The following is a 57,671-nucleotide window of genomic DNA, read 5'->3' as shown; positions in this document are numbered from 1 at the left end:
CCTTCATTGCGTATCATGAAAAATAACGAAATGGGAGCAGACCCGAATACATTGCCGGAGTTTTATATCCGGGGACGTTCCGGTATCGGGGTGATGGATTTGGATAAGGAGAGCCTTTCCGAATCGGCTTTGAGTAATAATCCCAATTCACCTATTTTTATTATGGACGGTTTCGAGGTGACGGTGCAAAAGGTGTATGATTTTGACCCGAACCGTATAGAGAGTATCACGATATTGAAGGATGCCGCGGCTACGGCTATTTACGGTTCCCGTGCGGCTAACGGTGTGGTGGTGATTGAAACGGTGGCGCCGAAACCGGGACAGTTGAACGTGATGTATAATTTCACGGGTGCGCTTACCGCTCCGGATTTGTCGGATTATAATTTAATGAACGCTAAAGAGTTGCTTGAGGCTGAGCGGTTGGCAGGGTATTATGAACCGACTTCCAACATTAATTCGTCTTATACTCTTTTAAGCGAGTACGAGGCGAAGTTGTCGAACATTATTCGGGGGGTAAACACGGACTGGTTGTCACAACCTTTGCAGAACGAATTTAATCATAAACATAGTCTTGCCATTCAGGGTGGTTCCGAGAATATGCGTTTTAACGTGGATCTGAATTACGATAACCAGAATGGAGTGATGAAAGGATCTTTCCGAGAGCGCTTGGGAGCTGGATTTTACTTGGATTACCGTATCGGCGGGATGCAGTTGAAGAATCAGATCGCCTACACGGTCACGAAATCAGAAAATTCTCCTTATGGAGATTTTAGTGATTACACGAAGAAATTGCCGTATGATGAGTTGAAAGATGCGGATGGAAATTACGTGGAACAGACAAAACTTTGGCATGGGGGTATGAGTGGCACGAAAAATCCGTTGTACGAGGCGAAAATGTTGAAGAGTTTTGATAAAAGTAAAATACAGGATTTGACGAATAATTTGAGTTTGAACTGGTATATCACGAAGAGTCTTTATTTTAAAGGACAGGTAGCGGTAACTTTGACCGATACTGAAACAAAAGTTTTTAAAGACCCGCTTTCTTCTTCGTTTTACAACGTGGATGATGACAAGAAAGGTTCGTTGAATTTGAGTAAGAGGAAACTGGTGAAATGGAATACCAATTTCGTGTTGAATTACGTGCAGGCGATAAAGAAGCATAATATGAATTTTTCGTTGGGATTGAACACGAACACGGAGAGTACGAATAGTTCGGTGGAGAAATATTTGGGATTTCCTTCGGGTGAATTGAATACCCCGGCTTTCGCGGAGAACGTGGATGATGTACCCACGTATTCGGATAATAAAAAGCGGCTGTTCGGGGCGTTTGTTTCATTAAACTACACGTATAACGATATTTATTTACTTGATGCCTCGTGGCGTCTGGACGGTTCGTCCGAGTTCGGGGCAGACAAGAAATATGCTCCGTTTTATTCCGGGGGTGTCGGGTTGAACGTGCATAATTACGAGTTTATGAAAGCGCAGGATGTGGTGAGCTTGTTGAAGATCACGGGGACCATGGGAGTGTTGGGAAAAACCAATTTCCCCGCTTACGCTGCCAAGCATACTTATGATGTTACGAATTCGTATTATTCCACGGGTGGCGGTATTTACTTGCACTATATGGGAAATGAGAATTTGAAATGGGAGCGGACTTTTTCCCGTGATTTGAAATTGGAGTTGGGTTTCTTGAATGACGCGATTTATACGAAGTTTACGTGGTATAATAAAAAGACCAAGGATTTGATCACGGATGTGACGATTCCTACCCATACCGGTTTTACTTCTTACAAGGATAATATGGGTGAGGTGGAGAATAAGGGATTCGAATTGGATGTCCGTTTTAATATTCTCCAGAATAAAGATTGGATGGTTGCCGTGTTCGGGAATCTGGCACATAACCGGAACAAAATATTGAAGATTTCTGAATCCTTGAAGGCGTATAATGAACGGGTAAACGAGAAATTTGATGAATACTTTGATAACGTTTTCAACAAACAGGATTTGAAGTATAGCAAACCTTTGCTGAAATACGAGGAAGGAGGTTCTTTGACGGCTATTTACGGGATGCGTTCTTTGGGAATAAACCCGAGTAACGGGAGCGAGTTGTTTCTTGACCGGAGTGGTCAGGTCATTCAGGAGTGGACATCCAGCCAACAGTCTATTTTAGGTGACACGGAACCGGATGCAACGGGTTCTTTCGGGGTGAATTTGCAGTGGAAGCGGTTCACGTTATTTGCCACGTTTATGTATGAATTCGGGGGACAAGTGTATAACCAGACTTTGGTCGATAAGGTGGAGAACGTGAAGTTGTACGAAACGAATGCGGACAAGCGTGTTCTCACGGAGCGATGGGCAAAGCCCGGGGAGTTGACACGTTTGAAGTCAATTAAAGACCGGAATAACGTGACTTTGCCAACCTCTCGTTTCGTGCAGGATTACAATATGTTGAACTTTAATTCACTCACGATAGGGTATGATTTCGATAAAGACTTATTGAAGAAAATGCGGATGAGTATGTTGCGGTTATCGTTTAACATGAAGGATATATTCACGATTTCGAGCGTGAAACAAGAGCGGGGGTTGTCTTATCCCTTTGCCAGAACTTTTAATTTGACCTTAAATGCAAGTTTTTAAAATAGATGATTATGATACGATATAATTACTTGTTGTTGTTGATGCTGTTCGGGTTAGCGGCGTGTAATAGTTGGTTGGACGTGGAGTCGGATAATCAGGCGAGTGACGAGAAGACATTTAAGGATTACACGGGATTCCGAAGTGCTTTGAACGGAGTGTATTATAAGTTGTCCGAACCGGAAATGTACGGACGGGAGCTTTCATGGGGATTTCTCAGCGTGTTGGCGCAAACTTACGAGGCTGGGGATGTCAGTCAAAATGATGCTTATAAAGCGGCAGTTGTTTATGATTATAATTCAAAGGATGTCAAAGATGTTATCTCAAAGATCTGGAAGGGTGGATATAATGCTATCGCGAATTGCAATAAATTAATCGCGGAGATAGAAGCTAAGGATGCCTCTTTCTTTCCTTTGGGTGAACGCGAACGAAATTTGATATATGGCGAAGCCTTGGCGTTGAGGGGATACCTGCACTTGGATTTGTTGCGTATGTTTGCCCCGGCTCCGGCGACCGGTGACAACGGGGCGTATATTCCTTACGTGACGGTTTACCCGACGCATTATGAATCCGCTTTGCCGACTTCAGAGGTACTTCGCCTTGCCAAGGAGGATTTGTTGAAGGCAAAGGATCTTGTAGTGCAGAATGATACTTTGGACGATGAGATGGCGTATGCCAATCGTTTTGTCGCGGAGGATTCCGGAAACCGTTTTTTCAGTTTCCGGGGAACCAGAATGAATTATTTGGCCGTGTGCGGGACATTAGCGCGTTTGTGCTTGTACGCGGGTGAAAATGAAGAGGCTAACCGGTATGCGTTGCACGTGTATGAGTTAGTAGAAGCTAAGGAGGATTCGTGGGATATTTATTTTACTTCATCGTCGGATTTGAATGTTTCCGGCGTGAATAAATACGTGAAAGCGTACAATGATATTCTGTTTGCATTTTATAATAAAAAATTGACGGAAGATGTGGAGGATTTCACGGAGGCGACCGGTAAGCCCAAGATGTTGTTGAAGAATGCCGGCAGTCTGTTCGGGGACAGGGGCGACGGGGATGATTATCGCCAATACCTTGTCGATTGGACTATTGATGCGAATCGTTCACAGAAGTGGTTGGATTTGGGTGCATCGGAAAACTTTGTGAGAGTGCAATATGCTTTGATTCCGGCGTTGAGATTTAGTGAAATATGCTATATCCTTGCAGAAACAACGTATGGTTCTGCTGCCGGTAATGCTGCTGCCGTGAAGTATCTGGAGAAGGTGCGGGGAGGACGCGGGTGTAAGCGTAATATCCCGGAAAGCGTGTCCGCCAGCACTTTCAAGGAGGAGTTAATCTGGGAAGGAATGAAAGAGTATCTCGCTGAAGGACAGACTTTTTTTATGTTTAAACGTTTGAACCATCCGGTGTTGAGCGGAAGTGAATCTGTCACGTTGGGAAATTCGTTCGTGTTGCCTTTGCCGGATGATGAAAAGGTGTTTTAGATTTTAAAAGACGAGTTATGAAAAAGATATATGTATTTATTTTAAGTGTATTCCTGTTGGGAGCGTGTTCAAAGGAGAATATTCCGATGTATGATACCGTGAATTATATCCAGTTTTCGGATACTTACCGGGATTCGATGGATATTTCGTTTTTCTTTTACGGGAATGCGGAGCAGATTGAGATTCCGGTAGAAGTGGAAATGCTGGGAAATCTGTTCTTGGAAGACCGGTCGTTTGTTGTCGAGCTGGATAAAGACTTGTCCACGGCAACGGATGAACATATCGTACTTCCGGAGTATTATGTTTTTCGTAAGGAACACGTGAAAGACACGATTTCGTTGGTATTGAATAACCCCGGGGATACTCGCGTGCGAATCGTGTTGGCTATCCGGGGGAACGGGGCGGATGTTTTGGCGGGGGAATACAGTTATCAATACAAGATTATTAATTTGAGTAGTGAGGTGTCGATACCGGAATGGTGGGATGGGGATGTAGAGAAGTCTTTTCTCGGTACTTATTCGATTCCGAAGTATCAATTGTTGATTAAGGTGACCGGGGAGGGAGATTGGACTAATCTGGATGCTTCAACGAGAAGGGCTTATGCGTTACAGTTAAAGTATTATTTGCGTGAGATGGAAGACAAGGATGAAGTCGTGCTGGATGTAGATGGTAAAGCCATGACGGTAACAGTAATTGGATAATAAATCGATAGAATATGAAAATGAAAAATGTAATATATCTGTCTTTGTTGATGATGGTAGGATTGTTTTCCTGTATCAAAGACGAAGGTAATTATAAATACGAGGCGATACGAGACGCGAAGGTTTCGTTTGAAACTTACACGGTGAATTGTTTTGTGCATGATGAAGTGAAGGTTGAGCCTAAAATCCGGTTTGGTGAAGGTGACTCCACGGATTTCTCGTACGAGTGGCGTGTTGATTATGAGGTCGTTTCCACGGAGCGGGTTTTGGAATTTACCCCGGAACAAGCAAAAACGTATGCCTGCCGGTTAGCCTTGAAGGATAACCGTAATGGGAAAGTGTATAGTGGCACGATGTCCATTGTTGCGGCGACGGTGTATCAATCGGGGTTCTCTATCCTGTATGAAGAAGGCGGGGTATCAAAACTGGGGCATATAAATTTACCTAGTGTTTCCCAAGATGAAGAGTATCATGCTTATTATGATTTGTACCGGGAGGCAAACGGGGAGGATATGGGTTCGGAACCGGTGAAATTGGTTCAGCATTTCTTTTGGAACGCGACTAATTATTGTAAATGGTCGGAGTTGCTGGTTATTCAGAATGGCGGGCAGGGACCCGTGGAATTGAACGGTAACACGAACGAGAAAGAGGTATTGACCCGTGAGGAGTTCGTGGGAGGAAATCCCCCGGAGAATTTTAAATTGGTATCCGCGTTCTACCCGTTCTACATGAATATCGTGTTGAGTGAGGATGGGAAAATTTATACCCGTTTCTTCAACGACCCGAAGAGTATGGGGTATCACTCCGCGGCTTACAATAATGTTCCGGTATATATTAATAAAGGGTATAAAATCGGTCAGATTATTGAAACGGCACACCAGTATCTCAAGCATTTTCTTTTGTATGACGAGTTGAACGGTCGGTTGATTCACGTGAGAAGTGCCTATTACACGACGGCAGAAGAGTACAGGGAGTTGCAGTACACGGGGACTTATCCTGCCGGTTTTATTCCGGTGAATAATTTGGGTGATTATGAGTTGGTATACGGTGCGGCTTACGGTGGCACCATGCAAGGAAGTACGAAGTATGCCTTGATTTTACGGGACGGGGACGATTGGAAAGTGGAAACATTCGGGATTGCAGCCAACGCGTTGGGGGTAATTACGTTGGATGCGTTGGATAAATGTCAGACGTTCTCCGGCAAGACGGATGGATACGTGACGGATAGAAGTATTTTCAGGATATTGAGAAATCGTACCTACATTTTTTTCTCCGGGGGAGTGAATAATGACGAGTTGTATTATTACGATCTGAGTACCGGGAAATCATATCATTATACCTCTTTGAACGGACGTGCCATTATGGCGATGCACCCTGCCGAAGGGAATAAGGAGCTGGGGGTAGGACTGGAAGACGGGACGTTCATCCTGTTTAACGTTGAAGATTCGGTATTGAAAGCGGGTGAGCCTGTCGTGCTGTATGAACAGGGCGGTTTCGGTCGGATTGCCGATGTGATTTACAAGTATAAATTATCAGGTCGGGATATGTAATTGCAGTATAGTTTTCTAAAATCGGGTAAACCGATTTTAGAAAACTACTCCGCTGTTGTAACACAGTTATTTATACTTTTTATCTGAATAGCATTTCTATATCGGAAGGGATTGTTGTATAGAAAGAGATTTGGAATATAAATGGAATTGTGGTACAAACGGGAGAATCAAAAATTAATTGGGATGTTTAAATATTGAAGTTATGATATTGAAATCAATTGTATTTGTATTTATATTTCTTTCTTTGAGTGTTGTGTCGGCAGAGGGTAAAGGGCGGAAGAAGAAACAAGCGACTAAAGAGGTAAAAACGGAAAGTGCTTACCAACGCTTTTTTAAGGGAAAGTCGTGCGAAACAAAGCGAGGTTTAATCACGTTGCACAAAATGGACGGGAAGATCTATTTCGAGTTACCGTTGAATTTGTTGGGGAAAGAGATGTTGCTTGGTTCGACGATTAGCGAAATCACGAATAATGATTTCGGGAGCGTGGGAGAGAAACCTAAAGAACCGCTGCACGTGGTGTTTACCCGCCAAGACTCGATAATTAGCTTGCGGGAGGTGAGTGCGATATATTATACCACGGAGGAGGGTATAAGGAAACGTTTGGAAGAGAGTTTTAAGCCGGCTATTATTTTGAATCTTCCGGTGAAGGTGTACTCGGAAGACAGTACGGCAGTTGTGCTGGATTTGACCGATTTTTTATTGAGTGATAACGAGGGATTATCTCCCTTTTCCCAGTTCGCACCGATCAATAGTGGCAGGCGTCGCGTGGACAAGGAGTTTGTGAAGAAAAATTCATTTATCGGGGAAATTAAGGCTTTCGAGGATAATTTTAGCATACGCTCTTCTTTGAGTTATTTGGTTACCGTGCGGAATCAAGAGCGGGTATTGTTTCAGAAAGTACCTTTTACCGCGGTGATGACACGTAGTTTTATTTTGTTGCCGGAAGAACCGATGCGTCCCCGTATGGCAGATCCCCGTATTGCTATATTCTATCAGGCAAAATATGAATTTAATTCAAAAAAGAGTGGTGTCGATTTTCGTTACTATGCTAATCGTTGGCGGCTTGAACCTGCGGATGAGGCGGCTTATCGTGCCGGACAATTGACGGAGGTGAAGAAACCGATTGTGTTTTACGTGGATAACGCATTCCCGGAGAGTTGGAAGAAATACATCAAGCAAGGGGTAGAAGAATGGCAGAAAGCCTTTGAAAAGATCGGTTTGAAAAATGCGATTATAGCCAAGGATTTCCCGGAGAATGATCCGGAATTTGATCCGGAAAATCTGAAATATTCTTGTGTACGCTATTCTCCCTCGTGGACACCTAACGCTATGGGACCCTCGTGGACAGATCCCCGGACGGGAGAGATTATCAATGCTTCGGTTTATTTTTATCACAATATAGCTCAATTGATTCAAAATTGGCGATTCGTACAGACGGCTCAGGCGGATGCTGACGTGCGGAGGATGCAGTTGCCGGAAGAATTATTGGGTGAGAGCATCCGTTACGCTATTGCGCACGAGGTAGGTCATTGTCTGGGTTTTATGCATAATATGAGTGCTTCTGCCGCAATCCCCACGGATTCTTTGCGTTCGCCTTCTTACACGCAAAAGTACGGGACAACTCATTCAATCATGGATTATGCCCGGAACAATTACGTGGCACAACCGGGAGACAAGGAGAGGGGTGTGAAGTTGACGCCGCCTCATTTGGGTTTGTATGATTATTTCACGATAAAATGGTTGTACACGCCTTTGTTGGACGAGAAGACCACGGACGAGGAAGTGCCTGTTCTGGATCGTTGGATTGGCGAGAAAGCGGGCGATCCTATATATCGCTATGGAAGACAGCAGATAAACTCTCGTTGGGATCCGAGTTCTTTCGAGGAAGACTTGGGAGATGATCCGATAAAATCCTCTGCGTACGGGATAAAGAATTTGAAATATATTTTGGCGAACCTGAATGAATGGGTAGAGGCAGAAGATAAAGATTATGCGTTTCGCCAACAGATTTATAACGAGATTGTAATGCAGTATTTCAGGTATTTGAATAATGTTATTTTTAATATCGGCGGTATTTACTTGAATGAAAAATATGCCGGGGATCCGATACCTGCTTATGCTTTAGTTCCTAAAGCCAGACAAAAGGAGGCTTTGGTGTTTTTGTTGGATCAGTTGAAAGAGATGGCTTGGATTGATGCGAAGGATTTCAAGGATGGTCTGCCGTTGATGAGCGATATTTCGGGAGATATGGAAAATGCTATTTTCAGGGGACTATTGTCTCGGTTGAACGCGTTAGCCGTGTGCATGGAACAGTCGAAAGAGGAGGCTTATTCTACTCGGGAGTATATGAATGATTTGTATGAATTTATCATGGCTCCTACCAAGAAGAGAAATTCTCTGTCTGAAATTGAAAAACGATTGCAAATCAAGTATTTATCGTTTTTGGTGTCTGCTTCCGGCGTGGAAGTGAAAGGAATGGGCGGCTCGCCTTTTGCGTTCTCCCGTGACGGGATGATTGAGGTTATGGATTACGTGCAAGAGAATAGCCGGAATATTTATGGCGAGTTGCCTGACGAATATCTGGGTATGTTCGCGCGTAGGGGATGTTGTTTCGCTCCGGAGGAAATTAGCGGTTTCGGTAGAACGACGAACCTGAACAGACCGAATGTTTCTATCGGGACGGATTGTTTCTTGATGTTGAAAAAGACCTTGGCTTTATTGAAAAGCCGGATGAATACGGCAACAGAAGATACTCGATTGCATTATCAGTTGTTGGTTTATAAATTGGAGAAGGTTTTTAAGAATAACTGAGACGGGTGATTATTAACAGTAAACTAGTTGTCATGAAAAATATCATATATATAGTGTTTCTTCTTTCGATAGTTCTGTGTCCGTTCGAGGGCAGCGGGATGGTGCGGGAGAAGAAGGATACGGGTAAGAATAAAAATTCGGCTTATCAGAAACTCTTTGATGGTAAGAGTGTAAAGACGGCAAAGGGTGTAATGACGATTCATTACGCGGGGGGAAATGTATACGTGGAGTTTCCCTTGGATTTGTTGGGCAAGGATATGTTATTCGCTTCGTCGATAGAGAACACGAGTGATAACGGAGAGGGAGTTGTCGGGCAATTTGCCGGGACTCCTCAAGTGTTCGTGTTCACGAAAGAGGGAGATTACGTGCAGGCTCGTTTGCGGCAAGGTGCTCCTGTCGGTAACGGTAGTGGAGATGCTAACATGGAGAGTGCTTTAGAGAAATCTTTTATGCCGGGGGTGTACGCTACGTTTAAAATAGAGACTTACACGCCGGATAATCGTGCCGTGGTGTTGAATATGACATCTTTTTTCTTGGAACACACGGCGTTCACGAATCCGTTTTCCGTTCAGGCTGCCAATTCTGTATGGGGATTCGTCGGGCGGAATCAAAAGTATAAAGCGAATCGGAATTTGTTTCAAGAGGTCAAGGCGGATGGACGGAGCGTTACCGTGGTTTGTGAATCGGGGTATGATGTGGATCATATCGTGGTAGGCTCTGTAACAAGACAGAATATAAAAGTTTCCGTAACATTTAATAAAATGTTGGTGGTTCTGCCCGAAGATAAAATGACACCTCGTTATGCTGATTCTAGGATTGGGGTAAGTTTCGTGACAATTCCCGAAATCGGGAAAGAAAAATCAATATTGACAAAGAAGCATCTAGCCAGACGTTGGCGAGTGGAGCCGAGTGACGAGGTCGCTTATTGGGCTGGGCAGGTTGTGGAACCGAAAAAGCCGATCGTTTTTTACTTGGATACGTTGATGCCGGAAAGTTGGACGAAATATGTTCGTGCGGGTATTGAAGAGTGGAATAAGGCTTTCGAACGTATCGGGTTTAAAAATGTACTGCGTGCTGTTCCTTTTCCCGGAACTTCGGATTTTGACGCGGGGAATATTCAGCATTCTGTGATTCGTTATTCTCCGACCTCTCCGAATATGTATCGTCCCCAACAATCTATGCTGGTGGATAACCGGAGCGGGGAGATTCTTAACGCATCGTTGTATTTACATCATCATTTTTTGTTCATACTGCATCGGGACAGGCTTCTATACACGATGGCGGCAGACCCGGAAGCACGTAAAGCTGTTTTGTCAGAGGAGGTGATGGGACAATTGATAAAGAGTCTGATGATTCGGGAGATCGGTTCGTGTTTGGGATTGAGATCCAATTTGCGGGCATCTTCTGTTTACCCGGTTGATTCGTTGCGTTCTGCGACTTTCACGAGAGAACACGGGTTGTCACCCTCGATAATGGATATGGTGCCGTATAATTATGTCGCTCAGGAAGAAGACGTGAAAAATGGCGTGATGCTGGTACAAGACAAGCTGGGGGAATACGATTATTACGCCATAGAATGGTTGTATAAACCGATTCGAGGGGTGAAGAACGCGGACGAGGAATGCGATACTTTGGATCGTTGGATTAAAGAATCCCGTCTGGATATAGCTAAAACATACGGGCATACCCCTTTTACCTCGAATGTTTACGATCCCCGAATATTGAGTGAGGATTTGGGGAACGATCATGTTAAAGCGGGGGAATATCTGATAAAGAATCTGAAAAAGTCGATGGCTCATTGTCGTGAATGGTTTGCCGAAGAGGATAAAACACTGGAACTCCAGAATAAGTTGTATGGTTTTATGCAAGGACGGTATATGGATGGGTTGAACCGGATTGCATCTTATATCGGCGGTATGTATATCAACGAAGGTAATAGCGATGAGAATGTACAGCATTATGCGGTTGTTCCTAAAGCCAAACAACGGGAAACCATTAATTTCTTGTTGGCACAGGCTAAAGATTTGGAATGGTTGGATAATCAAGAATTAAGACATGACCTGCGGGTGAACTCTTCCGCCGTGCAGCAAAAACGGATGGATATTTTTGGATTGTTATTTTCTCGTTGGTATATGGTTATTATGAGTTCCCGTAAGGCAAGCGGGGGATATACCGCAGACGAGTACATGGATGAATTGTACCGGATGGTGTGGGAGGGTACCATAAAACGTAGAAAATTGGATCCGTTGGAAAGGGATTTCCAGATGGCTTTCTTGGCTGCTGTGATTGCTTCTTCGACGGTAACGGAAGATGCCGCGAAACTGGATGCACACACGAAAGCGTTGGCACAGGGAATAAGCAGTGGCAGACAACTTTATGACCCTATTCTTTGTGAAAAGATGGAGCGGATGCAGGTAGAAAATATCAGTGGATTCTATGCGCAAGAGGGGATTAAGGTAAATACATTGTCACGTTCTCATGTCTTTTACCAAATGTTGCTGAAAATCGATGGTATGGTGAATAATGCCATGAAAACAAGCACGGGAGAAATGAAGGACTATTACGAGTATTTACATTATAAAATCAGACAGGCTTTGGATGTAGAAGGTATTCGTTAGAGAAAATTGTTTAAAAAGAGAGTTGCAATATGTCAGAAATATTGCAACTTTTTTTCACCCTTTGAGGGTATTCGAGTGTCTTTTTAGAGTAGTCGGGTAACAGGAAATTTTAATTAATGCTGATAAGATGAAATTGAATGTACTTTTATTGTGTCTGGGAACGATGCTGGTAAATGAAGAAGAAAAGAAAAGTCCGGTGGATTACGTGAATCCTTTTATCGGGACGAAAAGCATGGGACATACTTTCCCGGGGGCTTGCGTTCCGTATGGTGCGGTACAGTTAAGTCCCGATACGGAGAACGTGCCGCATAATATTGATGGTGTTTACCGGAAAGATACTTATCGATATTGTGCCGGATACCAGTATGATGATCCGACGATTGTCGGGTTCAGTCACACGCATTTGAGCGGGACGGGACATTCGGATTTAGGTGATGTGCTTTTGATGCCGACAGTCGGGGAATTGAAATTAATTCCCGGTACGGCGGAACAGCCGGAAGAGGGGTATCGTTCCCGGTTTTCGCACGATCAGGAAAAAGCCTTACCCGGCTATTACGAGGTGATGTTGCAGGATTATGACGTGAAAGTGCAGTTGACAGCGACGGAACGGGTGGGGATTCACAAATATACTTATCCGTCAGGAGTGGAAGAAGGTCATGTGATAGTGGATTTGTTGCACGGAATATATAATTATGATGGGAAGGTATTGTGGGCGAATCTCCGGGTGGAAAATGATACCTTATTGACAGGATACCGGATCACGAGGGGATGGGCTCGGACGAATTACACCTATTTCGCGATAACGTTCTCCAAACCGATACGGAATTACGGGCACGAGAATTTCGAGGAGGTGGACTATAAAGGTTTTTGGCGTCGGTTTGATGAGAAACACAATTTCCCGGAAATGGGTGGTAGGGGCATTGTGGCATATTTTGATTTCGACTTACACGATAGCCCGGAACTGGAGGTTAAGGTGGCTCTTTCGTGCGTGAGCACGGAAGGTGCGTTGAAAAACTTACAGGCGGAAGCGGCAGGTGTTGACTTTGAAACGTTGGCGGCACGTGCCGGAGAGAAATGGAACCAGGAGCTTTCGGTGATTGAGGCTCGAGGAAGTCATGACGAGTTGTGTATGTTATATACCTCGTTGTACCACACGATGATAAATCCGTCTGTTTACATGGACGCGGATGGACAGTACCGGGGTGTGGATCACATGATTCATCAGGCGGAAGGTTTTACCAATTATACCGTTTTTTCTTTGTGGGATACCTATCGGGCTTTGCACCCGTTGTTTAATGTGATCAACCGGGAGCGGAACCGGGATATGGTGATGTCCATGTTGGAGCATTACCGGCAGAGTGTACACAAGGCTTTGCCCGTGTGGTCGCATATGGGTAACGAGAACTGGTGTATGATCGCTTATCACGGGGTTGCCGTCGTGGCGGATGCCGTGGCGAAAGGTATCGAGCTGGATACGGCGTTGGTATTGGAGGCGATGAAGAACAGTTCGAATATTCCGTATTACCAACATACCCGTGAATACGTGGAAAAGGGGTACGTGCCCGTGGATAAAGACGGGAATGGTGCTTCCATCACGCTGGAGAATGCGTATGACGATTGGGCGATATATCGGACGGCGAAGGCGGCGGGGAACGAGAATATGGCTCACGAATACGAAAGCCGGGCGATGAATTACCGTAATCTGTTTGACGAACGTTTGGGATTTGCACGTCCCCGCTTATCCGACGGGAGCTGGAAAGAGCCGTTCGATCCGTTGGGTACGCATGGTGAAGGATTTATCGAGGGTAATTCGTGGAATTACTCGTTGCACGTGCCGCACGATGTAAACGGGTTGATTCGTTTGATGGGAGGGGAAAAGCGTTTTGCTGAATGGTTGGATAGCTTGTTCACGATGCATCTTCCGGAAAAATATTATGCCGATACGGAGGACATCACGGAAGAGGGGTTAATGGGGAATTACGTGCACGGGAATGAACCCAGCCATCACGTGTTGTATTTGTACGCTTGGACTTCTCAACCTTGGAAGACGCAGTTCCGGGTGCGGGAAGTGATGAACCGTATGTACAGGAATAAAATCGACGGGTTATGCGGTAACGACGATTGCGGTCAGATGTCTGCTTGGTATATCTTCTCGGCTTTAGGATTTTATCCTGTCTGTCCCGGGACGGATCAATACGTGTTGGGTGCACCTTACCTGCCCTACATGAAAATACGTTTGGAGAATGGCAACACGTTTGAGGTGCGTGCGCCGAAAGTGGATGACAAAAACCGATACGTGAAAGCTGTCCGGTTGAACGGGAAACCATATGATAAGGCTTATATAACCCAACGGGATATCATGGCGGGAGGGGTGTTGGAGTTTGAGATGAGTAATCGTCCCAACCGAAATAGGATTTACACGGAAGATAATAAACCTTATTCCTTGACACGATGAATATAAAGATAATCATATGTTGGTGTATCTTGGGAATGGCAAGTTCCTGCGGATGCAAAAAGAATAGCCCGAAAGCGGGAGAAGTTGTGGATTGGTCTGCCTATGACGTGGGACAAGTGGAGTTCCGGAATTTGTCGCCGGAAACGGAAGGGGCTGAATTATACGCCCGCATCGTTCCCCATCCCGAACAATTTATACAGGAATGCGCCCGACAAGTATTGAATACACTCTATTTTTCACTAGCGGATAGTATTCCGGGAGTGAGATGGATTACTTATATATTAAAGTCTTATGACGGAATATCGGCGAAAAGCGGTAATCCGCCCTCGATCACGATTACTTACAGCACGGATTGGGTGGAGAAAAGTTACAAGGGAAACATGGATGCGTTGGTGCGGGAAAACCGGGGAGTACTCTGGCATGAATTGACACACGGGTTTCAATTGGAACCGCAAGGGATAGGAACTTACGAGACAAACAAGACTTTTTGGGCTTTCATCGAGGGGATGGCGGATGCCGTGCGTTACGTGAATGGTGGTTTCACTTTGGACGATCGCCCTAAGGGAGGACATTACATGGACGGGTATCGTACAACAGGTTTCTTTTTGGCTTGGTTGACGCAGACGAAAGATTCGGATTTTTTGCGTAAATTTAACCGCAGTACTTTGCACGTCATTCCTTGGTCTTTTCAAGGTGCGATTCAATATGCTCTCGGGGAGGGATATGACATAGACCGGCTTTGGGAAGAATACATGATCGCGATGGGAGATAAGTAGAGACGTACAAGAAACTGGAGAGGTGTAATATAATACGTTGTGTTTATGAGATATTATGTTTGTGTTTTAGTTTGTTTGTGGCTCGGCGTGGGTATTCCTGCGCGAGCTCAAACTGTTTTTGAGCCCGTGGAGTACGTGAATCCGCTTATGGGTACACAGTCCACGTTCGAGTTGTCGGCAGGGAACACTTACCCGGCGATTGCTCGTCCGTGGGGAATGAATTTCTGGATGCCCCAGACGGGGAAAATGGGCGACGGTTGGGCTTATGTCTACACGGCAAACAAGATACGGGGATTCAAACAGACGCATCAGCCGAGTCCATGGATTAATGATTACGGTCAATTCTCGCTGATGCCCGTGGTCGGGAAACCGGAGTTCGAGCAGGAGCGGCGTGCCAGTTGGTTCTCGCATAAGGGGGAAGTGGCGAAACCTTATTATTACAAGGTTTATCTTGCCGAGCACGATGTGGTGACGGAGTTCACGACGACAGAACGGGCGGCTCTTTTCCGCTTTACTTTTCCGGAGAACGAACATTCGTATATTGTTGTCGATGCTTTTGACCGGGGTTCATTTGTCTGTATCGAGGGAGATAACAAGATCGTGGGATACACTACTCGGAATAGTGGCGGTGTGCCGGAGAATTTCAAGAATTACTTCGTGATAGAATTTGATAAACCATTCGAGTATAAACACACGTTTGTCGACGGGAAACTGAGTGACGATTCTGTACAGCAATCCCATCACGTGGGAAGCGTGATTGGCTTCCGGACAAAAAAAGGGGAGAAGGTTCACGCCCGCGTGGCATCTTCATTTATAAGCCCGGAACAGGCTGAAATAAACTTGAAAGAGTTGGGAAATGACGATTTCGAAACCTTGGTCGGGCGGAGTAAAGCGGCATGGAATAAAGTGTTAGGAGCTATTCAGGTAGAAGGTGGTTCGTTGGACCAATACCGGGTGTTTTATTCTTGCCTCTACCGTTCAGTACTTTTTCCCCGTAAGTTTTATGAAATAGATGCGGAGGGAAACACGGTGCATTACAGTCCATATAATGGAGAGGTGTTGCCGGGATATTTATACACGGATACGGGATTCTGGGATACATTCCGTTGTCTGTTTCCCTTGTTAAATCTGGTTTATCCTTCCCGGAACAAGGAAATACAGGAGGGATTAATTAATACTTACAAGGAAAGCGGCTTTTTCCCGGAATGGGCAAGCCCGGGACACCGGGGATGTATGGTCGGGAATAATTCGGCTTCTGTGCTCGTGGATGCTTATTTGAAAGGCGTGCGGGTGGCTGACGTGAAAACACTGTACGAGGGGCTGATACACGGCACGGAACACGTGCACCCGAAAGCCTCTTCTACGGGACGTTTGGGACACGAGTATTATAATACATTGGGATACGTGCCTTACGACGTGGGGATAAACGAGAGTGCCGCGCGTACATTGGAATATGCTTATGATGATTGGTGTATTTGTCAATTAGCAAAGAAGTTAGAGCGTCCGGCAGAGGAAGTGGAACGATTTGCCCGACGGGCGATGAATTATAAACATTTATTCGACCCCGCAACTAAGTTAATGCGGGGAAAGAATCAAGATGGCACTTTTATGACGCCCTTCTCTCCCCTGAAATGGGGTGACGCTTTCACGGAGGGGAATAGTTGGCATTACACGTGGTCGGTATTCCACGACCCTCAAGGGTTGATTGATTTAATGGGAGGAAAAGAGTCTTTCGTGCAGATGCTGGACTCTGTTTTTGCCGTGCCGCCCCTGTTTGACGAGAGTTATTACGGGGGAGTAATTCATGAAATCCGGGAAATGACCGTCATGAACATGGGGAATTACGCTCATGGGAATCAACCTATACAGCACATGATATACTTGTATAATTATGCCGGACAACCTTGGAAAGCGCAGTACTGGCTGCGGGAAGTGATGAACCGGATGTACACGCCCGGACCGGACGGTTATTGCGGGGACGAGGATAACGGGCAGACATCGGCATGGTACGTGTTCTCGGCGCTTGGTTTTTATCCCGTCTGTCCGGGTTCGGAGCAATACGTGCTGGGTACACCGCTTTTCCCGAAAGCAACGATTCATTTCGAGAACGGGAAAAAGATGGAGATTGTTGCCCCGGGGACAGACGATACGCATCGCTATATCGACGGGATGAAATTAAATAAACGAGTTTACACGAAGAATTACGTCACACATAAAGACTTGCATGGTGGCGGACGGATAGAGTTCCGTATGAGTGAACGCCCGAATAAGTCGAGAGGAACCGGTGATACGGATTTCCCTTACTCTTTTTCTTTGGAAAAATAGGCAGGGCAAACGCGTCAAAACGCTTTTTGCCTTTTTAGTCAAAAGTTTATAAAGTCTATAAAGTTTATAAGGTTTATGGCCCCTAACGGGCGCTTTGTCCACGGCAGCATAGCTGCCGGTAAACCTTGTCCGAAGGACGCCCGTTACTTTATGAACTTTATAAACTTTATGAGCTGAAAGCTCAACTTTATGAACTGGGCGGGGCAAAAAGCGTTTTGATGCGTTTGCCCCGGAAAATAGAGAATATTGCTTTCTCGAAAGGAGTTTCTATATTTGTATGAATTATAAAACGATTTTATGGAGAAAGCAAATTTGACTCTTTACACGGTAATCGGTGATTTCGACCGGGTGGCACAATCTATGGAAAAGCGGTTCCGTGAGGTAACTAAAATGTTCACGCCCGACAATAATCGCTGGATGTTCGTGTTGCAGGACGATTCGGTGATTCGTTGTTCAATGATGCAGACCAAGGACGAGGCGGAGCGGGTGGCAGAACACACGAACGGGATGGCGAATTTTTTTGCGCAGGCGGAAACCGAATTGACCGCTATCAAGGAAGAAGTACTTCGTCAGGTCAATTGTTTCAATTGTGTCGTGGGTATAGAGTTCGAGGTTGATGATAATCGGGAGCGGACGAATTATATCGTGAATACTATTTTTGATGTTGCGGCAGATATAAACGGTTTCGTGCTTTACCCAAGCATGAGCCTGTATGACAGTAAGGGTAAACTGCTTTTTTCGGCACGAGGTGAGAGCGAGTACGAGACTTTTCGTCCGGTGGCAAACTCCGATTTGTTGGAAGTCGGACGTTCGGCACCCACGGATGTGGATCAATATCGTAGAGAGCGTTCTATTGTCCGTTTGGAAGAGGAAGGTGTACCTTATATAGAGCATTTGCCTTGCGAGGTATTGGACAGTGAAGCAGTTATTCGTACTCCGGAAGAAATAGCCCGTAGGGCGACAGCGTTGTTTGCCGTGGCATTGTATTCGGAGGTAATGTTGTCCGAGAATCCCGATCGAGAGGAAGGATTGAGTTTCGTGCAGAAAATAGATGAAAGTTATCATATTATGGACGAACTGACTCCCTTGGAGAAAACTTATCTTCAAAATCCTTCACCGGAACAGCATGACTGTATTCAATTCCTGTGGCGGTACGAGTGTTGTGCCGTGCTATTGTGGGCATTAGGGAGCGCGGAGTTGTCCTATCCCTTGGAGATTTGTGATGTCCCGTTTATAGCCCGGTTTTTCTTTGATAACCAAGAGAAAGGGACTATTTTAGGGTTAGGCGAAACACGGGGTAAAGAGGAGATTCTGGATGAGGCTGACTTGACATTGCGTTATGATTGGGCATGCGTGGATGCCCGTGTCAATGGGAAAGAAATGCCTGCTTCATTGGATGGGGGAATAGTGATGGAACGTCATTACGCGTTCAACTGGTTGATAGGAGCGAATGGGGGTGCAGATTGGGATGATATTCGACCGACAACTTGACAAACTTCTAGCATATTTTGTTGTCCTGTCGTTTTGTAGACGTTTGGAAACGGTTCAAGAACGGTTGAACAACGGTTCATGAACGACAGTACTTCTGGAAAAGGCTTGGAATGGTTCCCTTGCCATTCGCATTTTGGGTGTTTAAGGTGTTGGACGCTTATTTTCTTTTTTCAGTCAAGTATTTCCAAAAGCGGGCGGGGAGATTCTGACGGTGTAGTTTCGGATTGAGGCGCTCTTTGATAGCGATCGTTTTAAAGTAGGTTTGCCAAAGTTGCTGAAAGAGCTTTTCGTTTTGGTCCATGATGCTCTCGTCGAGGAACCCGGTGAGAAGATGTCCCTCTTTCTGTTCGAAATGTACTTCCGTGACCGTGGTTAGATCATAGTAGTAACCGTACTCTCGTTTTAGATCATAGAGTAACCATTGCTGGTCGGCAAAACGGTCTTGCAAGTAAGGGATAACCAACGAGAGAACATTATACAAGGGTTTCAAGGCGGCGAAGTACGTGCCGTCCGCGGCTTTTTGGAAACGCAGGAACTGGATAACCCGGAGGCGTTCGTTTTTCACTTGCTTGAATACTTTGGACAGTTCCAATACATCCGGATCGCCGAAGTTAAGTTCAATGGAGCGCGGTGCGTCTATCGCCTTGCGTATATAGCGGAATAACAAAAGATCAATCCCCGGCAGTTCCGATAACCAGCACGTTGTGAGTTGAGAAAGGGCTGGGGCTGACAATTTCTTTTGCAGTCCTTTCCATACCCGTTCACTCCTTTCCGTGTCCGTCGTTACCGTGAAACTTTTGTCATAAAATAGCGGTAGCGTTTCACCTTCCCCGAGCAAGACATCCGGATACTTTTTGTAACTATACGCGTCAAAAACCGTGGTCAGCAACCCTTCAAATGTCTTATCGTAGATGAAAATAACCATGTGTCAATTTTAGATTTAGTGATTTTTGATTTAAGATTCCAGCCACATAAGCTAACGCTTCTTCCTTTTCCATCTGCCAAGTTTTTTAATCGTAAATCGTAAACCATAAATCATAAATTAATAAGATTTCAATTGACAAAGTCGAATGGAATAATCAGTTGCCCGTCGTCGATTTTCCGGGTTGCCCTTTGGGTTAGGATACGTCTAACATTCTCCGGTTTTAATTCATTGACGGTTTTGGTTGGCAATTCGTGGCAGGTGATGAAATATTGTGCTTTTTTCAACACGACGCCTATCTGCTTGAGTTGAGCCATCCCTAAACGGGAATAACGGCGTGCCGTGACAATCATTTTAGCAGACTTCATGCCAAGCCCCGGGACCCGGAGCAGCATCTCGTAGTCTGCCCGGTTGACGTCCACGGGAAAGGCTTCGGGATGACGTAACGCCCATGCCAGTTTGGGATCAATCTCCAAGTCAAGATCGGGATAGGAATCATCCACGATTTCTTCCACCTTGAAATGGTAGAAACGAAGCAGCCAATCGGCCTGATACAATCGGTTTTCCCGAACAAGGGGCGGCTGTTTCAGGGCCGGTAACCGATGATCGTACGCGTTGACGGGCACGAATCCCGAATAATAAACCCGTTTCATGCTGGGGCGCTTGTACAGGGCGGAAGTAAGCCCGAGTATATCTTTATCCTTGTCGGGTGTGGCGCCGATGATCATTTGCGTGCTCTGTCCTGCCGGAACAAAACGGGGTGCATGTCGGTACTTCTTTCTGTCCTCTGCACTTTGCAACATCCCTTGCTGAATAAAGCGCATGGGAGTGAATACGCTCTGGAAGTCTTTTTCCGGGGCGAGAAGTTGCAGGCTCTGCTCGTTCGGAATCTCGATATTCACGCTCATCCGGTCGGCGTATAACCCCGCCTCGTTCACCAGTTCCTGACTGGCACCGGGGATACTTTTCATGTGGATGTACCCGTTGAATTTGTACACTTGCCGGAGGTCTTTCACCACCCGAACCAATCGTTCCATGGTATAGTCCGGGTTACGAACGACTCCGGAACTGAGAAATAGTCCCTCGATATAATTCCGTCGATAAAACTCTATCGTCAAGTTGACCAACTCCGTCACGGAAAAAGTAGCCCGCGGCAGATCATTACTCCTGCGGTTTATACAGTAAGCACAATCGTATATGCAGTTATTCGTGAGCATGATTTTGAGCAACGAAATACAGCGTCCGTCTTCCGCGAAACTATGGCATATACCCCATCCCTCGGCACTTCCGATTTGTCCTTTTTTGTGAGAACGGGAAGTTCCGCTGGATGCACATGATACATCGTACTTCGCTGATTCAGCGAGGATTTTGAGCTTGTTGAGTACACTTTCATCCATGTCGAACGGGGTTTAGTCTTCCTCACAAAGATAGAATAAAAAATACTTGTCCGGATGGATGAAAGGGATTTTATCTTTTAGTTTTTCTATGCCAAAGTAATCGTTTTGTCCAGATACACATCTTGAATGGCGTTCAATAATTCTACGCCCTCTTTCATCGGTTTCTGGAAAGCCTTTCTACCGCTGATAAGTCCCATGCCGCCGGCTCGCTTGTTAATGACGGCTGTTATCACGGCTTCTTTCAGATCGGATGCACCTTTGGATTCTCCGCCGGAATTGATTAAACCGACCCGTCCCATGTAGCTGTTCGCTACCTGATAACGGCACAAGTCTATCGGGTGGGAAGACGTGAGGCGGGAATATACGCGTTCGTCCGTTTTCCCGAATTTTAAAGCGGTAAAGCCACCGTTGACCGTGGGGAGTTTCTGTTTCACGATGTCGGCTTGTATCGTGGCTCCTAAATGATTGGCTTGTCCGGTAAGGTCTGCCGCGGAGTGATAATCCGTGCCGTCTTTCTTGAAGTGTTCGTTTCGCAGGTAACACCAGAGGATGGTGGTCATGCCTAATTCATGGGCGTGAGCGAAGGCTTCCGAGATTTCCAGTATCTGACGCCTGCTTTCCGGGGAACCGAAGTATATCGTGGCACCCACGGCGGCGGCACCCATGTTCCAAGCTTCTTCTACCGTGCCGTACAAGGTTTGGTCATATTGGTTCGGGTAAGTCAGAAGTTCGTTGTGGTTGATTTTCACGATAAAAGGTATCTTGTGAGCGTATTTGCGGGCTACCGAGCCGAGTACGCCGTATGTTGAAGCAACCGCGTTGCAGCCACCTTCAATGGCGAGTCTTATGATATTCTCGGGATCGAAGTAGAGCGGGTTCGGGGCAAATGATGCACCTGCCGAATGTTCGATGCCTTGATCCACGGGTAGAATGGACACGTATCCCGTGTTTGCCAGACGTCCGTGTCCCAGAATGGATTGCAGACTGTTTAACGTGCGGGTATTTCTGTCGGAAGGTACCCATATATCGTCGATCGTGGTTGGCGACGGGGCGTGAATCAATGACTTGTCAATTGTCCTGCAAGAGTGATTTAGAAGAAATTCACTTTGATCTCCAAGGATTTCAGTTATTTTGTTTGTGTTCATACGGTAAAATTTTTACGTTACTCCCTATGAAACGTAAAAGTGGGAGAATATGTTGTCTGAATGAGAAAAAAAGTTTATTTTTACATTCATTAATTAACATTGATAATCATGGTGAAATCAATCTATATACTGGGGGTGTTATTGTGCACGTGTATTTTACCGGCGGGGGCGCAGAAGGGGAAGTTTTACGAGAAACAGGTATGTTTCCCGGGGCAGGCAACCTTGGAAGAGAAAGTGGATATGGCGTCACGGCTGATTCCCTCGAAAAAGCAATTGGCGTGGCAACAATTGGAGATGACCGCTTTTATCCATTTCGGGATGAATACCTTCACGGGACAGGAGTGGGGGGACGGTAAAGAGTTCCCCGCGATGTTCAATCCCGTGGCTCTGGATGCGGACCAATGGGTGCGGGTATTGAAAGCGGGTGGTTTCAAACTGGTGATCATTACCGCGAAACATCATGACGGTTTTTGCTTGTGGCCCACGAAGACAACCCGACATTCGGTGGCTTCTTCCCCGTGGAAAAACGGAAAAGGGGACGTGGTCAAAGAGGTGAAGAAAGCCTGTGAGCGGAACGGGATGAAATTCGGAGTGTACGTTTCCTCGTGGGACCGGAATGCTTCCTGCTATGGCGATTCCGTGAAATACAACGAGTTCTTTATACAACAATTGACCGAGTTGTTGTCCGACTATGGCAAGGTGGACGAAGTATGGCTCGACGGGGCGAACGGCGAGGGACTGAACGGGAAGAGACAAGCATATAACTGGGAAGCGATCATGAAGATAATCAATAAATTGCAACCCAATGCTGTCACGGCAATTTGCGGTGACGATGTCCGTTGGGTAGGGAACGAAAGAGGTCGGGGGAGAGAGACGGAGTGGAGCGCCTCGGCATTGGTACCGGAGGTGTTCCCGAATGCCTGCGTGAGAAACGAGCGGTTGCATTTGGATTCCTATGCCCGTGATCTGGGGAGCAGGCATGTACTTGCCCGTGCTACTGAGCTTTTCTGGTATCCGTCCGAGGTTGATGTGTCTATCCGTCCCGGTTGGTTCTATCATGATTATGAAGATAATAAAGTAAAGTCTTTGAAGGAATTGGTGGACATTTATTTCCATTCCGTGGGATGTAATTCTTCTTTGTTATTGAATGTACCGCCGGATAAACGGGGTGTGATTCACGAGAATGATGCGGCTCGCCTGAAAGAGTTCGGTGAATATATAGAAAAGACATTCTCGAAAGATTATACCTCTCGTTGGGCTCGTCCGTGGACAGCAAAACCGGGTGAGCAGAAAGAATATGCCTTAAATAAAGGTGCCGTGGTCAACACTGTTATGTTGCAGGAAGATATCAGCAAAGGGCAGCGGGTAGAAGCCTTCACAGTGGAAGTCCGCGTAAACGGGGAATGGAAACCCGTCGCGGAGGGCACCACGATCGGGTACAAGCGTCTTTTGCGCTTCCCGGATACGGAAACAGACGGCATCCGTGTAATAATCCGTGAATGTCGCGGTGTGGCAAATATATCGCGGGTAGGGGCGTTCTTGGCGCCGAAAATAAATTAGTTTATAAGGTCGTTGACCCCGCGGGTGCTTTGTTCACGGTAGCAAAGCTGCTGATAAATTTTTCCGGGGAATTCTCGCGACCTTGTAGACCTTATGGTTTTCTACTTTATAAACTTTACAAACTTTATAACTTTACAAACTCATTTTACGTTTACCTGTAGAGATTAGAAAACAATATTAAAACTACAGGATATGGCGAAAAAAGTAGCAGAACAATTGGTCGAAATACTGGTAGAAGTCGGAGTGAAACGTATTTATGCCGTGACAGGCGATAGTTTGAATGAAATAAATGACGCCGTGCGGCGTAATGGTAAAATTCAATGGATACACGTGCGACACGAGGAAGTCGGGGCTTACGCGGCAGGAGCCGAGGCGCAGCTTCACGGGCAGTTGGCTTGTTGCGCCGGGAGTAGCGGACCGGGACACGTGCATCTGATCAACGGTCTGTATGACGCTCATCGTTCCGGGGCTCCGGTGCTGGCGTTGGCATCGACAATGGCGACCGAGGAATTCGGTTCCCGGTATTTTCAAGAAACCGATACGATAAAATTATTTGATGATTGCAGTTATTATAATCAAGTGGCAGCTACACCGGCTCAATTGCCCCGTATGTTGCAGGCGGCAATGCAAACGGCGTTATCCCGGCACGGTGTTGCCGTGGTCGGTATTCCGGGAGATGTGACGGCGAAAGATTCGGTAGATATTTTTTCATCTTTGCACCCTTTCCCGACTCAACCGTCTATCCGTCCTTCCGACAAGGAATTGGACGAGCTGGCAGCCTTGTTGAACAATAAAACGAAAATCACTCTATTTTGCGGGATGGGAGCGAAAGATGCTCATGCCGAGGTGGTGGAATTGTCATATCGGTTGAACGCTCCCGTGGCTTATTCTTTCAAAAGCAAAATGGAAATACAGTACGATAACCCGAACGAGGTTGGTATGACCGGGTTATTAGGTATGCCTTCCGGTTATGACAGTATGCACGAGGCGGAAGTTCTCGTAATGCTCGGTACGGATTTTCCCTACGCGCCTTTTATGCCGGAGAATAACACGATCGTTCAGATTGATATAAAACCGGAACGATTGGGACGACGGGCGAAGGTTGACATGGGACTTTGCGGCGACGTGAGAGCAACATTGCAGGCTTTGCTGCCTCGGATCAAGCAAAAAGAAGACGATGATTTCTTGAAAAAACAATTGAAAGGGTACGAACGGGTAAAGGAGAATTTGAATGCTTACGTGGAAGTACACGGCGAGAAAGATCGGATTCACCCGGAATACGTGATGTCTGTCGTGGACAAGTTAGCGTCGAAAGATGCGATCTTTGCCGTGGATACCGGGATGACTTGTGTTTGGGGAGCCCGCTATCTGCACGGGACGGGACAACGGAAAATGTTGGGTTCGTTTAACCACGGTTCCATGGCAAATGCCGTTCCCCAAGCTATCGGGGCTTCGCTGGCGTATCCTGACAGACAGGTATGGGCATTGTGCGGGGACGGCGGATTGTCTATGTTGCTAGGAGATCTTTCCACGATTGTACAATATAAATTGCCCGTGAAAATCGTCGTGTTCAATAACCGTTCGTTGGGAATGGTGAAATTGGAGATGGAAGTTGCCGGGTTACCCGATTGGCAGACGGACATGGAGAATCCCGATTTCGCCCTCGTGGCAAAAGCCATGGGCATGGAAGGATTCACGGTAAACGATCCCGAGGAAGTTCAATCGACACTGGAAAAAGCGATGAAAATAAACGGCCCGGTGCTGGTGAACGTGATGACCGACCCGAACGCTCTCGCCATGCCGCCCAAGGTAGAGTGGAGCCAGATGCTGGGATTTGCGCAATCCATGTACAAGTTGATGATCAACGGACGGACAAAGGAAATTTTGGATACGATCACGTCTAATTTCAGACACATGAAAGAAGTGCTATGAGATGAAAGATTGTATCTTTGTATTGTAATCAAGATAGAATTATATGATAGATTTTAAACCGATCAAAATTGAAGATAAAGAGTTAATAACGTCGTATTTTTTGGCCTGCGGGAACCGGGATTGCAACCTGTCATTCGTGAATTTGTACACGTGGCAGTTCCTGACTAACAGTTGCTATGCCGTGGTGGATAATTGCCTGATCGTGCGTTTCACGTTGGACGAGGAAAGTATCGTGTACACGATGCCCGTCGGGACGGGGGACGTGAAAGGAATCATCGGGATGTTGAAAGATCAGGCAAAGGCTGAAGGGCATGTCTTGCGGATACATGGCGTGTTCCCGGAAATGGAAGAATGGTTCAACCGGGAGTTCCCCGGACGATTTGACTACCGTCTGGATCGGGATTATTTTGACTATATATATCTAAGGAAAGAATTGGCGGAATTGAAAGGTAAGAATTTCCAGCCCAAGCGGAATCATGTCAACAAGTTCAAGCGGACGTACAATTATCGTTACACTCCCTTGACGGCGGACATGATTCCGCATTGCCTCGAACTGGAGGAGAAATGGTGCGAGCAACACGGTTGTGATGAAGAGCAGAGCCTGATTAACGAGCGAAAAGCACTGAACTCCGCGTTACGCCATTTTGACGAGTTGGAACTGACGGGCGGTGCGCTTTGGGTGGATGACGAGATTGTCGGTTTTACCTATGGCGCTCCCGTGAATAGGGATACTTTTGCCGTGCATATCGAGAAAGCGGACAGCCGTATCGACGGGGCTTATAATATATTGAATCAAGAATTTGCCTTGCATATTCCGGAAAAATATATTTACTTGAACCGGGAAGAAGACTTGGGATTAGTCGGTTTACGAAAGGCGAAGTTATCTTATCGTCCCGTGATTTTGTTGGAAAAAGGGTATGCTCAATTAATCGAAAATTGAAAATGGCATGAAACAAGAGGTAATGGATTTGTGGCGATTGTGTTTTGACGATACGGAAGAGTTTATTCGTTTCTATTTCAGCAAGAAATACAAAGACGAAAACACTCTTGTATATCGTGATAGGCAAGGTGATGCTGTTGCGGCGCTGCAAATGCCGCTTTACCCGATGACCTTCGCCGGAACCTTGTTGCAGACGGGGTATATTTCGGGCGCTTGTACCCACCCTCTGGCCCGTGCGCGGGGAATCATGACAAAGTTATTGCAGGAGGCCTTTGCCGTGATGAGAATGCGGGATGTCCCCGTGAGTACTTTAATCCCGGCAAACGATTGGTTGTACGGCTATTACGAGAAGATGGGATATGCCACTATTTTTGATTTCTCACCCGAACATTACACGATTCTCGATCGTCCCGTGTTGGGGCATTACAGGGTGGAGGCGTTTCGTGACGAGGCTTTGTTGACAGACGAAGTGTTTCGTTATTTTGAAGATGTCATGCTCCGTCGTCCCTGTTGTATTCAACATGACCGGGAGGATTTTAACACGATTATGGAGGATTTGCGTATAAGCGAAGGTGCTTTGCTCGTGGCGTATAACCGTGAAGATCACCTTGTCGGCATGGCATTTGCCGAGCCGCGGGGGAATCATGTTTTGGTAAAAGATTGGCTGTATGACTCCGGGGAAGTAAAACAGGCGCTCTTGTGGGGGATAATGACACGTTGGGATACTGCCGAAATATTCTGTCGTTCGCTACCGACGGGGAAAAATGACGAACATCGGGGGATGGCGAGAATCTTGGACGTGGAACAGGTGTTGCGGTTGTATGCTGTCCGTTATCCCGATCTGCATTTCGTGTTGAAAGTGACGGATGAACAAATCCCGGAGAACACGGGAATGTATATCGTCAGTGAGGGTGCTTGTACCCGGAAAGTCGCCGAAGAAACACCCGTCGAATTGACCGTGCAAGAGTTAACCCGTTTGGTATTCGGTTATTATCCGGAACGTTTTCCCGGGTTAGCCTCTCGTTTCAAAGCCTGTCATCCTTTTATAAGTCTGATGCTGGACTGATTTTCCGATCCTGTTTTGGGTTTTTCGAGTTCACGATACCGTCGATTTCTTCGAGGGTAAGTTTCTTCACGTTTGTAATGATAATGTTCTCTTTCAAGAAATTACCATACGTGTTGCACTCGTTGATAATGGTTTCGAATATTTCTTTCAACCCGGCATCAATCGGCAACAAAAGGGTAAACATGATGTATTTATCGAAGTGCTCGGAACTCTCTATTTCTCCTTTAGCCTTGGTCACTACCAGTTCGGTTTCTTTCTTGGCAATATCCCATTGGAACGGTTGTATAACCACCCCCTCGTTGGCAATATAAACACAGAAATAACGTAATAGAGTCCCGTGGCCGCCCAATCCCGTGGAAACAAACACGGTAGATTCATCCAGCAGGGAAGATTGAATCAACATACGCGATTGTTGCAACGCCACGGTCGCCCATTTTTTCAACGGGGTGTCTTCCTTCTGGAATGCCTCAATCTTCCGGTATATCGCTATATCATTTATCGTGGCCAGTACAGCCAGAATCTTTCTCTTCTTGTCTTCGCTGACGGACTCGTTGTACAATTCATCTGTCAACTGGGGAGCTTCCTCTATCAGCATCTTGAATTTCGTCTTGTCCTTCATCAAAAATTCAAGAAGTGCCATAAAGTGATGTTGCACCTCCACGTCTATTTCTTCTTCCATGATATTGAGTTGTGAAGCGTTTTTTGCCAAAAACTCGTTCACGTTACCCCATTTCTTCTCGTCTCTGTTGTCTTTATCTTCTGCTTTCATATTACAAAAATAAGCTATTTATTGATTATACGAATTAAAAAAGAAAAGTTTTCTTTTTTTAGACTTGTAGGGTTAATAAAGTAAGGTCCATAAGGTCGTAAGGTCTATGGACTTTTTTTTTCTGTGTTTATTTAGAAAAAATAAAAATAAAGTAATACCTTTGCTATGCGAAACCAGAAAGATGCAAATATGTTATTGTCAGAATTGAAGACCGGCGAGAGCGCCGTGATAACGAAAGTGAAAGGATACGGGGCTTTCCGTAAGCGTCTGAATGAAATGGGATTTATACGGGGTAAGGTAGTCAAAGCCGTGAAAAACGCTCCTTTGAATGATCCTATAGAATACTCGATCATGGGGTACGAGATATCCTTGCGGCGACAAGAAGCTGCGTTTATCGAGATTGTTTCACTGGAAGAAGCCAGCAATATCGTCGGGATTTCAGCATCCGCGAGAGATGCGGAGGAGGCCTTTGCCAAGCATTGGGAAGGGCGGGACAAGCATATTCATGTCGCCTTGGTCGGCAACCCGAACGCCGGGAAAACCACCCTGTTCAATTACATGAGCGGCTCGCAGGAGCATGTCGGGAATTACGGCGGGGTGACCGTGGATGCGAAGAAAGCGACTTTCCGTTTCAACGGGTACGAGTTTAACGTGGTCGACCTGCCGGGTACTTACTCCATTTCAGCCTACTCGAACGAAGAAAAATACGTGCGGGAATATATCACGAATCACGCTCCCGACGTGGTTATCAACGTGGTGGATGCGTCCAATCTGGAACGCAACCTGTACCTGTCTACCCAGTTGATAGACATGGACGTGAAAGGCGTGATTGCCTTAAATATGTTCGACGAACTGGAGCGTTCCGGAGCGACATTCGATTACCGGAAAATGGGTAAGATGATCGGGATGCCTATGGTGCCGACGATCGGCTCGAAAGGAAAAGGAGTCAAGCAACTCTTGGACGAGATTATCGAGGTGTACGAGGGAAGAAGCGAAACCGTACGGCATATTCATATCAATTACGGGCAGGAGATCGAAGACGGTATCGTTGCCATACGTTCGGAATTGGCGGATGAGAAAGAATTGACCTGCAATATGTCGCCTCGTTTCATGGCACTGATGTTACTCGAGGGAGATAAGGAAATCACGCATTTTGCGGAGAAGGATAGGCCGCGGGAAAAACTGATGAATACCGTTCAGGAGAATGTGTGTAAAATCGAATCCACGTTCGGGGAGAGCGTGGAAGCGGTGGTCACTGACACGAAGTACGGTTTCATCTCCGGGGCGCTGAAAGAAACTTACCGGGAAAGTCCCGTCAACCGGCGGCGTAAAACAGAATATATCGACGCTATCGTAACGCATAAATTATTCGGGTTCCCGATCTTCCTGTTATTCTTGTTCACGACCTTTTTTGCCACTTTCAGTCTGGGCAGTTATCCCATGGAGTGGATCGAAACGGGAGTTGCCGCCTTGAGTACATTCGTGGAAAACAATATGAGCGCGGGACCGTTGAAGGATTTGTTGGTAAGCGGGATTATCGGCGGTGTCGGTAGTGTGATCGTGTTTTTGCCGAACATCTTGATCCTGTTCCTGTTTATCTCGTTCATGGAAGATACGGGGTATATGGCGCGTGCGGCGTTTATCATGGATAAAATCATGCATAAACTCGGGCTTCACGGGAAGAGTTTTATCCCGATGATCATGGGATTCGGGTGTAACGTGCCGGCAATCATGTCCACGCGTATGCTGGAGAATCGCAGTGACCGGATATTGACGATACTGATCAATCCTTTCATGTCTTGTAGTGCCCGTCTTCCGGTATATATACTGTTAGTCGGGGCTTTCTTCAAGGAGTACGCGGCATTGGTGTTGTTCGGTATCTACTTGATAGGTATTTTAGCGGCAATCGTGATGGCGAAATTATTCAAACGGGTACTTTTCCACAAACAGGAAGTGCCTTTCGTGATGGAGTTGCCGCCTTACCGTATGCCTACATTACGTACCACGATTCGCCACATGTGGAGTAAAGGCGAGCAATACCTGAAAAAGATGGGAGGTATCATCATGCTTGCTTCCATCGTGATTTGGGCTCTCGGTTATTTCCCCGTGGACAAGGAATTGGCGGCGGAATACGACAAGCAGAAGGCGGAAGTCGCGGCAGCGTACGAGGTGGAAATAGCCTCGGGAACCGGTAACGCCGAGATGTTGAAGGCAGAGCGGGAAGCCAAGCTGGAAAGTTTGCACCGGGAAGAAGTGATCAAACGTCAGGAAAGTTCGTATATCAGTCGTATCGGTCGGGCGATGGAACCCATCTGGGCGCCTCTCGGTTTCGAGTGGAAAGCCGGGGTGAGCTTGTTGACGGGTGTTGCTGCCAAGGAAATCGTGGTGAGCACGATGGCTGTGCTCTATCAAGGCGAGGATATCGACGAGGACGATGAGGCGGCAAGTTCGGCACTGGTGACGCGGCTGAAAGAACATGGTTTTACGCCCGTTATCGCTATCGTGTTTATTGTTTTCGTGTTACTCTATTCTCCCTGTTTCGCGGCATTGATCGCGATAGGGAAAGAGATCGGGGCAAAATGGGCGTTCTTCGTCATGGGATACACGACCGTGCTGGCATGGGTTGTTTGTTTCGTGTTGAAACAGGTATTGGACTTGTTGATATAAATCAATGAGTCAATCTAAAATCTAAAATTAAAGGAGTGATGCAGCTCATACTTACATATATAATTGTTGCCGTGGCGCTTTTCTTCGTGGGAAGGGGCATTTATCGGTTATTCCGTTCCGGTCGTAAGAACGGGGGATGCGGTGATTGCTGCGGTTGCGGCTCGCGGACAAACAGAAAAAAAACGTATGTATTCGGGAATAGCCCGGTAAAATCGGCGATAGAGCGGGAAAAGAACGGGAAATAGCTACCTTGTTTCACGGACATTCTCCTTGTTTGAGCCATGGCTTGGCTACCCCTTGTCTATACCATGAACGTAGCATGAACGTAGCATCTTCGAAGCATGAACGCTCACGTGTGTATATGCTGCGTCAGGCAAGTGAAGAGGATGTAATCATAGTGGAGGGGAAGGGTAAGGAATATATCTTGTTACCTTGGAGAGGGGATGGCTAAAATAAAAAAAAGCTGCTGATAAGCAGCTTTTTATATTATTGTTTGTGTCTGCGCTCGTCAGAAACACTCAATTTTTTTCTTCCTTTAGCTCTTCTTCTGGCTAAAACTGCTCTACCGTTAGCTGTAGACATTCTTTCTCTGAAACCATGTTTGTTTCTTCTCTTTCTGTTGGATGGTTGAAATGTACGTTTCATTGTGATATTATCTTATGTTATTATTTTCTCACTTCGGACTGCAAAAGTAGGTATTTTTTTGATTGTGCCAAAGAAAATTGCAAAATTATCTTCGGTTAATTTGAAGTTTGTCACAACAAAGTTAGAATCTTGTCGTATACTTTTGCAGGAGGGACATGAAAAAATATGCTCTGATATTTGTTTTATTGAAATAGATTATTAACTTTAAGCCAATTTACTAAAGAGACCTATGAGACAGTTAAAAATCAGCAAGCAAATCACTGGCAGGGATTCCTTTTCAATCGAAAAGTACTTGCAGGAGATTGGGAAGATCGACGTGTTGTCGCCGGACGAGGAGGTTGCGCTAGCCAAGAAAATACGAGCCGGAGATCTAGCCGCACGAGAGCTTCTGGTGAAGAGTAATCTTCGTTTCGTGGTTTCCGTGGCCAAGCAATACCAGAACAACGGTATGAGTCTGGGTGATTTGATCAACGAAGGGAATCTGGGTTTGATCAAAGCGGCAGAGTGCTTTGATGAGACGAAAGGGTTCAAATTCATTTCTTACGCCGTGTGGTGGATTCGCCAGTCTATTTTGCAGGCAATTGCCGAGAACTCGCGTTTGGTTCGTTTACCCTTGAATAAAATCAGTAGCATAAACAAGGTGAACAAATTTTTCTTCCGTCTGGAACAGGAATTTCAGCGGGAGCCGACAGCCGAGGAGATTGCCCGGGAGATGGACGTTCCGGAAAAAGAAGTGAAAGACAGTATGCGGATTGCCAGTCGTCCCTTGTCAATGGATGCCCCGTTGACGAGTGACGAGGATGCGTCTAATTTATACGACGTGATGATCACCGGCGAGAACTCGATACCGGAGGCGGAGAGAGAGTTGAACGCTGATTCGTTGCGGACGGAGATAGATCGTTATTTATCCACTTTAGATGAGCGGGATGCCACGATCTTGCGTATGTATTACGGGCTGGGAGGTTATTTGCCAATGTCTTTGGAAGAGATTGGGGATCGGGTAGGACTTACCAGCGAAAGAGTACGTCAGATCAAATCAAAAGCCATCAAAAAGTTGAAAAACACGTATCGCACGAAGCGGTTGAAGACTTATTTGTAACCGGATATTTTAGGTTGTAAGTTATGAACCGAGAGTTGTTGTAAATTGTAACTAATTAGATTATAATTTGTAACAATCCTGAAGATGTATTTGTCCGAAAAAGTCCCTCAAAAAACTTTTCTTTTCATCTAAAATTGTATATTTGTTCCCCGTTTTGGAAAAGGTTTTAAAAACGGGAGAAAACGTTTGCGGAAGCATTCTTTTCTTTGTTAAGAAACTTATTTTCAATTGTTTATTTATAGTTTTAATATTCTAAAGAAGAACCTTATGGGAAAATATGAATTGAACAAAAATTTGGCGCAGATGCTTAAAGGTGGGGTTATCATGGACGTAACCAATGTTGAACAGGCGAAGATTGCAGAGGCTGCCGGGGCATGTGCTGTTATGGCACTGGAAAGAGTGCCGTCGGATATTCGTAAAGATGGCGGTGTTGCCAGAATGTCAGATCCGCAAATGATTAAGGCGATCAAGAACGCCGTATCTATTCCTGTAATGGCTAAAGTGAGAATCGGTCACTTTGTTGAGGCTCAAATATTGGAAGCCATCGGCATTGATTATATCGACGAGAGCGAGGTATTGACTCCCGCGGATGATCTGTATCACGTGGACAAGACTAAATTCCAAGTACCGTTTGTTTGCGGTTGCCGCAACTTGGGCGAGGCTTTAAGACGCATCGGCGAAGGTGCTTCCATGATCCGTACCAAGGGAGAAGCCGGAACCGGAAACGTGGTTGAGGCTGTAAGACATATGCGTCAGTTGAACAATGATATTCATCAGGTACAATCTGCCCCGGTAGAAGCTTTGATGACGCTCGCTAAAGAAATGGGTGCTCCTTTCGACCTCGTGAAATACGTGCACGAGAACGGTAAATTGCCGGTTGTAAACTTTGCTGCCGGTGGAATCGCCACTCCCGCCGATGCCGCTTTGATGATGCAATTGGGCTGCGAGGGTGTATTCGTTGGCTCCGGTATCTTCAAGTCGGGAGATCCTGCCAAGAGAGCGAGAGCTATCGTGTTGGCAACTACTTATTACAACGATCCGGTTAAATTGGCCGAATTGTCAGAGAACTTGGGCGAGCCGATGTCCGGGTTGGAAATATCCAAATTGGAAAATAAATACGCCGAGAGAGGGTGGTAAAATAATGAAAAAGATAGGCATTTTAGGGTTTCAGGGGGCTGTCGTCGAGCATGAGCGTCAGATTCAAGCATTGGGACATGAACCCGTGATCGTGAAATACCCGGAACAATTGGACGTTATTGACGCTATCATTTTGCCGGGAGGGGAGAGTACCACCATGGGTAAGATTCTCAATCGCACGGGGTTAATGGCCCCCCTGCGGGAGAAGATTGTCGGGGGACTTCCCGTGTGGGGAACTTGTGCCGGAATGATCTTGTTGGCAAAAGATCTGGTGAACGATTCGGTGACTCACTTGGGAGTTATGGATATCTCCGTGCGCCGCAATGCTTACGGTAGCCAGATTGATAGTTTCTCCACGAAACAGGTAATCCCCGCCGTCGACTCGAAAGAGATCGAGCTGGTGTTTATCCGCGCACCTTATATAACAAAGGTGGAAGACGGGGTGAAAGTATTGTGTGAACTGGACGGTCACGTGGTTGCCGCTGAAGAAAGAAATATGCTGGTGACCTCTTTTCATCCGGAACTTACGGATGATGTGACTTTCTTGAAATACTTTGTTTCTAAAATCAAATAGTTCGTAAAGTTTTTAAGGTTTATAAAGTTCGTAAGGTTTATTACTTTATGAACTTTATAAACCTTATGAACTTTATAACTCTTTTCTTTCTACATCGCTTTTCTCAACTCTTCTGCCGTCAGTGTGGCGGTTCCGATCTTCTGTACCACGATTCCTGCTGCAATATTGGCGATGCGGATAGATTCCTTGATATCTTTACCCGCGGTCAGTGCTAACGCTAAGGCTGCCACCACGGTATCTCCGGCTCCGCTCACGTCGAACACTTCTTGCGAGTGTGTCGGGATATGCACGGTTTCTTGTCCGGTGATCAGGCTCATGCCTTTCTCGCTTCGAGTCACGAGCAAGGCTTTCAACCCGTACTTCCGGATGATTTCCTTTGCCGAAGCCTCGATTCCGGTGTCCTCGTTACTGATAGGATGCCCGATGATGTCCCCGAGTTCCTTCACGTTTGGCGTGATCAAATCCGCCCCGGCGTATTTTGCCCAGTTTTGTCCCTTGGGGTCCACGATGACGCGCGTCCCGTGCTGTTTAGCGATCGAGATCAGAAAAGTGCAAATGTCGTCGGAAATCATGCCCTTCCCGTAATCGGAGATCACGAGAGTCGGGTTTTCACGGATGAGTTCTTCCAGATGAACTTTAAAATCTTCTTTTGTTTTCTCGGGTACTTCCAGTCGTTGCTCGTAGTCAAGGCGCACGATTTGTTGGCGTCCGCCGATAACGCGGGCTTTCGTGATCGTGGGTTGCTCTGTTTTGATGAACTCCGTGCGAATTCCCTTGCGGTGCGCCATTCGCTCGATCTCCTTCCCGAAAAAGTCATATCCCACGGCACCGCACAAGGTGGCTTGCCCGCCCAGACTGCTGATGTTGTTTGCCACGTTCGAGGCTCCGCCCAACCGGGATTCTTCCGTCACGATATTCACGATCGGCACGGGAGCCTCCGGCGAAATGCGTTCCACTTTCCCGAAATAATATTTGTCGAGCATCACGTCCCCGACGATTAGTATTTTGCAATTACTGAAATCCATAATGAAAATTTAGAATTTATAGATTCTGTGATTTCGTGATTCTCGATTCTGTGATTTTTAATCACTAAATTATTGAATCGCTAAATCACAGAATCAGTATGTTATTCTTCCCCGCCGCCGAACATCATCAAGTAAGCCTTGATAAAATCGTTGATTTCACCGTCCATCACGGCTTGCACGTTTGATGTCTGGTAGTTGGTGCGGTGGTCTTTCACCCGTCGGTCGTCGAACACGTAGCTACGGATTTGTGACCCCCATTCGATTTTCTTTTTTGTACCTTCAATTTTGTCTTTTTCTTCCTGACGTTTTCGAAGTTCCAGTTCGTACAACTGGGCTTTTAGCAATCGCATGGCGTTCTCCCGGTTTTGCAATTGCGAACGGGATTCCGTGTTCTCGATCATGATGCCTGTCGGGGCATGGCGCAGGCGCACTCCGGTTTCTACTTTGTTCACGTTCTGTCCCCCGGCACCTCCGCTTCGGAAAGTGTCCCAACTGATGTCGGCAGGGTTGATCGTGACCTCGATGGTGTCGTCCACGGCGGGATAGACAAATACCGAGGCGAAGGAGGTCATGCGCTTGTTCGACGCGTTGTAGGGGGACAGACGCACAAGACGATGCACGCCGTTTTCCGACTTCAGGTAGCCGTAAGCGTAATCACCCTCGAATTCGAGCGTGGCGGATTTGATACCCGCTTCTTCACCTTCTTGGTAATCCACGTGTTTTACCTTGTAACCGTTCAGTTCACCCCAACGGATATACATCCGGTAGAGCATGCTTGCCCAGTCCATACTCTCCGTACCCCCGGCACCGGAATTGATTTTCATGATGGCACCGAAATGGTCTTCCTCTTTACGCAGCATGTTGCGCATCTCGATATCCTCCACTATCCGTACGGTTTCCTCGTATTGGGCGTCTACTTCTTCTTCGGTGGCTTCTCCTTCCTTGGCGAAATCGAAAAGTACCTGTAAATCGCCCACGGCAGAAGTTACTTGTTCGTATCCTTCTATCCATGATTTTAATTCGCGTACCTTCCTCATCAATACTTCCGCCTCTTTGGGGTTATCCCACAAGGAGGGATTTTGCGTTCTTAATTCTTCTTCAGCGAGTTGTACCTTTTTACCATCTATGTCAAAGATACCTCCTCAATGCTTCACCTCTCTCTGCCAGCTCTTTAATATGGTCGATCGTGATCATTGTATTTTTAGTTTATAAAGTTAATAAAGTTCGTAAGGTCTGTAAGGTCCATAAAGTCGAAAGTCCATGGCTCCTGCGGGCGCTTTGCTATAACGGCAATTTTATTGCCGTTGATATAGTCCGAAGGACACCCGTGACCTTATAGACCTCATGGACTTTATAGACTTTCGACTGATAAAAAGGGGAAAATTCCCCTTTTTATTGTTTATTCATTTTACTGTCTATCGGGAAGTTTTTATTCACCCGGTTACTGGTGATCGGTTTCCCGGTCAGCGTGTTTTCCACCATGGTTTGTATTTCTTGTGCGAAAACTTCCTCGCCGCTGCTTCTTGCCCATCCGATCAACATTTGCAGTATCTGCATGCTGTTTCGTTCGTCCCGGTTAAGCATTTGCCTGCGGTTGGCGGATAGAGATTGGATATATCTTAACGTTTGAGCGTTATCCAGTGCCAAAGCCCATGCCAGATCGTTTGCTTTCTCGTTTTCTCCCGCCGTGTAATAGATCGGGATATAATAGATCAAGAAATAATCTGCCGGAACTTGGTAAAGCGGAATTTCTTCCAGTGATTTATCCAGTACTTTGACGGCTTCCTGCATCTTCGAGGAGTCTACGATTTCACTTATCGTGGAGTCACCGAGTACTGTACTTTCGTTTACGGCTTCTTCCACCAGTTTCTGGGCAAGACGCAAGAAAGTATTCCGGTATTTCATCACGGCAATGGTATTGTCGTGGAAATGGTCGATATTTACTTTCGGGTCATTGATATTTCCCCAGACAAACTTATTCATCAAATTGTCATACAACACGTTCGAGTTGATGCGACCGAACTCGTAATATGCATCCTTGTTTTCCGTCTTGATCGGTACCACGCGGTAGCCGGCACCTTCCAGCTGGAAGTATTTGTCAAAGCCCATGTAGCTGTCCTGTCCCATGCCGATACCGAAATATACAGGCCGTTCCCAGTTATTGGCAGCCAGAATGTCGAGTACCATGAGTTGGGATTTATTCAGTGAGTTGCCTGTCAGCTTGATTTCCACTCTGTCCACGATCTCGTCTGCATCTTCCGGTTGCACGGTTCCGTTGGCGAGAACTTTCTCTTTGTCCACGGGGAGATAAAGGCTCCGGGTGGGGATATAATTTAACGGTTCGCCTTGATAGCGGTTCGTCTTGTATTCCGCACCGTCCTGACCGACGAAATTCATCACTTCGGCGATGCTGAATGGCTTGTCGGTTCTCTCTTCGATAGCCACGAAGTCGCGTACCCCGTAATGATATTGGTCTTTCGTGAAAGAGATCGGTACCCCCGGTGATTCGTAGGCTTTCCGTTTCATCTGGTCGATATACCAGTCCCCGGCAAGCAAACTCAAATTCACGATGCGCACGTCCCGGCGGAAGCCTTCCACCTCTTGGGCGTACCATAACGGGAAGGTGTCATTGTCCCCGTAAGTGAACAGTATGGCGTTCGGGGCGCAGGTGCTCAAGTAGTTTTTGGCATGCGCGATCACCGCGTAACGTCCGCTGCGGTCATGGTCGTCCCAGTTTTGCGCCGCCATGTTCACCGGTACGGCGAACAGGCAAACTGCCGTTACCGCGATGGCAGCTTTGCGGGAATCCATTCTCTTTTGGAGAAGTTCCCAAAGGTAGAGTACCCCGAATCCTACCCAGATGGCAAATGCGTAGAATGATCCGGCGTAAGCGTAATCCCGTTCACGCGGTTGATAAGGATATTGGTTCAAGTAAAGCACGATGGCGATACCCGTGAGGAAGAAGAGCAGCATAACCACCCAGAAGTCTTTCTTTCCCTGTTTTCCCCGCTGGTACTGGTAGAACATACCCAGTAACCCGAGGATAAAAGGAAGCATGTAATATTTGTTGTTTGCCTTGTCGTGCTTCAACGTGTCGGGCATCATGCTTTGGTCGCCGACCAGCATATTGTCGACGAAAGGAATGCCCGTGATCCAGTTCCCGTAACGGAAATCACCGTGTCCTTGAATATCATTTTGTCTTCCGGAGAAGTTCCACATGAAATACCTCAGGTACATGTGCCCGAGCTGATAACGGAACATGAATTTCAAATTTTGCCCGAAAGTCGGTTTTTGACGGTTTTGTCCGTCTACCGAGTACGTGGGGCCGGCGGGTAATCCCACCCATTCGATGTAAGACTGCGGGTCACGCGCGGTACTGTACATACGCGGCAGGATGGTACAAAAATGAGGATCGTATTTCACCTCGGTCTTGTGTCCCACGACATCGTATTTCCCGGTTTTCTCGTTCTGGTAATAGATCGGACCGCCTTCTTCCACGGCAATGACCGGGGCGTTGTAATAAGGTCCGTAGATCAACGGTTCCTGCCCGTACTGGTCGCGGCTTATATAAGAAAGGAGTGCGAACACGTTATCCGGGCTGTTCTCGTCGATGGGAGGGTTGCTGACCGACCGGATAACCACCATGGCGTAGGAGGAGTAGCCGATCAACATGACCACGAAACAGGTCAGGATCGTGTTGACGATCGTGTGATTGTGTTTCAACGTGTAATATATACCGTAAGCAAGTCCGCTAATTAGAAGGATAGCGTAGACAACTACTCCCGTGTTGAAAGGTAGCCCCATGCTGTTGACGAACAGTAGTTCGAACCATCCGCCGATAATGATCACGTACGGGATCACACCCCACAGGATAGTCCCGAGGATCACGCAGGATAAAGCGGCAGCTTTGATCACACCCCATTTCGTCGTTTCGTATTTCTTGAAATAGTAGATAAACACGATGGCGGGAATTACCAGCAAGTTCAACAAGTGAACCCCGATGGAAAGCCCGATCATGTAAGCGATGAATACAAGCCAGCGATTGGCGTACGGTTGGAACGCCACGTTCTCCCATTTCAGGATCGCCCAGAACACGACAGCCGTGAACAGGGACGACATGGCATATACCTCGCCTTCCACGGCGGAGAACCAGAACGTGTCCGAGAACGTGTAGCATAGCGCACCGATCAGACCCGCACCCATGATAGCGTATAATTGTCCCATGGTACATTCTCCATCTTTTTTAATCACCACTTTCTTGGCCAGATGCGTGATTGTCCAGAACAGGAACAGTATCGTGAAGCCCGAACATAACGCCGACATAATATTAATCATGTAAGCCTGTGTTTCCGGGGACGGGGCAAAAATGGCGAACAGTCGCGAAACAATCATAAAGAAAGGTGCCCCGGGAGGGTGTCCTACCTGTAATCCGACTGACGTTGTGATGAACTCGCCGCAGTCCCATAAGCTGGCTGTCGGTTCTACCGTGAGAATGTAAGTGATACTGGCTATCACGAACGCCACCCATCCGGTGACATTATTGATCAACCTGTAACTTAACGTGGGGTGATTTTTAATGTTGCACATGCTTCTCCTTCTTTGAATTTATATTTCTTATTAGTAATCAAGGATATCCTAAATTTGTTCCTTTTCAACCGCACGAAAATAGCAATTTTCTTTTAATTTTTCCGCATTTTGTTTTGGTGAAATGAAAAATTGCTATACATTTGCAGCGTCAAAAAACAAAATACTTGTTGAATTGACATGACGATTGTCCCATTGTGTAATGGTAGCACAGCAGATTTTGGTTCTGTCAGTCAAGGTTCGAATCCTTGTGGGACAACAAAAAAGAGAAGCCTTGCAGCAGGGAGTTGCAAGGTTTTTTGTCCGAAGTTCTTAGATACAATGCCCAGGTGGTGGAATCGGTAGACACGCTAGTTTCAGGGACTAGTGGCCGTACGGCTGTGCAAGTTCGAGTCTTGTTCTGGGTACAGAAAAACGCTTGATGGTGATAAACTGTCAAGCGTTTTGTTTTACCCGTGGTGAAATTGACGAGTTCCACCCACTCGAAGGGGTAGTCTTCATCCTCCTCGTCGCCGTACAGGAGTTTGTTGCGTTCGTTGCACATGTAGGCGTATTCCTGCAACATTCCGGTGATCAGTGCGTAGCTGCTGTCGAGAGTTTGCTCGTGCGTGTAACCGAGGGCTTCTTTCACGTTTACCAGAAACATGAAGCTACTCACGGGTTTATCCTGCTTTCCATGTTTTTTCGGGCGGCTATGATCTCCGCCTCGGTCATCGGGCTCATGTTCTTTATCGTCATGATAGATTTGTAGAAATAGACACTAGAATCCGTCTAAAAGAGAAAGTTACTGATCAGGATACGACGAAGGTAAAGTTGACTACCGGTGAAAAAAGAGGTCTGGAGCAAAATACAAGTGTCGATGAGGTCAAAAAGAGTGGAGTTGGGAGTTGGGTGTGGATCGTGTGGGGTGGCGTGGTAATTGCTGTCGTGTTGGTCGTGGTTGTGTATCGTGTACGTCTAATGGTTTGAATAAAAATACTTTGTCGCGATAAATATAAAATGAGAAATATGTCGTACATTTGTATCGAAGTATGACTAAATAGGATTGATTATGAATTTTAGAATGGTGTTTGTTTGGGGAATTATTGCCTCGTTGTTTTTATTGGCGGGATGCGTTGATAAGGATTTGTCGAAAAAAGAGGCTCCTGAAGGTTCCGGTGATTATTTTGATTTCCGTACGGCAAATAAATTGACGGCAGAGGTGAAGTATGATGTACCGAAAGGGTACGAGGTGTTTTTTGAGGCCTACGCGGAGTATCCCGTGGATACGATAAATGGGAGGACGGTGAAAAAAGAAAATCTGAAACCGTTATTCAGAGGGTTCACGGATGAAAATGGCGAGTATTCGGAGACGGTTCAAGTACCGACTTACGTGAATGAGATTTATTTATATTCGGCGAGTATAGCCGTGCCTATGGTGAAGACGTTGGAGGTTTCAAGAGGAAGAAGTATGGTATCCCGGGCAGGAGAGGACGGGTACGTGCATTCGACTTATCCGGTAGGCATGAAGGTGATAGATGGTATGACTTGGAATGATAAAGGTGTTCCTTCCAATCTGGGCGGAAAAAAAGATATTTCGGTAGACGGTTTAATCATGTTGAATGCGACGTTGAAGATGGATGATTCAAACGTGAGTGATTATATCGTGAAAAATAGTGAGGCGAACTTGAACGTGATAAAGGATGGGGCAACGGTGGATGTCGTGGTTATCAATAATTCCGGGAATACCCGTACGAATACGGTCGGATATTATTATTACTCGACAAACAACCCGCCACAGACAGCGGAAGAAGTGCAGAGAATTATCCTTTTCCCGAATGCAACATTCCCCGAAAAAGGTGGTTTGCAGTTGGGAGATAACGTGCGGCTTAAATATTGGGATGAGGTAAAGCAGGAGTGGAGTGAAACTTTCCCAGCGGGAGTGACGATCGGGTGGTTTATTCTGGCGGGAGGATACGACGCTAATAATCATACGGTAGTGGATGTTGCACGCGGACGTTCTATTGGGTTCTCGAATACAAGTTTGAATACAGAACAACGCAGCCACACGATTATCGTGCGTGATCCCAATACAAAAGTGCGTTACGTGGGACTTGAGGATCAGAATTTTAATTCATCACCCGTGTATCGTGATTTTATTTTTTCCATTGACGCGGATGATGACCACGTGGAATATAATGACGGAAGTATGCCGGACGGTAAGGATATGACGGATACAGATAATGATGGAGTCCCGGATGTGGATGATGAATTCCCGAATGACGGGAGCGTGGTATATTCCATGACTTACGAGGGAACTTTGGCTTATGAAGATATTTGGCCGTATCAAGGCGATTATGATATGAATGATATGGTGGTTGAATATCGTATAAAGCATTTTTTGAATAAAGGTAATTTGTTGGTTCGGGTAGAGGACTCGTGGACAGTGAAAAATGTCGGGGCACAATTGCAGAGTGGTTTCGGGTATCAGTACGGGTTTAGAAAGTATAAAGTTGGTAGTATGAGTGTTGAAACCACTTACCCGGGGCAATCTCATTTCGCTAAGGACGCAAAAGGACTTGAGAGTGCACAACCGAATGATGCCACGATTATTTTATTTGACAGTGCTTTGGATGTGATAAATGCCCCGGAGGATCAGAGAACGTTCACGGTAAAGATGACATTGAATGTGCCCACGAAGACGAATGAACTGGAGTTACCTCCTTATAATCCTTTTATTATCGTGAATACGAACGAGGGACGGGGGCACGAAGTGCATTTGCCGAATTACAAACCGACCGATTTGATGGACACGAAATTGTTGCATTACGGGCATGATTTGTCTGATCCGGAGAAAGGAATTTATTTTGTTTCGGATAATAATTTCCCTTTCGCGATACATATTATTAACGAATCGTTAGATTTGAAGAGTAAAGACGAGGGAAAGAGAATTGATGTGATTTACCCGCAATTTTCGAAATGGGCGTCATCGTTCGGGGAAGAAAATAAAGAGTGGTACAAACATAAAAAATGATTGTTTTGAGTATATCGAGGGAGTCGACTGTTTTTACAGTCGGCTTCTTTGTTATATCACTTTAATGCTTTGTCCGAGGGCGGTGATGATTTCGCCTTTCGTTATTTTTGCCCGTTTACGGGATTCCGGTTCTCCGTTGCGAGTGACTTCTCCGTTTTCGACAAGAATCTTTGCCATCGCACCGCTTTCGGCTACGCGGGTGGCTTTCAGTAATTTTATTAATTCAATGTATTCGGTGTCTATTTCAAAGGTTATCATGGCGTATAGATTTTGGGTACAAAGGTAACCAATTTTTATTGCATACCGTAAAGTAGAAACAACTTGAGGAGGCGAATGTTATTTTTGTGCCTTTAATTTTAAAAATAACTATCTTTTATTTTATAGAAGAATAGTAGAGTAATAATGTAAAGTAGATTGTATGAAGAAATTAGTCGTATTGGTAATGACTTGTATGTTGAGCCTGTCGGTTTTTGCCGAGGGATATCAAGTAAATTTGTTGAGCACGAAACAGACCGGAATGGGACACGTGGGCGTCGGGATGAAGTTGGGGGCAGAGAGTATGCATTTCAATCCGGCAGGGTTGGTGTTCTTGAAAACAAATATGGATTTTTCACTTGGAATTTCAGCCGTGATGGCAAAAGCGAAATATAGTAATGCGGGATATTCCGCTAAAACGGATAACCCGGTGAGTACGCCATTATACGCTTACGCGGGATTTAAGATATATGATAATCTGGCAGCGGGTATCAGTTTGACGACTCCTTACGGGAGTTCCTTGAAATGGCCGAAGCATTGGGAAGGTGCGTCGTTGATTCAGGATATTAGTTTAAAGTCCTATGTAATACAACCCACGCTTTCATATAAGATCACGGATAAGTTGAGTATCGGTGTCGGTTTGCAATTGGCTTGGGGTAACGTGAATCTTTCCCGCGGATTAATGAGTGTGAAGGATTTTCAAGGCTTGGGGAATACGATGGAAGAAAAATTAGGTTCGCTTTTGCCTCATCTTCCTATTTCCGAAACAGAAAAGGAGGCTATACAAAATATTATAGGTTTAATGAAAAATACGACTGTACCACCGGCTTATGCTCGTTTAGAGGGGAACGCCCATATGAGGGTAGGCTTTAACGTGGGTATCATGTATGATATTTGTGATAAGGTGACAGTAGGGTTGTCTTATCGTTCAAAGATTAAGATGCGGGTAAAAGAGGGAGATGCTGAATTAACCTATTCCAACCGGAATATTGAAAATATGTTCGGACAGATGGAGTTGTTACTTTCCAAGTATGGTGAGATGTTGGCAGGAGCGGGTGTTGATATACCCAATATTTCGATCCCGAAATATGATCAAGGTTCTTTTCATGCGGAATTGCCTTTACCTTCCAACACTACACTCGGTGTAAGTTATCGTCCCACGGATCGTTGGGAGTTAGCGTTGGATCTGCAATTGGTAGGTTGGAACGCGTATGATTCTTTAAATGTTTATTTTAACGAGGCTGAATTAGGAATTAAACCGATCAAGGCGGAAAAAAATTACAAAACGACGATGACCTATCGAATTGGAGCGAGCTATAAAGCAACAGAGCGATTGGATCTTCGAGCAGGAATTTATTATGACCAAAGTCCGATTCGTAAAAACTTTTACAATCCGGAAACTCCCGGAATGAATAAATTGGGTTTTTCCGCCGGGTTGACTTTTGAACCATATAAGAATTTGCAAATAGATTTGGCATTTTTGTATATACAAGGTTTCAGTAAGAACGCGAAATATTCCTATGAAAATGTGGTTACGCCGGGGGTAATAGATACGTTTGGTGGAAAGTATAAATCCACGGCATTTACTCCTTCCATTGGATTGGCTTACCGGTTTTAATAAGTTATAAAGTTCATAAGGTTTATAAATCTTATGAACTTTATAAACCAAAATATAACGCAACGTTTCTTAGCATCTATTCGTACAACTGTGAAAATAAGTTGTAATTATGGATGCAATTAGTAATATCCCGGATCAGGGAACAAAGAAACGGGTTGTGATCGTGGGTGGAGGTTTCGGAGGGTTGAAATTGGCTCGTAAATTGAATGATCGTGATTTTCAAGTGGTGTTGTTGGATAAAAACAATTATCATCTTTTTCAGCCTTTATTGTACCAAGTGGCTACTTCGGGGATAGAGCCCAGTGCGATTTCTTTTCCTTTCCGGAAGATATTCAAGTATCGTCATGATTTCCACATTCGGATGTGCACGGTAGAGAAAGTGGTTTCGGAAAAGAATTGTATAGAAACATCAATAGGTAAGATTTCTTATGATTATCTGGTGATAGCCACGGGTGCAGGTACAAATTTCTTTGGTGACTCTACTTTGGCGGATCGGACGATGCAGTTGAAAACAACGTCGGATGCTTTGTTCAATCGTAACCGGGTGATCGAGAGTTTCGAGAAAGCATTGAATAGTGCGGATGATGATACTCGTAAACGGTGGTTGACATTCGTTATTGTCGGGGGTGGGGCTACCGGTATCGAGCTTGCCGGGGCGTTGGCGGAGATGAAAAAGTTTATGCTCCCGAAAGACTACCCGGAATTGGATTGGGATGAGATGAGGATTCTTTTGGTAGATGGGGGTGAGCGTTTGTTGAACGCTTTTTCGGAAAAGTCCTCGTTGGAGGTTGCCCGTAGTCTGTCAAGTATGCACGTGGAGATTTTGTTGAAAAAGTTGGTAAAGGAGTATGACGGGGAGAAGTTGACCTTTGTTGACGGGCAGCAGATCGTGACAAATAATGTCTTTTGGGTAGCCGGGGTAAAGGCGAATAGTTTGCCGGGACTGCCGCGAGAAGCTTACGGGCGGGGAAATCGATTGCTCGTGGATGAGTTTAACCGGGTAAAGGGAATGGCTGATGTGTTCGCGTTGGGCGATACGGCATTGATGATTACCACGGATTATCCCAACGGGCACCCTCAAGTGGTGCAACCCTCGATACAGCAAGCCGGTTTACTGGCAAATAATTTACGAAGTATGATCAAGGGCAAACCCCTTCGTCCTTTTAAATACAAGAATAAAGGTTCTATGGCTACAATCGGGAGAAACGATGCCGTGGCGGAATTATCCAAGGTGCGTTTCCGGGGATTCTTCGCTTGGCTGTTGTGGTTGTTGGTTCACTTGATGAGTATCGTTGGGGTGAAGAACCGTCTTTTTATTCTGATCAACTGGATGTGGAGTTACGTTACTTACGATCAGTCTTTGAGGATTCTGGTAAAACCGGAAATAAAGAAAAGCGACCCGTTCTGAGTCGCTTTTTCTTGTAAGTTATTCTCCCTTGGGAGCAGTCCCAGTGGCCACACTTTTACTGCGTTCAACGGATTGTAAAGCCAAATAGTTAGCCCCGAATTTCTCAAGGTTGTCCAATTCTGTTTCGTATTGGTCTTGATGAACTTCTTCCTCGGCTACCAAAGCTTCAAATAATTTCTTTGATACGGCATCAGCGTTTTCAGCGCATTCTTTTGCCCAAGCGTTATAATCGTTCACGCTGCCGACTTCCATGGCGGTAGCGAGTTCCAGCATCTCTTTGGGTTCGTGGATTTTCTTCACGTCGCCGGAAACTTTCATTTCAACTTCCCCTTTCAAGAACAGGATACGCTCGGCAAGTTGCTCCACGTGCATCATTTCTTGAATGGCGGTACGTTTGAAAAGACCGGATAATAAGTCATACCCCATATCATCGCAACGGAAATGGAAATACATGTACTGGTGTACAGCAAGCAATTCATCGCCTACCGCCCTGTTTAGTAGTTCGATACTTTTTTCTTTTTTACTCATGATAGTCAAAATTGTTAGTTATTTTTATTGTTTGCCAAATTATAAAAAAAATGTGATACATCCTAAATTTTGGCTTAGAATAAAAAAAGCGTACATTTGTTTAAGTATAAAATGATGATTATGAATAATTCTTCCCCGGTGTTGTTAGTGACACCTCCGTTCACGCAATTGAACACGCCATATCCCTCGATGATGTACTTGAAAGGTTTCCTGAACACGAGGGGAATCCCGACCGCACAGGTTGATTTGAGTCTGGAGGTTATTTTGGGTATATTTTCTTCCCGGGGATTGACGGAACTTTTCGAGAAGGCGGGGGAACAGTCTTTATCAAACAATGGAAAGCGGATTTATGCTTTGAGGAAAGAGTATACCCGCACGATTGATGCGGTGATTGCTTTTTTACAAGGGAAGAACCGCACGTTGGCTTATTCGATATGTGAAGAAAGTTTTTTGCCGAGAGCGGGGAGATTCGGGCAGACGGAGGATATGGAATGGGCATTCGGGATGATGGGGATGGAAGATAAAGCCCGCTATCTGGCGACGCTATATCTGGAAGACTTGTCGGATTTCTTGAAAGAATCCGTGGACGGGAATTTCGGATTCAGCCGTTATGCTGAGCATTTGGGACGTTCGGCTTCATCGTTTGATGAGTTGGCTGCCGAGCTGGCAAAGCCGTTGAGTTTCACGGATAGATATCTCACGGGATTGCTGACCGAGAAAATGGAGGCTTATCACCCGGATATCGTGGCGGTGACTATTCCTTTTCCGGGGAATTTGTACAGTGCTTTGCGATGCGGGGAATGGATTAAAAAGCATTATCCCGGGGTGACGGTTGCCATGGGAGGCGGTTTTGCCAACACGGAATTGCGTTCGCTGACAGATGCCCGTTTCTTCGCGTATACCGATTATTTATTGTTGGATGACGGGGAGTTGCCGATTTCACGTTTGATTGAACACGTGCGGGGAGGGTTGGACGAGAGCGGGTTGGTGCGTACGTTTATGTTACAGGACGGGAGTGTGGTGTATCACGACGATGTTGCGGCGGCGATTATTCCTCAAAGGGAAGTCGGGATTCCCGATTATTCGGGGTTGTTCCTCGATCGGTATATTTCCGTGATCGAGATAATTAACCCGATGCATAAGTTATGGAGTGACGGGAGATGGAATAAATTGACATTGGCTCACGGGTGTTATTGGGGAAAGTGTAGCTTTTGCGACGGTACGTTGGACTATATCCGACGCTACGAACCGAACGAGGTGAAAACTATCGTGGACAGGATGGAGAGAATGACGGAACAGACGGGGGAGGGCGGTTTTCATTTCGTGGACGAGGCGGCACCTCCTATGTTGTTGCGGGAAATGGCATTGGAGATATTGAGGCGGCGTTTGACTGTCGTGTGGTGGGGGAATATCCGTTTCGAGCGGGCTTTCACGGCGGATTTATGCAGGTTATTGAAGGCATCGGGCTGTATCGCCGTGTCGGGCGGGGTCGAAGTGGCATCCGAACGGGTGTTGGCATTGATCAATAAAGGTGTGACATTGCCTCAATTGATACGGACGACGGATCATTTTACACGAGCCGGAATTATGGTGCATACTTATTTGATGTACGGTTTCCCCTCGGAGACCGCGAGAGAAACGGTCGATTCGCTGGAAGTCGTGCGGCAGATGTTTGAGCGTGGGTTGATTCAATCCGGTTTCTGGCATCGTTTTGCCATGACGGCGCATAGCCCGGTCGGACAGGCACCGGGGCTTTTCGGTACACGGGTGACGGGACCGCCTTTCGGTGGGTTTGCCCGCAATGATGTGGCTTTCGAGGATTTGGAGGGAGGTGATCATGAACGGTTGGGTGACGGTTTGAGTCATTCTTTATATAATTATATGCGAGGCGTGGGGTTTGATTTACCCTTGCAGAAATGGTTTGATTTTAAAATTCCTGTTTCAAGTGTATCGCCTCGTTTCGTGGAACAGCAAATGGAGGCGAGCGAATCTGTGGAGAATTTATATCCTCGGCGTTTGTATTGGATCGGGGGAGAGGTCGAGTTCGGTGCGGAGATCGTGAAAAAGGGGAAAATCGTGTTGACGCTCCATGATACTACGCGGGATATTCATTTGAAGATAAAGAAAGAAACTGCCGTTTTTCTGCATGATATCTTTTCCCGGATAAGCGCGGATGTTGGAGAGCCTTATTTGCTGAAAGATTTTTGTCTGGATTACGAAACGGCTATTCACGAGGATTTCCTGTCGTTTTGGTATGGTAAGGAAATGCAAGTGCTTCGGGAATACGGGTTGCTTTTGCTTTAAAACGGACAACTACCGCCATGTAGGGATAGTGCCGGTAAAATTTAGCTATTTATAGGGATTTCACGGGGTTGTGGAAGGGGGTATCTTTGTCATGAACAAAAAAGAAAGATGAAGATGAAAACGATAGGAATATTTTATGGCTCCACGACCGGGGCAACAGAAGGAGTCGCGGAAGCGATTGCTTCCCGCTTGGGTACAACAAACGTGTTTAACGTGGGTAACACGAAAGTGGACGAAGTGGATAAATATGATGTTTTGTTGTTGGGTAGTTCAACTTGGGGAATCGGTGAGTTGCAGGATGATTGGGGTGTTTTTCTCGATAAGTTGAAAGGTAAGAATTTGTCCGGCAAGATGGTTGCGATATTCGGTTGCGGGGACGGTATGTCGTTTGGTGGTTCTTTCTGTGATGCAATCGGTATCATTTACAATGAACTTCAAGGGACAGGATGTGAGTTTATCGGTAGCGTGGATGCTGACGGGTATAGTTATGATGATTCTGTCGCGTGCGTGGACGGTCGTTTCGTGGGATTACCGTTGGACGAGGCGAACGAGTCCGAGTTGACAGATAAAAGAATAGATACTTGGGTTAGTAATTTAAAACAAGTGATTTGTTGAGTCTAGTTGTTGTTGTTGAATTAGAGGGCTGATTTCCACGGCCCTCTTTTTGTTTGGAATTATTGAAGTTGGGGTGTCAATTTATAGATTGATTATTTTCCCTCTCTCCCCGATATATTCATACAATGCTTTGTAGAAAGCGTGGCGGGTGAGGGTTGGGGCATCGCCGAGTATGATAAGTTTCATGCGGGCCCGGGTGATAGCGACATTCATGCGACGCAGGTCATTGAGAAACCCGATGTTGCCGTCTTCGTTGGCACGGACGAGGCTGATGAGAATGACATCCCGTTCTTGACCTTGGAAACCGTCGACGGTGTGAATGGTAATAAGGCGTTTCAAGGGATGAAAGAAGCGGTTGTGCTTGATGAGTTGGCGGATGTATTGCACTTGCACCCGGTATGGAGAGATTAGTCCGAAGTCAATTCTTTCGTCTAAAACTCGTTCTATCCCGATTTTCTCGATATACTCTTGTAATTGTTGTACCAATAATTCTGCCTCCGGCTTGTTGATGCGCCCGAAGGTTTCGTTTACGCGGTCTTCCGAAAGTTCGAGTCGTGCCGTGTCGAACCACTCGACGGGGGTGTCGAACTCGAGGATATTGCGGTGGCTCACCTCGGGAGCGGCTTGCAGGCGTCCCCGGTAGAACCATTTTGACGGGAAATGCATGATGTCCTCGTGCATCCGGTATTGGATTTCGAGCATGGAAACAGTTTCCGGTTTCCGTCGGGAAATTTTTTGTATCAAAGTCCGGTCTAATCCGCCTCGTGCCGCCTCGATACATTTGATCGTGGGCGGGAGTTGGTAATGATCTCCGGCAAATACGACTCGGTTGGCTTTGGTGATAGCTATCCAGCAAGCGGCTTCGAGGGCTTGTGCCGCCTCGTCGATAAAAAGGGTGGAAAATGTTTTCCCGTTCAATATCTTGTTTGCGGAACCTACTAGAGTGCAGGCTATCACGCGGGCTTCCCCGAAGAGTTGGGCGTCGATTTTGATTTCCAGTTCAATGGCTTGATCACGCAGGCGATTTAAGCGGGAGCGTTCCGATTCTTTTTTGTTTCCTTTCAAGCGTTTGACTCGAGCTATTGCTTCCCGTATGGCACTTCGGACGGAGCGTAACGTCGGGTAGGAGGGGTGTGATTCGAACCGGCGTTCGTACGTGAACGCGAGCATTTTGTCGTTTACCCGTGTCGGGTTACCGATTCGCATGACGTTTACCCCCCGGTCTACTAACTTCTCGGCTATCCAGTCTACTGCCGTGTTGCTTTGGGCGCATACCAGTACTTGGTTTTCCCGACGCAGTGTTTCGTACACGGCTTCTACTAGGGTTGTCGTTTTGCCCGTTCCGGGGGGACCGTGTACGACGGCAACTTCCTTGGCACGGAGTACCCGATTGACCGCTTTTTCCTGCGAAGGGTTCAGCCACATGAGGCGTGTCGGGAGAATTTCTCGTTGTTGCGGGGTGATGCCGCCGAGAAGTACTTCCCGCAAGTGTGCCAAACGGTTGTTCTTTGCTTCCATGACTTCGGTCAACGCGGCAAACATGGTCTTGTATGAAGTACCGTCGAAATACAATTGAACGCCCAATTTGCGGGCGTTTTGTACGTCCAGCAAGGCATCGGGATGAGGCAACGCGACCAGCATCGTGTTCTCGTGCACGTAGCTGATAGTTGCCGAGAAATTGAAATAGCGTAATTGCCCGGCATCGTCAAACTTGAAAAAGCAAACCGGACGACCGTATTCGAAATTGTGTTCCGTTTCGTCATTCTCGTCACGATTGATCTCAACGACCAACTGGTTTAACGAGTTGTAGTAGCTTCGTCTGGGGGCTACCGGGTACCAACACACGCCTTGCCGGATACGTTTCGGTATTCCGGCTCGTTGGGTTTGTTGATAAAACATCTCCTTCTCGCATTCGTATTCCTGTTGCAATAACTTGTATTGCCGGAGTAAGTCGACGAGCGGGGAGTCTATCTGTTCGGAAGCCATGTGTAGGAGCTTACCATGTTAATATTTCTATTCCCGTTTCGGTGATCAAGACGGTATTTTCCCATTGGGCGGACGGTTGTTCGTCTTCGGTAATGACTGTCCAATCGTTCTCCTCGTCTATGAATATATCCGCTTTTCCCATGTTAATCATGGGTTCAATGGTAAAAATCATGCCGGGTACGAGGAGCATTCCCGTGCCTTTGCGTCCCACGTGTTCCACTTCGGGTATCTCGTGGAATTTCAGTCCTACCCCGTGCCCGCAAAATTCCCGTACCACGGTATAACCGTTGTTTTCGGCGTGGGCTTGGATGACGGCACCGATGTCACCGAGGAATCCCCATGGTTTGGTAGCCTCGATTCCTCTTTCAAGACATTCTTTCGTGACTTGCACTAGGCGCTGTTTGGCTTCCGAAACGTTGCCAATCATGAACATACGGGAGGCGTCGGAAAAGTAACCGTTATAGATGGTGGAAACATCGACGTTGATAATATCCCCGTCGCGCAGAATTACGTCTTTGCTCGGGATGCCGTGGCAAACTTCCTCGTTGATCGAGGTGCACACGCTTTTGGGAAATCCCTCGTAATTCAACGGTGCCGGGATAGCCCCGTGTGCCACGGTGAAATCGTAGACCAGCGTGTTGATGTCTTCGGTGGACATTCCCTCGTGGATATGTGCCGCCACGTGGTCAAGCACGGCGGTATTGATCTTGGCACTCTCCCGGATACCTTCTATCTGTTCTGCATTTTTAATGATTTTCCGGGGAGGAACGACGTGTCCCTGACGACGATAGTATTTCAGTTTTTCCTCGATTTCCGGGGAAAGTTTTTGTTCGTTCTTGTTAAATAGCATATTGCTTTCTCCTTTTTGTAATTGCACGCTAAGGTAGTGATTTTAAGGATAGGTTATTCTATTTCGCGAATAGATAATTACCAAGGCGGTCGACGGAAACATTCAATTCTTTTAAGTCTTTGATAAACAGATCGTGTCCGGAACGCAGATTGTCCCAGAAGTCAAGCAAGTCGGGATACGCTTTGTAGGTTTCCCTGTATCGCACCACGTTCTTGTCCGAGAATTTGAAAGGGAATATATAGACGGGGATATTCTTTTGCCCGTTCTGACGTGCCTGCACGGCGTACAGGTATATCTCTTTAATATGATTATCGGTCATCGGGAGACATCCGATCGTGACACAATTGCCGTGAATGCAAATACTTCCCCCGAGGTTTGATGCTTTGCTCTTCAGTCTGTCCGACCGGTTCGGGTAGTTTATCATCAGTGAAAGGTGGTAATTGCTGGCAGGGTTGAAATGGCTGATGTGATAGAAGCCTTCCGGTACTTGGAGATCACCTTGGCGGCGTTTAGGGCCTAAGCGACCGGAGCGGGCGCAGATGCGATAGGTCGTGATTTTCTTGTACACGGAGTCTTTAGGTGCTTTAGCGTAGACCGTCAAGCTCTCTTCCTGTTTATAAGCCGTGATAAGGATATGTATATTGTCAAACGATAACCCTGCATCTTGTAATCGTTGTCTTAACAAAGTTTCTTTTTCTTGGTAAGCATTCCGCACGCGGGGATATTTTTTTTGTTGCTTCACGAAATCCGGTTCGTTTTCCATAAACATGCATAATGAGATGAGAAGGAGCATTTTCATAGTCTTTTCTTTTCGTGTCGTGTACAAAGTTCTGAAAAAATACGAGAAGATGCAAATAAAAAAAAGATGCCCCGGAGAATCCGGAGCACCTTGCCTGTGTGTGTTGTGTGTATATGAGTGTGTGAATTTGAAGTTACTCGTTAATCATCACTACCAAGTATTTGGTTTGTTTCCAGAATGCACTCGGGTTGCTGATTTTCAAGGTTTGCATACCGTCGTTTCCCTCTTCCACGGCGTATGAATCGCTTGGGTGAACGGAAAGGATTTTTGCTTTCTTGGAGTTCAACGCTATCGTGGTCAACTCGCGCATATCACCGTCCACGAATGCAGCGTTTTGTGCTTGGGTGGATACGATTGGCGGGCAAAAGATTCCTTGCCGTGTGATCACGTTGGCATCTCTCAGGTTTTTTCTGGAACCTAACAAGTAGTGAACGGTGTTCATCGTTTGATCCTGTTGAGAGATCGTTTCTTTTTGAGAGGTTGATTCTTGTTGCAGGTTCTCCACGTTTTGATTCAATTCTGCAATTTGTTTCGTTTTGATACCCAGTTCTTTCTCTCTTGCGGCGAGAACTTGGTTGAGTTCGTTGAGTTTTTGGTCGCGGATAGCCAATTCTTCGTTCAGTCCGGCGATCAATTTCTTGAATTGTGCCGATTGGCTTTTGTTGGATTTTTCCAACTTGGCTATTTGAGTCTTGTAACCTTCAATAGCGTCTGCCAAGGCTTGCACGTCATTCTTTAAAGCGGTGATTTGTGCTTTGCTCTTGTTACTCTTGCTGTCGCTTTGTGCTTCAACAGCAAGAATATGTTCCGCTTCTCGGATAGATTGCATTCCGGCTGAAATGTCATTCAGATCGGTCAGTAATTTCTCCATTTCATCGCCTTGAGTGTTGCTGATGGCTTGTAGTGAATCAATTTTCGCTAACGCTGATTTATATTTTTGTGAACTTTCCACGCAACTGCCCAGAAAAGCGATAGAAAACAGACTAATCGTTAAAAAGATAAACGTTCTCATAGTTTTTTTGTTTTTGATGTTTTATTCTATGTCTTAAATAAAACAACTGGTATGCCATTGTATTTTATTATATTTAAATGACTGATATACAGCGAATGTGTCGATTCGTGATATTGTGGAATATGGGGAATTAATTGCCTCACGTGTGGAATTTCTCCCCAGTATTGGCGTGGAATCATGTGGATAGTCCGGATTTTTTTGTGTAGATTTGTTTTTGGAGAAACCGATATATAGACCAACCGATGTATAAAGAATATCAGCCTCATGAAATATTGGCACCCTATATAGATAAGTATTGGGTGATGGAGGGTACGTTAGAGCCGGAGGAGCGCATTAAAATTTTGCCGGACGGGTGTACTGATTTTATATTTAATCTGGATGAGTCGGCTAACTTGGCAGATCAAAACGGGATGAAGATAGGAGGTATGCAGGCTTATTTTGTCGGTCCCATGCGGGCGTATTCCGAATTGCAGGTTTGTTCCGAGATGATACACTTGATCGGGGTGAGGTTTACTCCCTGTGGGTTGACCGTTTTCACGAAGATTCCCATGAGTGAGTTTACCGATCAGCGGGTGTTTCTACCGGATTTGGATGTTTTGTTTAACGCTGGTTTTGCTGCAATTTTGAGGGAGAAGAACACCTTGAAGGAACGTTTGCTGATAATCGAGAGATATTTGTTGTTTTGTTTACGTTATTCCGGGGAGGTGGATAAGCAGGTGGTGCGGGCGGTCGGGTTGATGCATCAAGCGGATGGAAAAATTCCCGTGCGGGAACTCATGGAGCAAGTTTGTTTGTGTCAACGGCATTTTGAACGTCGTTTTAAGCACGCGACCGGGTATACCCCGAAAGAATATACCCGTATCGTGAGATTTCGCCGCACCATGGATGTGTTGCGTCAAGTAACTCGTGACAATCTTTTCTCCGTGGCGATAGATTGTGGTTATTATGATCAGTCGCATCTGGTAAAAGAATTCAAGCGATTGTCCGGAAGTCCGCCTTCCGTGTTTGCCTCTTTGCCGAAAGGTATTCCGATTACATATTTAGACGGGTAAAAGTCGATTTTTTACAAGAGATTAGAGTGTTCCCTCTCTTATATTTGCAAGTATAATTTTTAAATGTATTGAAAATGGAAGAATTAAAACGTAAGGCGGAATTATTGTTGGAACAGTGTGATAGCGTGGTGCTGGCATCCGTGGACGAGAATGGTTATCCCCGTCCGGTACCCATGTCCAAGGTGAAAAACGAGGGAATTACCACGATCTGGTTCTCGACGGGAACCTATTCCGAGAAAACAAAACATTTTGAGGTGAACCCGAAAGCGGGAGTGTGTTTCCAGAAGGAAATCAATAGTGTCGTGCTGACCGGAGATATCGAGGTTGTTACCGACAAGGCGGAGAAAGACGCGTTATGGCAGGATTGGTTTATCCAGCATTTCCCCGGCGGAAAGGATGACCCCACTTATTGCGTGTTGAAGTTTACGGCAAAGCGGGCTACTTATTGGCTTGATTTTAAGTTCGAACACGCTGAACTGTAGACAAACTAAACGAATTGGAGGGTAAAAGGCATCATTTCCCACGGGTGCCTTTTATTTATAAAAGGTATAAAATACATTTGATTGAGAATAGAATTTTTGGAAAATCTGTTTATAATCAATGCTTTACTATGCTGATAGGAGTTTCATAGAAGTGTGATGGGTGTATGATAGAAGTATCACCCAACCAACTTCTTGTATGAGTGAAAGTTCCTTTTAGCTTGTAGTATGAATGGTGAGGGTTTTCCTATTTATTTCTAAAGAATCCGGCTATCGTTTGTAATTTAGCAATCCGGGAAAAGTCCGTCTTGTTTTTGGTGGTTATTTTTGCGTTGAAATACAAAAAACTATGGAACAAAAGTTATCGACAAAGGAGGAATACGTGAAACGGATCAACGTGATCGTGGAGTATATCAACAATCATTTGGGTGAGAATATCGACTTGGGTATCTTGTCTGAGATGTCCGGTTTTTCACCTTGGCATTTCCACCGGATCGTGCGGGCTTTTTTGGGTGAACCGATCGGGGCTTTCATCACGAGGATGCGTGTCGAGACTGCAGCTCGATTATTGCGCTACTCCGAATTACCCGTACAGGATATTGCTTTCCGGGTGGGGTATGACGTTCCCTCGTCGTTATCAAAGAGTTTCAGACTGTTTTATGGTATTTCACCGAATCAATACCGTAAAAATAAAAATTACACGATTATGAAACCTATTGAATTAAGACCGGATTTACCGTTGGAAATAGAGGAAAAAGTGCTGGCTCCCCAGCAAGTGATTTACGTGCGACTGGTGGGAGCGTATGTTAATCTGGATTATTGCGCCGCGTGGCAACGTTTGTGGAATCACGTGCGGGAGGAGAATCTTTTTGCGCCGGAAATCGGGCATCTTTGTATATATCACGATGATCCGAAAGTGACGGAACCGGATAAGTTACGTACGGATGTATGCTTGGCGTTGCCTCGTGTCGGGAAACCGAAAGGAGAAGTCGGGGTGAAAGAGGTCGCCGGTGGAAAGTATGCCATATTCCGTTACCGGGGACCGTACTCGAATCTTCATGCTGTTTATGACACTATCTATCTGAAATGGATACCCGAAAGGGGATACAAACTAGGGAATACTCCCGGTTTCGAGAAGTATTTGAATCATCCGGATCACGTGAAACCGGAGGATTTGGTGACAGAGGTTTATATCCCGGTGGAATAGGGGTGCGTTGATGAGTTTGGAGCAGCTGATATCTGTCAATGTCAGCTGTTTTTCTCTAGTTTTTCGATGTTGAATAGAACAACAATCAGGAATATGATCTTTTTCATGGTACCATTTTTTAGTTGAATAGTGTAAAGGTTTGAGAAAAATGGTACAAAATCAATTTTTTAGTCGTGAATTTATTCATAAGGAGTGATTTTTGTAGGAGGGAATGTGTATTTTCGTGAAATGATTATGACA

General features: G+C 45.9%; 43 protein-coding genes, 2 tRNA genes and 1 pseudogene (2 of these 46 only partly in view). 32 read left to right on the top strand and 14 right to left on the bottom strand.

Annotated elements, in window-relative coordinates:
• The 10 genes from CS948_RS19530 to CS948_RS19485 all read left to right on the top strand — a co-directional run.
• Nucleotides 1-2,637, top strand: partial view of a SusC/RagA family TonB-linked outer membrane protein gene (locus tag CS948_RS19530; RefSeq protein ID WP_255302086.1) — the 3' portion only. Its footprint begins 762 nt before the window's first position; the window shows 2,637 of its 3,399 coding nt (coding positions 763-3,399); its start codon lies off the left edge, out of view; the stop codon is at nt 2,635-2,637.
• Nucleotides 2,638-2,648: 11 nt separating this feature from the next.
• Nucleotides 2,649-4,115 carry a RagB/SusD family nutrient uptake outer membrane protein gene (locus CS948_RS19525; RefSeq protein ID WP_176555140.1) on the top strand — a complete coding sequence of 489 codons (1,467 nt, stop codon included), beginning with the start codon at nt 2,649-2,651 and terminating at the stop codon, nt 4,113-4,115.
• A 17-nt stretch (nt 4,116-4,132) separates the two neighbouring features.
• A complete protein-coding gene (locus tag CS948_RS19520; RefSeq protein WP_099293844.1) occupies nt 4,133-4,816 on the top strand; it encodes a DUF4843 domain-containing protein in 684 nt (227 codons plus the stop codon).
• 20 nt (nt 4,817-4,836) lie between these two features.
• A complete protein-coding gene (locus CS948_RS19515) occupies nt 4,837-6,366 on the top strand; it encodes a PKD-like family lipoprotein (protein ID WP_176555139.1) in 1,530 nt (509 codons plus the stop codon).
• Between the two features lie 202 nt (nt 6,367-6,568).
• Nucleotides 6,569-9,178, top strand: a complete 2,610-nt coding sequence (locus CS948_RS19510) for a zinc-dependent metalloprotease (protein ID WP_099293840.1) — start codon at nt 6,569-6,571, stop codon at nt 9,176-9,178.
• A 32-nt stretch (nt 9,179-9,210) separates the two neighbouring features.
• A complete protein-coding gene (locus tag CS948_RS19505) occupies nt 9,211-11,796 on the top strand; it encodes a zinc-dependent metalloprotease (RefSeq protein WP_099293838.1) in 2,586 nt (861 codons plus the stop codon).
• Between the two features lie 127 nt (nt 11,797-11,923).
• The gene (locus CS948_RS19500) at nt 11,924-14,251 is read left to right on the top strand and encodes a GH92 family glycosyl hydrolase (RefSeq protein WP_099293836.1); all 2,328 of its coding nucleotides are present in this window, start codon (nt 11,924-11,926) and stop codon (nt 14,249-14,251) included.
• Nucleotides 14,248-15,027, top strand: a complete 780-nt coding sequence (locus CS948_RS19495) for a basic secretory protein-like protein (protein WP_099293834.1) — start codon at nt 14,248-14,250, stop codon at nt 15,025-15,027. The genes CS948_RS19500 and CS948_RS19495 overlap by 4 nt, the downstream gene beginning before the upstream one ends.
• 45 nt (nt 15,028-15,072) lie before the next feature.
• Nucleotides 15,073-17,352, top strand: coding sequence for a GH92 family glycosyl hydrolase (locus CS948_RS19490; RefSeq protein WP_099293832.1), 2,280 nt, complete (start codon nt 15,073-15,075; stop codon nt 17,350-17,352).
• Nucleotides 17,353-17,649: 297 nt separating this feature from the next.
• Nucleotides 17,650-18,843, top strand: coding sequence for a DUF4272 domain-containing protein (locus CS948_RS19485; RefSeq protein ID WP_099293830.1), 1,194 nt, complete (start codon nt 17,650-17,652; stop codon nt 18,841-18,843).
• A 157-nt stretch (nt 18,844-19,000) separates the two neighbouring features.
• Here CS948_RS19485 and CS948_RS19480 read toward each other — a convergent pair whose 3' ends face one another.
• The 3 genes from CS948_RS19480 to CS948_RS19470 form a co-directional block, all read right to left on the bottom strand.
• Complete coding sequence (locus CS948_RS19480; RefSeq protein ID WP_099293829.1) at nt 19,001-19,768, bottom strand: TIGR03915 family putative DNA repair protein; 768 nt, start codon at nt 19,766-19,768, stop codon at nt 19,001-19,003.
• A 128-nt stretch (nt 19,769-19,896) separates the two neighbouring features.
• Complete coding sequence (locus CS948_RS19475; RefSeq protein ID WP_099293828.1) at nt 19,897-21,162, bottom strand: putative DNA modification/repair radical SAM protein; 1,266 nt, start codon at nt 21,160-21,162, stop codon at nt 19,897-19,899.
• Nucleotides 21,163-21,248: 86 nt separating this feature from the next.
• Complete coding sequence (locus tag CS948_RS19470) at nt 21,249-22,307, bottom strand: class I fructose-bisphosphate aldolase (RefSeq protein ID WP_099293827.1); 1,059 nt, start codon at nt 22,305-22,307, stop codon at nt 21,249-21,251.
• Between the two features lie 108 nt (nt 22,308-22,415).
• On the opposite strand from CS948_RS19470, the pseudogene CS948_RS19465 reads away from it, so the two are divergent.
• The 4 genes and pseudogenes from CS948_RS19465 to eis form a co-directional block, all read left to right on the top strand.
• Nucleotides 22,416-23,852, top strand: a pseudogene (locus tag CS948_RS19465) (alpha-L-fucosidase); the annotation flags it as partial.
• A 207-nt stretch (nt 23,853-24,059) separates the two neighbouring features.
• Entirely contained in the window at nt 24,060-25,799 is a 1,740-nt protein-coding gene (locus CS948_RS19460; protein ID WP_099293825.1) for a thiamine pyrophosphate-dependent enzyme, read from the top strand.
• Between the two features lie 43 nt (nt 25,800-25,842).
• Nucleotides 25,843-26,739 (top strand): DUF2156 domain-containing protein, encoded by an 897-nt coding sequence (locus tag CS948_RS19455; RefSeq protein ID WP_099293824.1) that lies wholly within the window; start codon nt 25,843-25,845, stop codon nt 26,737-26,739.
• A gap of 7 nt (nt 26,740-26,746) precedes the next feature.
• Complete coding sequence (eis, locus tag CS948_RS19450; protein ID WP_099293823.1) at nt 26,747-27,805, top strand: enhanced intracellular survival protein Eis; 1,059 nt, start codon at nt 26,747-26,749, stop codon at nt 27,803-27,805.
• Here eis and CS948_RS19445 read toward each other — a convergent pair.
• Nucleotides 27,783-28,574, bottom strand: coding sequence for a hypothetical protein (locus tag CS948_RS19445; RefSeq protein WP_099293822.1), 792 nt, complete (start codon nt 28,572-28,574; stop codon nt 27,783-27,785). The genes eis and CS948_RS19445 overlap by 23 nt on opposite strands.
• A 189-nt stretch (nt 28,575-28,763) precedes the next feature.
• On the opposite strand from CS948_RS19445, the gene feoB reads away from it, so the two are divergent.
• The 3 genes from feoB (at nt 28,764) to CS948_RS21930 (ending at nt 31,692) form a co-directional block, all read left to right on the top strand.
• Nucleotides 28,764-31,241 (top strand): ferrous iron transport protein B, encoded by a 2,478-nt coding sequence (feoB, locus tag CS948_RS19440; protein WP_099294711.1) that lies wholly within the window; start codon nt 28,764-28,766, stop codon nt 31,239-31,241.
• Nucleotides 31,242-31,279: 38 nt separating this feature from the next.
• A complete protein-coding gene (locus CS948_RS19435; RefSeq protein WP_099293821.1) occupies nt 31,280-31,486 on the top strand; it encodes a FeoB-associated Cys-rich membrane protein in 207 nt (68 codons plus the stop codon).
• A 74-nt stretch (nt 31,487-31,560) separates the two neighbouring features.
• A complete protein-coding gene (locus tag CS948_RS21930) occupies nt 31,561-31,692 on the top strand; it encodes a hypothetical protein (RefSeq protein WP_255302085.1) in 132 nt (43 codons plus the stop codon).
• 35 nt (nt 31,693-31,727) lie between these two features.
• Here CS948_RS21930 and rpmH read toward each other — a convergent pair whose 3' ends face one another.
• On the bottom strand, nt 31,728-31,886 hold the full coding sequence (gene rpmH / locus CS948_RS19430) for a 50S ribosomal protein L34 (protein WP_099293820.1): 159 nt from the start codon (nt 31,884-31,886) through the stop codon (nt 31,728-31,730).
• A 229-nt stretch (nt 31,887-32,115) separates the two neighbouring features.
• On the opposite strand from rpmH, the gene CS948_RS19425 reads away from it, so the two are divergent.
• The 3 genes from CS948_RS19425 to pdxT all read left to right on the top strand — a co-directional run bounded on the left by CS948_RS19425 (nt 32,116) and on the right by pdxT (nt 34,696).
• Nucleotides 32,116-32,985 carry an RNA polymerase sigma factor RpoD/SigA gene (locus CS948_RS19425; RefSeq protein WP_099293819.1) on the top strand — a complete coding sequence of 290 codons (870 nt, stop codon included), beginning with the start codon at nt 32,116-32,118 and terminating at the stop codon, nt 32,983-32,985.
• A gap of 267 nt (nt 32,986-33,252) precedes the next feature.
• Complete coding sequence (gene pdxS / locus CS948_RS19420; protein WP_099293818.1) at nt 33,253-34,122, top strand: pyridoxal 5'-phosphate synthase lyase subunit PdxS; 870 nt, start codon at nt 33,253-33,255, stop codon at nt 34,120-34,122.
• Between the two features lie 4 nt (nt 34,123-34,126).
• Nucleotides 34,127-34,696 carry a pyridoxal 5'-phosphate synthase glutaminase subunit PdxT gene (gene pdxT / locus CS948_RS19415; protein WP_099293816.1) on the top strand — a complete coding sequence of 190 codons (570 nt, stop codon included), beginning with the start codon at nt 34,127-34,129 and terminating at the stop codon, nt 34,694-34,696.
• Between the two features lie 89 nt (nt 34,697-34,785).
• On the opposite strand, the gene rfaE1 is transcribed toward pdxT, so the two are convergent.
• From rfaE1 to CS948_RS19400, 3 genes are all read right to left on the bottom strand, one after another.
• Nucleotides 34,786-35,721: a D-glycero-beta-D-manno-heptose-7-phosphate kinase gene (gene rfaE1, locus CS948_RS19410; RefSeq protein ID WP_099293814.1), complete on the bottom strand. Its 936-nt coding sequence runs from the start codon at nt 35,719-35,721 to the stop codon at nt 34,786-34,788.
• Nucleotides 35,722-35,822: 101 nt separating this feature from the next.
• Nucleotides 35,823-36,915 (bottom strand): peptide chain release factor 2 gene (gene prfB / locus CS948_RS19405; RefSeq protein ID WP_141561000.1). Its coding sequence is split into 2 segments (ribosomal slippage): nt 35,823-36,851 and nt 36,853-36,915, totalling 1,092 coding nucleotides; the frame shifts between segments, so codons are not numbered across the junction.
• A 198-nt stretch (nt 36,916-37,113) separates the two neighbouring features.
• A complete protein-coding gene (locus CS948_RS19400) occupies nt 37,114-40,308 on the bottom strand; it encodes a DUF2723 domain-containing protein (RefSeq protein WP_099293810.1) in 3,195 nt (1,064 codons plus the stop codon).
• A gap of 185 nt (nt 40,309-40,493) precedes the next feature.
• On the opposite strand from CS948_RS19400, the gene CS948_RS19395 reads away from it, so the two are divergent.
• The 4 genes from CS948_RS19395 to CS948_RS19380 all read left to right on the top strand — a co-directional run bounded on the left by CS948_RS19395 (nt 40,494) and on the right by CS948_RS19380 (nt 43,318).
• Nucleotides 40,494-40,564, top strand: a tRNA-Gln gene (locus CS948_RS19395).
• Between the two features lie 64 nt (nt 40,565-40,628).
• Nucleotides 40,629-40,712: transfer RNA gene (locus CS948_RS19390), tRNA-Leu, on the top strand.
• 14 nt (nt 40,713-40,726) lie between these two features.
• Complete coding sequence (locus CS948_RS21765; protein WP_176555138.1) at nt 40,727-41,056, top strand: hypothetical protein; 330 nt, start codon at nt 40,727-40,729, stop codon at nt 41,054-41,056.
• 300 nt (nt 41,057-41,356) lie between these two features.
• Nucleotides 41,357-43,318, top strand: coding sequence for an LruC domain-containing protein (locus CS948_RS19380; RefSeq protein ID WP_099293808.1), 1,962 nt, complete (start codon nt 41,357-41,359; stop codon nt 43,316-43,318).
• Nucleotides 43,319-43,369: 51 nt separating this feature from the next.
• On the opposite strand, the gene CS948_RS19375 is transcribed toward CS948_RS19380, so the two are convergent.
• The gene (locus CS948_RS19375) at nt 43,370-43,576 is read right to left on the bottom strand and encodes an RNA-binding S4 domain-containing protein (protein WP_099293806.1); all 207 of its coding nucleotides are present in this window, start codon (nt 43,574-43,576) and stop codon (nt 43,370-43,372) included.
• A gap of 160 nt (nt 43,577-43,736) precedes the next feature.
• Between CS948_RS19375 and CS948_RS19370 the strand changes: the two genes are divergently transcribed.
• Nucleotides 43,737-45,191, top strand: coding sequence for an OmpP1/FadL family transporter (locus CS948_RS19370; protein WP_099293804.1), 1,455 nt, complete (start codon nt 43,737-43,739; stop codon nt 45,189-45,191).
• Between the two features lie 109 nt (nt 45,192-45,300).
• On the top strand, nt 45,301-46,599 hold the full coding sequence (locus CS948_RS19365) for an NAD(P)/FAD-dependent oxidoreductase (protein WP_176555137.1): 1,299 nt from the start codon (nt 45,301-45,303) through the stop codon (nt 46,597-46,599).
• 18 nt (nt 46,600-46,617) lie between these two features.
• Here the strand turns inward: CS948_RS19365 and CS948_RS19360 are convergent, their stop codons facing one another.
• Entirely contained in the window at nt 46,618-47,127 is a 510-nt protein-coding gene (locus CS948_RS19360) for a bacterioferritin (protein ID WP_099293800.1), read from the bottom strand.
• 120 nt (nt 47,128-47,247) lie between these two features.
• Here CS948_RS19360 and CS948_RS19355 point away from each other — a divergent pair, with 120 nt between their 5' ends.
• Nucleotides 47,248-49,431 carry a radical SAM protein gene (locus CS948_RS19355; protein ID WP_176555136.1) on the top strand — a complete coding sequence of 728 codons (2,184 nt, stop codon included), beginning with the start codon at nt 47,248-47,250 and terminating at the stop codon, nt 49,429-49,431.
• A gap of 114 nt (nt 49,432-49,545) precedes the next feature.
• Nucleotides 49,546-50,046 (top strand): flavodoxin FldA, encoded by a 501-nt coding sequence (gene fldA / locus CS948_RS19350; protein ID WP_099294709.1) that lies wholly within the window; start codon nt 49,546-49,548, stop codon nt 50,044-50,046.
• Between the two features lie 81 nt (nt 50,047-50,127).
• On the opposite strand, the gene CS948_RS19345 is transcribed toward fldA, so the two are convergent.
• The 4 genes from CS948_RS19345 to CS948_RS19330 all read right to left on the bottom strand — a co-directional run bounded on the left by CS948_RS19345 (nt 50,128) and on the right by CS948_RS19330 (nt 54,693).
• Complete coding sequence (locus CS948_RS19345; RefSeq protein ID WP_099293796.1) at nt 50,128-52,032, bottom strand: AAA domain-containing protein; 1,905 nt, start codon at nt 52,030-52,032, stop codon at nt 50,128-50,130.
• 10 nt (nt 52,033-52,042) lie between these two features.
• On the bottom strand, nt 52,043-52,882 hold the full coding sequence (map, locus tag CS948_RS19340; protein ID WP_099294707.1) for a type I methionyl aminopeptidase: 840 nt from the start codon (nt 52,880-52,882) through the stop codon (nt 52,043-52,045).
• A 58-nt stretch (nt 52,883-52,940) separates the two neighbouring features.
• On the bottom strand, nt 52,941-53,645 hold the full coding sequence (locus CS948_RS19335; protein WP_218014309.1) for a murein L,D-transpeptidase family protein: 705 nt from the start codon (nt 53,643-53,645) through the stop codon (nt 52,941-52,943).
• Between the two features lie 169 nt (nt 53,646-53,814).
• Nucleotides 53,815-54,693, bottom strand: coding sequence for a hypothetical protein (locus CS948_RS19330; protein WP_099293794.1), 879 nt, complete (start codon nt 54,691-54,693; stop codon nt 53,815-53,817).
• Between the two features lie 242 nt (nt 54,694-54,935).
• Between CS948_RS19330 and CS948_RS19325 the strand changes: the two genes are divergently transcribed.
• The 4 genes from CS948_RS19325 to CS948_RS19310 all read left to right on the top strand — a co-directional run.
• Nucleotides 54,936-55,745, top strand: a complete 810-nt coding sequence (locus CS948_RS19325) for an AraC family transcriptional regulator (protein ID WP_099293793.1) — start codon at nt 54,936-54,938, stop codon at nt 55,743-55,745.
• Between the two features lie 74 nt (nt 55,746-55,819).
• Nucleotides 55,820-56,227, top strand: coding sequence for a pyridoxamine 5'-phosphate oxidase family protein (locus tag CS948_RS19320; protein WP_099293792.1), 408 nt, complete (start codon nt 55,820-55,822; stop codon nt 56,225-56,227).
• Between the two features lie 346 nt (nt 56,228-56,573).
• Nucleotides 56,574-57,431, top strand: a complete 858-nt coding sequence (locus tag CS948_RS19315) for a GyrI-like domain-containing protein (protein WP_099293791.1) — start codon at nt 56,574-56,576, stop codon at nt 57,429-57,431.
• A 239-nt stretch (nt 57,432-57,670) separates the two neighbouring features.
• Nucleotide 57,671: a 1-nt sliver of a DUF2867 domain-containing protein gene (locus tag CS948_RS19310; protein WP_099293790.1), read on the top strand. 515 nt of this gene lie beyond the right edge of the window; only 1 of the gene's 516 nt is visible here; only part of the start codon is in view: it crosses the right edge, with 1 base visible at nt 57,671; the stop codon falls past the right edge of the window.

It is taken from the genome of Butyricimonas sp. Marseille-P3923 (genome assembly GCF_900184685.1).
GTDB classification, from domain to species: Bacteria; Bacteroidota; Bacteroidia; order Bacteroidales; family Marinifilaceae; genus Butyricimonas; species Butyricimonas muris.
The sequence above is the reverse complement of the archived record's forward strand: the minus strand, read 5'-3'. Positions and strand labels throughout refer to the sequence as shown.

What these genes read in the sequence shown, in the direction of transcription:
- CS948_RS19525 (WP_176555140.1), top strand. Translation starts at nt 2,649, where the DNA reads ATGATACGATATAATTACTTGTTGTTGTTGATGCTGTTCGGGTTAGCG.
- CS948_RS19520 (WP_099293844.1), top strand. Translation starts at nt 4,133, where the DNA reads ATGAAAAAGATATATGTATTTATTTTAAGTGTATTCCTGTTGGGAGCG.
- CS948_RS19515 (WP_176555139.1), top strand. Translation starts at nt 4,837, where the DNA reads ATGAAAAATGTAATATATCTGTCTTTGTTGATGATGGTAGGATTGTTT.
- CS948_RS19510 (WP_099293840.1), top strand. Translation starts at nt 6,569, where the DNA reads ATGATATTGAAATCAATTGTATTTGTATTTATATTTCTTTCTTTGAGT.
- CS948_RS19505 (WP_099293838.1), top strand. Translation starts at nt 9,211, where the DNA reads ATGAAAAATATCATATATATAGTGTTTCTTCTTTCGATAGTTCTGTGT.
- CS948_RS19500 (WP_099293836.1), top strand. Translation starts at nt 11,924, where the DNA reads ATGAAATTGAATGTACTTTTATTGTGTCTGGGAACGATGCTGGTAAAT.
- CS948_RS19495 (WP_099293834.1), top strand. Translation starts at nt 14,248, where the DNA reads ATGAATATAAAGATAATCATATGTTGGTGTATCTTGGGAATGGCAAGT.
- CS948_RS19490 (WP_099293832.1), top strand. Translation starts at nt 15,073, where the DNA reads ATGAGATATTATGTTTGTGTTTTAGTTTGTTTGTGGCTCGGCGTGGGT.
- CS948_RS19485 (WP_099293830.1), top strand. Translation starts at nt 17,650, where the DNA reads ATGGAGAAAGCAAATTTGACTCTTTACACGGTAATCGGTGATTTCGAC.
- CS948_RS19480 (WP_099293829.1), bottom strand. Translation starts at nt 19,768, where the DNA reads ATGGTTATTTTCATCTACGATAAGACATTTGAAGGGTTGCTGACCACG.
- CS948_RS19475 (WP_099293828.1), bottom strand. Translation starts at nt 21,162, where the DNA reads ATGGATGAAAGTGTACTCAACAAGCTCAAAATCCTCGCTGAATCAGCG.
- CS948_RS19470 (WP_099293827.1), bottom strand. Translation starts at nt 22,307, where the DNA reads ATGAACACAAACAAAATAACTGAAATCCTTGGAGATCAAAGTGAATTT.
- CS948_RS19460 (WP_099293825.1), top strand. Translation starts at nt 24,060, where the DNA reads ATGGCGAAAAAAGTAGCAGAACAATTGGTCGAAATACTGGTAGAAGTC.
- CS948_RS19455 (WP_099293824.1), top strand. Translation starts at nt 25,843, where the DNA reads ATGATAGATTTTAAACCGATCAAAATTGAAGATAAAGAGTTAATAACG.
- eis (WP_099293823.1), top strand. Translation starts at nt 26,747, where the DNA reads ATGAAACAAGAGGTAATGGATTTGTGGCGATTGTGTTTTGACGATACG.
- CS948_RS19445 (WP_099293822.1), bottom strand. Translation starts at nt 28,574, where the DNA reads ATGAAAGCAGAAGATAAAGACAACAGAGACGAGAAGAAATGGGGTAAC.
- feoB (WP_099294711.1), top strand. Translation starts at nt 28,764, where the DNA reads ATGTTATTGTCAGAATTGAAGACCGGCGAGAGCGCCGTGATAACGAAA.
- CS948_RS19435 (WP_099293821.1), top strand. Translation starts at nt 31,280, where the DNA reads ATGCAGCTCATACTTACATATATAATTGTTGCCGTGGCGCTTTTCTTC.
- CS948_RS21930 (WP_255302085.1), top strand. Translation starts at nt 31,561, where the DNA reads ATGAACGTAGCATCTTCGAAGCATGAACGCTCACGTGTGTATATGCTG.
- rpmH (WP_099293820.1), bottom strand. Translation starts at nt 31,886, where the DNA reads ATGAAACGTACATTTCAACCATCCAACAGAAAGAGAAGAAACAAACAT.
- CS948_RS19425 (WP_099293819.1), top strand. Translation starts at nt 32,116, where the DNA reads ATGAGACAGTTAAAAATCAGCAAGCAAATCACTGGCAGGGATTCCTTT.
- pdxS (WP_099293818.1), top strand. Translation starts at nt 33,253, where the DNA reads ATGGGAAAATATGAATTGAACAAAAATTTGGCGCAGATGCTTAAAGGT.
- pdxT (WP_099293816.1), top strand. Translation starts at nt 34,127, where the DNA reads ATGAAAAAGATAGGCATTTTAGGGTTTCAGGGGGCTGTCGTCGAGCAT.
- rfaE1 (WP_099293814.1), bottom strand. Translation starts at nt 35,721, where the DNA reads ATGGATTTCAGTAATTGCAAAATACTAATCGTCGGGGACGTGATGCTC.
- CS948_RS19400 (WP_099293810.1), bottom strand. Translation starts at nt 40,308, where the DNA reads ATGTGCAACATTAAAAATCACCCCACGTTAAGTTACAGGTTGATCAAT.
- CS948_RS21765 (WP_176555138.1), top strand. Translation starts at nt 40,727, where the DNA reads ATGGTGATAAACTGTCAAGCGTTTTGTTTTACCCGTGGTGAAATTGAC.
- CS948_RS19380 (WP_099293808.1), top strand. Translation starts at nt 41,357, where the DNA reads ATGAATTTTAGAATGGTGTTTGTTTGGGGAATTATTGCCTCGTTGTTT.
- CS948_RS19375 (WP_099293806.1), bottom strand. Translation starts at nt 43,576, where the DNA reads ATGATAACCTTTGAAATAGACACCGAATACATTGAATTAATAAAATTA.
- CS948_RS19370 (WP_099293804.1), top strand. Translation starts at nt 43,737, where the DNA reads ATGAAGAAATTAGTCGTATTGGTAATGACTTGTATGTTGAGCCTGTCG.
- CS948_RS19365 (WP_176555137.1), top strand. Translation starts at nt 45,301, where the DNA reads ATGGATGCAATTAGTAATATCCCGGATCAGGGAACAAAGAAACGGGTT.
- CS948_RS19360 (WP_099293800.1), bottom strand. Translation starts at nt 47,127, where the DNA reads ATGAGTAAAAAAGAAAAAAGTATCGAACTACTAAACAGGGCGGTAGGC.
- CS948_RS19355 (WP_176555136.1), top strand. Translation starts at nt 47,248, where the DNA reads ATGAATAATTCTTCCCCGGTGTTGTTAGTGACACCTCCGTTCACGCAA.
- fldA (WP_099294709.1), top strand. Translation starts at nt 49,546, where the DNA reads ATGAAAACGATAGGAATATTTTATGGCTCCACGACCGGGGCAACAGAA.
- CS948_RS19345 (WP_099293796.1), bottom strand. Translation starts at nt 52,032, where the DNA reads ATGGCTTCCGAACAGATAGACTCCCCGCTCGTCGACTTACTCCGGCAA.
- map (WP_099294707.1), bottom strand. Translation starts at nt 52,882, where the DNA reads ATGCTATTTAACAAGAACGAACAAAAACTTTCCCCGGAAATCGAGGAA.
- CS948_RS19335 (WP_218014309.1), bottom strand. Translation starts at nt 53,645, where the DNA reads ATGGAAAACGAACCGGATTTCGTGAAGCAACAAAAAAAATATCCCCGC.
- CS948_RS19330 (WP_099293794.1), bottom strand. Translation starts at nt 54,693, where the DNA reads ATGAGAACGTTTATCTTTTTAACGATTAGTCTGTTTTCTATCGCTTTT.
- CS948_RS19325 (WP_099293793.1), top strand. Translation starts at nt 54,936, where the DNA reads ATGTATAAAGAATATCAGCCTCATGAAATATTGGCACCCTATATAGAT.
- CS948_RS19320 (WP_099293792.1), top strand. Translation starts at nt 55,820, where the DNA reads ATGGAAGAATTAAAACGTAAGGCGGAATTATTGTTGGAACAGTGTGAT.
- CS948_RS19315 (WP_099293791.1), top strand. Translation starts at nt 56,574, where the DNA reads ATGGAACAAAAGTTATCGACAAAGGAGGAATACGTGAAACGGATCAAC.